55 protein-coding genes, 1 other RNA gene and 13 pseudogenes (1 of these 69 cut by a window edge) are annotated in these 49,732 nt (G+C 66.1%); 54 read left to right on the forward strand and 15 right to left on the reverse strand.

What is annotated here, in order from left to right:
• On the reverse strand, nt 1-483 hold the beginning of the coding sequence (locus GNX96_RS27130; protein WP_163570379.1) for an N-acetylglucosamine kinase. Its footprint begins 483 nt before the window's first position; the window shows 483 of its 966 coding nt (coding positions 1-483); it begins with the start codon at nt 481-483; its stop codon lies beyond the left edge, outside the window.
• A 142-nt stretch (nt 484-625) separates the two neighbouring features.
• Between GNX96_RS27130 and GNX96_RS55530 the strand changes: the two are divergent.
• The 4 genes and pseudogenes from GNX96_RS55530 to GNX96_RS55545 all read left to right on the forward strand — a co-directional run.
• Nucleotides 626-838: pseudogene (locus GNX96_RS55530) on the forward strand (hypothetical protein); the annotation flags it as partial.
• 175 nt (nt 839-1,013) lie between these two features.
• Entirely contained in the window at nt 1,014-1,559 is a 546-nt protein-coding gene (locus GNX96_RS55535) for a MurR/RpiR family transcriptional regulator (protein ID WP_279581608.1), read from the forward strand.
• Nucleotides 1,559-1,990: an N-acetylmuramic acid 6-phosphate etherase family protein gene (locus tag GNX96_RS55540; protein WP_279581609.1), complete on the forward strand. Its 432-nt coding sequence runs from the start codon at nt 1,559-1,561 to the stop codon at nt 1,988-1,990. Before GNX96_RS55535 ends, GNX96_RS55540 begins: the two co-directional genes overlap by 1 nt.
• Nucleotides 1,906-2,508 carry an N-acetylmuramic acid 6-phosphate etherase gene (locus tag GNX96_RS55545; RefSeq protein ID WP_279581610.1) on the forward strand — a complete coding sequence of 201 codons (603 nt, stop codon included), beginning with the start codon at nt 1,906-1,908 and terminating at the stop codon, nt 2,506-2,508. Before GNX96_RS55540 ends, GNX96_RS55545 begins: the two co-directional genes overlap by 85 nt.
• A gap of 55 nt (nt 2,509-2,563) precedes the next feature.
• Here GNX96_RS55545 and GNX96_RS27145 read toward each other — a convergent pair.
• Nucleotides 2,564-3,173, reverse strand: a pseudogene (locus tag GNX96_RS27145) (malonic semialdehyde reductase).
• A 185-nt stretch (nt 3,174-3,358) separates the two neighbouring features.
• On the opposite strand from GNX96_RS27145, the gene GNX96_RS27150 reads away from it, so the two are divergent.
• The 6 genes and pseudogenes from GNX96_RS27150 to GNX96_RS27170 all read left to right on the forward strand — a co-directional run bounded on the left by GNX96_RS27150 (nt 3,359) and on the right by GNX96_RS27170 (nt 7,820).
• The gene (locus tag GNX96_RS27150; protein ID WP_163570380.1) at nt 3,359-4,063 is read left to right on the forward strand and encodes an MFS transporter; all 705 of its coding nucleotides are present in this window, start codon (nt 3,359-3,361) and stop codon (nt 4,061-4,063) included.
• Nucleotides 4,024-4,587, forward strand: coding sequence for an MFS transporter (locus tag GNX96_RS27155; RefSeq protein WP_163570382.1), 564 nt, complete (start codon nt 4,024-4,026; stop codon nt 4,585-4,587). Before GNX96_RS27150 ends, GNX96_RS27155 begins: the two co-directional genes overlap by 40 nt.
• Nucleotides 4,588-5,066: 479 nt before the next feature.
• Nucleotides 5,067-6,477: pseudogene (locus GNX96_RS27160) on the forward strand (WS/DGAT/MGAT family O-acyltransferase).
• On the forward strand, nt 6,474-6,962 hold the full coding sequence (locus tag GNX96_RS27165; RefSeq protein WP_163570384.1) for a DUF6912 family protein: 489 nt from the start codon (nt 6,474-6,476) through the stop codon (nt 6,960-6,962). Before GNX96_RS27160 ends, GNX96_RS27165 begins: the two are co-directional and overlap by 4 nt.
• Before the next feature lie 15 nt (nt 6,963-6,977).
• Nucleotides 6,978-7,094, forward strand: a pseudogene (locus GNX96_RS64945) (phenazine biosynthesis protein PhzF); the annotation flags it as partial.
• A 28-nt stretch (nt 7,095-7,122) separates the two neighbouring features.
• Nucleotides 7,123-7,820, forward strand: a pseudogene (locus tag GNX96_RS27170) (PhzF family phenazine biosynthesis protein).
• A gap of 86 nt (nt 7,821-7,906) precedes the next feature.
• Here GNX96_RS27170 and GNX96_RS27175 read toward each other — a convergent pair.
• On the reverse strand, nt 7,907-8,407 hold the full coding sequence (locus tag GNX96_RS27175) for a hypothetical protein (protein ID WP_163570386.1): 501 nt from the start codon (nt 8,405-8,407) through the stop codon (nt 7,907-7,909).
• On the reverse strand, nt 8,386-8,751 hold the full coding sequence (locus GNX96_RS27180) for a hypothetical protein (RefSeq protein WP_163570304.1): 366 nt from the start codon (nt 8,749-8,751) through the stop codon (nt 8,386-8,388). Before GNX96_RS27180 ends, GNX96_RS27175 begins: the two co-directional genes overlap by 22 nt.
• A gap of 408 nt (nt 8,752-9,159) precedes the next feature.
• Between GNX96_RS27180 and pruA the strand changes: the two genes are divergently transcribed.
• Nucleotides 9,160-10,788, forward strand: a complete 1,629-nt coding sequence (pruA, locus tag GNX96_RS27185; RefSeq protein ID WP_163570388.1) for an L-glutamate gamma-semialdehyde dehydrogenase — start codon at nt 9,160-9,162, stop codon at nt 10,786-10,788.
• A 60-nt stretch (nt 10,789-10,848) separates the two neighbouring features.
• Here pruA and GNX96_RS55550 read toward each other — a convergent pair whose 3' ends face one another.
• The 4 genes from GNX96_RS55550 to GNX96_RS27200 form a co-directional block, all read right to left on the reverse strand.
• Complete coding sequence (locus tag GNX96_RS55550) at nt 10,849-10,983, reverse strand: hypothetical protein (protein ID WP_279581612.1); 135 nt, start codon at nt 10,981-10,983, stop codon at nt 10,849-10,851.
• Nucleotides 10,980-11,264 (reverse strand): NUDIX domain-containing protein, encoded by a 285-nt coding sequence (locus GNX96_RS27190; RefSeq protein ID WP_163570390.1) that lies wholly within the window; start codon nt 11,262-11,264, stop codon nt 10,980-10,982. The genes GNX96_RS55550 and GNX96_RS27190 overlap by 4 nt, the downstream gene beginning before the upstream one ends.
• Entirely contained in the window at nt 11,257-13,290 is a 2,034-nt protein-coding gene (locus GNX96_RS27195) for a prolyl oligopeptidase family serine peptidase (RefSeq protein ID WP_163570392.1), read from the reverse strand. Before GNX96_RS27195 ends, GNX96_RS27190 begins: the two co-directional genes overlap by 8 nt.
• Nucleotides 13,291-14,153: 863 nt before the next feature.
• Nucleotides 14,154-14,732, reverse strand: a complete 579-nt coding sequence (locus GNX96_RS27200) for a TetR/AcrR family transcriptional regulator (RefSeq protein WP_163570394.1) — start codon at nt 14,730-14,732, stop codon at nt 14,154-14,156.
• A 237-nt stretch (nt 14,733-14,969) separates the two neighbouring features.
• Here GNX96_RS27200 and GNX96_RS55555 point away from each other — a divergent pair.
• From GNX96_RS55555 to GNX96_RS27210, 4 genes and pseudogenes are all read left to right on the forward strand, one after another.
• Nucleotides 14,970-15,527 (forward strand): annotated as a pseudogene (locus GNX96_RS55555) (MFS transporter); the annotation flags it as partial.
• 85 nt (nt 15,528-15,612) lie between these two features.
• Nucleotides 15,613-16,161, forward strand: a pseudogene (locus tag GNX96_RS55560) (MFS transporter); the annotation flags it as partial.
• A 61-nt stretch (nt 16,162-16,222) separates the two neighbouring features.
• Nucleotides 16,223-16,495 (forward strand): hypothetical protein, encoded by a 273-nt coding sequence (locus GNX96_RS55565; RefSeq protein ID WP_279581613.1) that lies wholly within the window; start codon nt 16,223-16,225, stop codon nt 16,493-16,495.
• A gap of 61 nt (nt 16,496-16,556) precedes the next feature.
• Complete coding sequence (locus tag GNX96_RS27210; RefSeq protein ID WP_279581614.1) at nt 16,557-17,345, forward strand: alpha/beta fold hydrolase; 789 nt, start codon at nt 16,557-16,559, stop codon at nt 17,343-17,345.
• Here the strand turns inward: GNX96_RS27210 and GNX96_RS27215 are convergent.
• Complete coding sequence (locus GNX96_RS27215; protein ID WP_279581615.1) at nt 17,325-17,831, reverse strand: MarR family winged helix-turn-helix transcriptional regulator; 507 nt, start codon at nt 17,829-17,831, stop codon at nt 17,325-17,327. The genes GNX96_RS27210 and GNX96_RS27215 overlap by 21 nt on opposite strands.
• Before the next feature lie 191 nt (nt 17,832-18,022).
• On the opposite strand from GNX96_RS27215, the gene GNX96_RS27220 reads away from it, so the two are divergent.
• The 11 genes and pseudogenes from GNX96_RS27220 (at nt 18,023) to GNX96_RS27260 (ending at nt 25,276) form a co-directional block, all read left to right on the forward strand.
• Nucleotides 18,023-19,534, forward strand: a complete 1,512-nt coding sequence (locus tag GNX96_RS27220; RefSeq protein WP_163570398.1) for an MFS transporter — start codon at nt 18,023-18,025, stop codon at nt 19,532-19,534.
• A gap of 33 nt (nt 19,535-19,567) precedes the next feature.
• Nucleotides 19,568-20,404, forward strand: a complete 837-nt coding sequence (locus GNX96_RS27225) for an oxidoreductase (RefSeq protein ID WP_163570400.1) — start codon at nt 19,568-19,570, stop codon at nt 20,402-20,404.
• A 270-nt stretch (nt 20,405-20,674) separates the two neighbouring features.
• Nucleotides 20,675-21,142: pseudogene (locus GNX96_RS55570) on the forward strand (ATPase, T2SS/T4P/T4SS family); the annotation flags it as partial.
• 16 nt (nt 21,143-21,158) lie between these two features.
• Nucleotides 21,159-21,740 carry a CpaF/VirB11 family protein gene (locus tag GNX96_RS55575; RefSeq protein ID WP_279581616.1) on the forward strand — a complete coding sequence of 194 codons (582 nt, stop codon included), beginning with the start codon at nt 21,159-21,161 and terminating at the stop codon, nt 21,738-21,740.
• Between the two features lie 2 nt (nt 21,741-21,742).
• Complete coding sequence (locus GNX96_RS27235; protein ID WP_279581617.1) at nt 21,743-22,570, forward strand: type II secretion system F family protein; 828 nt, start codon at nt 21,743-21,745, stop codon at nt 22,568-22,570.
• A 43-nt stretch (nt 22,571-22,613) separates the two neighbouring features.
• Nucleotides 22,614-23,549: a type II secretion system F family protein gene (locus tag GNX96_RS27240; protein WP_163570402.1), complete on the forward strand. Its 936-nt coding sequence runs from the start codon at nt 22,614-22,616 to the stop codon at nt 23,547-23,549.
• A gap of 176 nt (nt 23,550-23,725) precedes the next feature.
• Nucleotides 23,726-23,926, forward strand: a complete 201-nt coding sequence (locus GNX96_RS27245) for a hypothetical protein (protein ID WP_279581618.1) — start codon at nt 23,726-23,728, stop codon at nt 23,924-23,926.
• Nucleotides 23,901-24,128 carry a TadE family protein gene (locus tag GNX96_RS64950; RefSeq protein WP_390624160.1) on the forward strand — a complete coding sequence of 76 codons (228 nt, stop codon included), beginning with the start codon at nt 23,901-23,903 and terminating at the stop codon, nt 24,126-24,128. The genes GNX96_RS27245 and GNX96_RS64950 overlap by 26 nt, the downstream gene beginning before the upstream one ends.
• Nucleotides 24,038-24,313 carry a hypothetical protein gene (locus GNX96_RS27250; protein WP_279581619.1) on the forward strand — a complete coding sequence of 92 codons (276 nt, stop codon included), beginning with the start codon at nt 24,038-24,040 and terminating at the stop codon, nt 24,311-24,313. The genes GNX96_RS64950 and GNX96_RS27250 overlap by 91 nt, the downstream gene beginning before the upstream one ends.
• A complete protein-coding gene (locus tag GNX96_RS27255; protein WP_163570403.1) occupies nt 24,310-24,615 on the forward strand; it encodes a hypothetical protein in 306 nt (101 codons plus the stop codon). Before GNX96_RS27250 ends, GNX96_RS27255 begins: the two co-directional genes overlap by 4 nt.
• A gap of 148 nt (nt 24,616-24,763) precedes the next feature.
• Nucleotides 24,764-25,276, forward strand: a complete 513-nt coding sequence (locus GNX96_RS27260) for a pilus assembly protein TadG-related protein (RefSeq protein WP_163570405.1) — start codon at nt 24,764-24,766, stop codon at nt 25,274-25,276.
• A gap of 123 nt (nt 25,277-25,399) precedes the next feature.
• Here the strand turns inward: GNX96_RS27260 and GNX96_RS27265 are convergent, their stop codons facing one another.
• Nucleotides 25,400-25,903 (reverse strand): DUF1801 domain-containing protein, encoded by a 504-nt coding sequence (locus GNX96_RS27265; RefSeq protein WP_163570407.1) that lies wholly within the window; start codon nt 25,901-25,903, stop codon nt 25,400-25,402.
• 111 nt (nt 25,904-26,014) lie between these two features.
• On the opposite strand from GNX96_RS27265, the pseudogene GNX96_RS64955 reads away from it, so the two are divergent.
• Together GNX96_RS64955 and GNX96_RS55580 are read left to right on the forward strand one after the other, a co-directional pair.
• Nucleotides 26,015-26,221 (forward strand): annotated as a pseudogene (locus GNX96_RS64955) (FMN-binding negative transcriptional regulator); the annotation flags it as partial.
• Between the two features lie 25 nt (nt 26,222-26,246).
• Nucleotides 26,247-26,660: pseudogene (locus GNX96_RS55580) on the forward strand (FMN-binding negative transcriptional regulator); the annotation flags it as partial.
• Nucleotides 26,661-26,757: 97 nt separating this feature from the next.
• On the opposite strand, the gene GNX96_RS27275 reads toward GNX96_RS55580, so the two are convergent.
• The gene (locus GNX96_RS27275; RefSeq protein WP_163570410.1) at nt 26,758-28,086 is read right to left on the reverse strand and encodes an aminotransferase class I/II-fold pyridoxal phosphate-dependent enzyme; all 1,329 of its coding nucleotides are present in this window, start codon (nt 28,084-28,086) and stop codon (nt 26,758-26,760) included.
• A gap of 281 nt (nt 28,087-28,367) precedes the next feature.
• Between GNX96_RS27275 and GNX96_RS27280 the strand changes: the two genes are divergently transcribed.
• The 13 genes and pseudogenes from GNX96_RS27280 (at nt 28,368) to ssrA (ending at nt 37,760) form a co-directional block, all read left to right on the forward strand.
• The gene (locus tag GNX96_RS27280) at nt 28,368-28,883 is read left to right on the forward strand and encodes a PadR family transcriptional regulator (RefSeq protein WP_163570412.1); all 516 of its coding nucleotides are present in this window, start codon (nt 28,368-28,370) and stop codon (nt 28,881-28,883) included.
• Between the two features lie 255 nt (nt 28,884-29,138).
• A pseudogene (prfB, locus tag GNX96_RS27285) lies at nt 29,139-30,258 on the forward strand (peptide chain release factor 2).
• Between the two features lie 177 nt (nt 30,259-30,435).
• On the forward strand, nt 30,436-31,140 hold the full coding sequence (ftsE, locus tag GNX96_RS27290; protein ID WP_279581624.1) for a cell division ATP-binding protein FtsE: 705 nt from the start codon (nt 30,436-30,438) through the stop codon (nt 31,138-31,140).
• A 66-nt stretch (nt 31,141-31,206) separates the two neighbouring features.
• Nucleotides 31,207-31,509 carry a cell division protein FtsX gene (locus GNX96_RS55585; protein WP_279581620.1) on the forward strand — a complete coding sequence of 101 codons (303 nt, stop codon included), beginning with the start codon at nt 31,207-31,209 and terminating at the stop codon, nt 31,507-31,509.
• Nucleotides 31,466-32,089, forward strand: coding sequence for a permease-like cell division protein FtsX (locus tag GNX96_RS27295; protein WP_279581621.1), 624 nt, complete (start codon nt 31,466-31,468; stop codon nt 32,087-32,089). Before GNX96_RS55585 ends, GNX96_RS27295 begins: the two co-directional genes overlap by 44 nt.
• A gap of 739 nt (nt 32,090-32,828) precedes the next feature.
• Nucleotides 32,829-33,104, forward strand: a complete 276-nt coding sequence (locus tag GNX96_RS27300) for a hypothetical protein (RefSeq protein ID WP_163570414.1) — start codon at nt 32,829-32,831, stop codon at nt 33,102-33,104.
• Nucleotides 33,035-34,084, forward strand: a complete 1,050-nt coding sequence (locus GNX96_RS27305) for a M23 family metallopeptidase (RefSeq protein WP_163570416.1) — start codon at nt 33,035-33,037, stop codon at nt 34,082-34,084. Before GNX96_RS27300 ends, GNX96_RS27305 begins: the two co-directional genes overlap by 70 nt.
• 613 nt (nt 34,085-34,697) lie before the next feature.
• Entirely contained in the window at nt 34,698-35,057 is a 360-nt protein-coding gene (locus GNX96_RS27310) for a hypothetical protein (protein ID WP_163570418.1), read from the forward strand.
• 8 nt (nt 35,058-35,065) lie between these two features.
• A complete protein-coding gene (locus GNX96_RS27315) occupies nt 35,066-35,365 on the forward strand; it encodes a hypothetical protein (protein ID WP_163570419.1) in 300 nt (99 codons plus the stop codon).
• Nucleotides 35,366-35,436: 71 nt separating this feature from the next.
• Complete coding sequence (locus tag GNX96_RS27320; RefSeq protein WP_163570421.1) at nt 35,437-35,832, forward strand: hypothetical protein; 396 nt, start codon at nt 35,437-35,439, stop codon at nt 35,830-35,832.
• 133 nt (nt 35,833-35,965) lie between these two features.
• Nucleotides 35,966-36,442: an SsrA-binding protein SmpB gene (gene smpB / locus GNX96_RS27325; protein WP_163570429.1), complete on the forward strand. Its 477-nt coding sequence runs from the start codon at nt 35,966-35,968 to the stop codon at nt 36,440-36,442.
• A pseudogene (locus GNX96_RS27330) lies at nt 36,439-37,331 on the forward strand (amidohydrolase family protein). The gene smpB and the pseudogene GNX96_RS27330 overlap by 4 nt, the downstream one beginning before the upstream one ends.
• Nucleotides 37,332-37,384: 53 nt before the next feature.
• Nucleotides 37,385-37,760: a transfer-messenger RNA gene (gene ssrA, locus GNX96_RS27335) on the forward strand.
• A gap of 103 nt (nt 37,761-37,863) precedes the next feature.
• Here the strand turns inward: ssrA and GNX96_RS27340 are convergent.
• Together GNX96_RS27340 and GNX96_RS27345 are read right to left on the reverse strand one after the other, a co-directional pair.
• Entirely contained in the window at nt 37,864-38,013 is a 150-nt protein-coding gene (locus GNX96_RS27340) for a hypothetical protein (protein ID WP_163570431.1), read from the reverse strand.
• Between the two features lie 127 nt (nt 38,014-38,140).
• Complete coding sequence (locus GNX96_RS27345; RefSeq protein ID WP_163570433.1) at nt 38,141-38,968, reverse strand: hypothetical protein; 828 nt, start codon at nt 38,966-38,968, stop codon at nt 38,141-38,143.
• A gap of 209 nt (nt 38,969-39,177) precedes the next feature.
• Between GNX96_RS27345 and GNX96_RS27350 the strand changes: the two genes are divergently transcribed.
• Genes GNX96_RS27350 through GNX96_RS27360 form a run of 3 tightly spaced genes read left to right on the forward strand, consistent with a single transcriptional unit; the run spans nt 39,178 to nt 40,971 of the window.
• The gene (locus GNX96_RS27350; protein ID WP_163570435.1) at nt 39,178-40,035 is read left to right on the forward strand and encodes a hypothetical protein; all 858 of its coding nucleotides are present in this window, start codon (nt 39,178-39,180) and stop codon (nt 40,033-40,035) included.
• 34 nt (nt 40,036-40,069) lie between these two features.
• Nucleotides 40,070-40,600, forward strand: a complete 531-nt coding sequence (locus GNX96_RS27355; RefSeq protein ID WP_163570437.1) for a hypothetical protein — start codon at nt 40,070-40,072, stop codon at nt 40,598-40,600.
• Nucleotides 40,600-40,971 (forward strand): hypothetical protein, encoded by a 372-nt coding sequence (locus tag GNX96_RS27360; RefSeq protein ID WP_163570452.1) that lies wholly within the window; start codon nt 40,600-40,602, stop codon nt 40,969-40,971. The genes GNX96_RS27355 and GNX96_RS27360 overlap by 1 nt, the downstream gene beginning before the upstream one ends.
• A 654-nt stretch (nt 40,972-41,625) precedes the next feature.
• Here the strand turns inward: GNX96_RS27360 and GNX96_RS27365 are convergent.
• Together GNX96_RS27365 and GNX96_RS27370 are read right to left on the reverse strand one after the other, a co-directional pair.
• On the reverse strand, nt 41,626-42,750 hold the full coding sequence (locus GNX96_RS27365) for an AfsR/SARP family transcriptional regulator (protein ID WP_163570454.1): 1,125 nt from the start codon (nt 42,748-42,750) through the stop codon (nt 41,626-41,628).
• Nucleotides 42,751-42,841: 91 nt separating this feature from the next.
• A complete protein-coding gene (locus GNX96_RS27370) occupies nt 42,842-43,102 on the reverse strand; it encodes a hypothetical protein (protein ID WP_163570455.1) in 261 nt (86 codons plus the stop codon).
• 442 nt (nt 43,103-43,544) lie between these two features.
• Here GNX96_RS27370 and GNX96_RS27375 point away from each other — a divergent pair, with 442 nt between their 5' ends.
• The 10 genes and pseudogenes from GNX96_RS27375 to GNX96_RS61500 all read left to right on the forward strand — a co-directional run bounded on the left by GNX96_RS27375 (nt 43,545) and on the right by GNX96_RS61500 (nt 49,684).
• Nucleotides 43,545-43,901 carry a glycoside hydrolase family protein gene (locus GNX96_RS27375; RefSeq protein WP_163570457.1) on the forward strand — a complete coding sequence of 119 codons (357 nt, stop codon included), beginning with the start codon at nt 43,545-43,547 and terminating at the stop codon, nt 43,899-43,901.
• On the forward strand, nt 43,901-45,550 hold the full coding sequence (locus GNX96_RS27380; protein ID WP_163570459.1) for an RICIN domain-containing protein: 1,650 nt from the start codon (nt 43,901-43,903) through the stop codon (nt 45,548-45,550). Before GNX96_RS27375 ends, GNX96_RS27380 begins: the two co-directional genes overlap by 1 nt.
• Nucleotides 45,551-45,670: 120 nt before the next feature.
• Nucleotides 45,671-46,869: pseudogene (locus GNX96_RS27385) on the forward strand (M20 metallopeptidase family protein).
• A 23-nt stretch (nt 46,870-46,892) separates the two neighbouring features.
• The gene (locus tag GNX96_RS27390) at nt 46,893-47,090 is read left to right on the forward strand and encodes a hypothetical protein (protein ID WP_163570460.1); all 198 of its coding nucleotides are present in this window, start codon (nt 46,893-46,895) and stop codon (nt 47,088-47,090) included.
• Nucleotides 47,087-48,367, forward strand: coding sequence for a sodium:solute symporter family protein (locus GNX96_RS27395; protein ID WP_279581622.1), 1,281 nt, complete (start codon nt 47,087-47,089; stop codon nt 48,365-48,367). The genes GNX96_RS27390 and GNX96_RS27395 overlap by 4 nt, the downstream gene beginning before the upstream one ends.
• Nucleotides 48,346-48,537, forward strand: coding sequence for a hypothetical protein (locus tag GNX96_RS55590; RefSeq protein WP_279581623.1), 192 nt, complete (start codon nt 48,346-48,348; stop codon nt 48,535-48,537). The genes GNX96_RS27395 and GNX96_RS55590 overlap by 22 nt, the downstream gene beginning before the upstream one ends.
• Before the next feature lie 9 nt (nt 48,538-48,546).
• Nucleotides 48,547-48,828 (forward strand): SH3-like domain-containing protein, encoded by a 282-nt coding sequence (locus tag GNX96_RS64960; RefSeq protein ID WP_163570462.1) that lies wholly within the window; start codon nt 48,547-48,549, stop codon nt 48,826-48,828.
• Nucleotides 48,821-49,096 (forward strand): SH3-like domain-containing protein, encoded by a 276-nt coding sequence (locus GNX96_RS64965; RefSeq protein WP_163570464.1) that lies wholly within the window; start codon nt 48,821-48,823, stop codon nt 49,094-49,096. The genes GNX96_RS64960 and GNX96_RS64965 overlap by 8 nt, the downstream gene beginning before the upstream one ends.
• Nucleotides 49,093-49,632 carry a nitrile hydratase subunit alpha gene (locus GNX96_RS27410; RefSeq protein WP_313885796.1) on the forward strand — a complete coding sequence of 180 codons (540 nt, stop codon included), beginning with the start codon at nt 49,093-49,095 and terminating at the stop codon, nt 49,630-49,632. Before GNX96_RS64965 ends, GNX96_RS27410 begins: the two co-directional genes overlap by 4 nt.
• Nucleotides 49,586-49,684 carry a nitrile hydratase subunit alpha gene (locus tag GNX96_RS61500; RefSeq protein ID WP_313885797.1) on the forward strand — a complete coding sequence of 33 codons (99 nt, stop codon included), beginning with the start codon at nt 49,586-49,588 and terminating at the stop codon, nt 49,682-49,684. Before GNX96_RS27410 ends, GNX96_RS61500 begins: the two co-directional genes overlap by 47 nt.
• The last annotated feature ends 48 nt before the right edge of the window (nt 49,685-49,732 follow it).

Below are 49,732 nucleotides of genomic sequence, written 5' to 3' on the forward strand. Positions count from 1 at the left end.
CTTGACCGCCCGGCGGCCTTGCCAGACCGCCGAGCCGGCGTCACCGAGCAGCCAGCCGTAGCCGTCGGCCCGGTGCCGTACGACACCGTCTTCCAACCACGCGGTGATAGCGCCGGTGCCGGCGATGACGAGCAGCCCCCGCTCGGCGGCGGTGCCGGCCGCGTAGGCCGTCTCCAGGTCGGTGACCAGGTCGGGCGTACGGGGAAGGCCGACCCGTTCGGCGGCGTCGGTGAGCGCGGCGAGCGCGATCGGGCGGCGCCCACTGCCGGCACCGGCCATCCCGACCAGCGCGGCGACCACGCTGGCCGCCGGCAGCTGAGCGGCCGCCAGCGCGGCGATGATCGACTCGCTGAGGGCGCCGGCCGGGTCGGCTGAGGACTGGGTGCTCGCGCCCGGTCCACGGCCCCGCCCGACGACCGTGCCGTCGAGAGTGGCGATGACGCATCTCGTGGAAGTTCCGCCGGCGTCCAGCCCGAGGGCCACATCAGGACGTTCGATGGCATTTTCCCGAAGCGGTTTTTGGGCTGCGGTTTGGGCTCTGACCTGGCACGCCGGCTACCGTAGCGAACCCCAACCGCGCGAGCCGCGATTGACGTTGGTAACAAAGTGCAAGTAACTTTCCGACGTGCCCCGTAAGACGGTAAGTCAATTGAGTGGTGACGCGGGCCAGTCCACGCACGCCGCCACCGCTGTCCTCGTACGCGCCCTGCTGCCGTCGCTCTCGCCGGCCGAGCGAAGGGTCGCGCAGGCCGTTCTCGACGATTCCGCCGGGGCGTCCGCGCTGACCATCTCGGAGCTGGCCACCCGCGCCGACACCTCCGAGACGACGGTGATCCGGTTCTGCCGGGCGCTCGGCTTCTCGGGATACCCGGAGCTGCGTCTCACGCTGGCCAAGGAAGCCGGCCGGGCGGAGAGCGGCGCGGCCGGCCGGCGGATCGTCGGCAGCGACATCGGACCAGGCGACGAGCTCTCCGAGGTGGTCGACAAGATCTCCTTCGCGGACGCCCGCGCGGTTGAGAGAGACGGCTGCGCAGCTGGACGTGTCGGTCCTGGAGACCGTCGTCGACACGATTGTGGGCGCCAGCCGCGTCGATGTGTACGGCGTCGGGGCCAGCGCGTTCGTGGCGATGGACTTCCAGCAGAAGCTGCACCGGATCGGTCGGGTGTCGTTCGCCTGGTCCGACGTACACATCGCGCTCACCAGCGCCGCGCTGCTGAAGGCCGGCGACGTGGCGGTCGGCATCTCGCACACGGGGATGACCAGCGACACCGTCGACGCGCTCACCGTCGCCCGTGAGCATGGCGCGACGACGGTGGCCATCACGAACTTCCCGCGCTCGCCGATCACCGCGGTGGCGGACCACGTGCTGACCACCGCGGCCCGCGAGACGACCTTCCGGTCCGGCGCGATGTCCAGCCGGATCGCCCAGCTCACGGTGGTCGACTGCGTCTTCGTCGGGGTGGCGCAGCGGACTTACAACGAGACGCGGACCGCGCTCGAAGCGACCAGGGACGCGGTGGCTCGACGCCGGCTGTCGTCCAGATCCGGGAGATCGTGATGACGGCAGCGCCTCGCATCGCCCCAGAGGCAGTGTCGTTCGCCAGTCCTACCGAGCTACGCAACCCGCGGACGGTCGAGATCGACCGGCTGGACACGCTCGACGTGTTGCGGATGATCAACGAAGAGGACAGCACGGTGGCCAACGCGGTCGCCGCCGTGTTGCCGCAACTGGCCCGCGCGGTGGACTACGCGGTGGCTTCGTTGCGGGCCGGGCACCGAGTGCACTACGTCGGCGCTGGTACGTCCGGCCGCCTCGGCGCGTTGGACGCGGCCGAGCTGCTGCCCACCTTCGCGCTGGAGCCCGGCCGGGGGTGGTCGCGCACATTGCCGGCGGTCCGGCGGCCATGCTGCGCGCCGTCGAAGAGGTCGAGGACGACCCGGCCGCCGGTCGCGCCGACCTGGCCGGCGTGGAGCCCGGAGACCTGGTGATCGGGCTGGCCGCCAGCGGTCGCACGCCGTACGTCATCGGAGCGCTCGCGGCGGCCACCGAGGTGGGCGCCGCGACCGTACTGATCTCGGCTAACCCGCAGTCCGAATACCGCGACAGCGTGGATGTGAACGTCGCCCTGAACACCGGCCCCGAGGTCATCGCCGGATCGACCCGGATGAAGGCCGGTACGGCCCAGAAACTGGCGCTGAACGCGTTTTCGACGGCCGTGATGATCCGCCTCGGCCGTACCTATTCGAACCTGATGGTCCATGTGGCGGCCACCAACGACAAGCTCCGCGGTCGGCTGATCCGGGTGCTCGTCCAGGCCACCGGGTTGTCCGAGTCGGTGTGCACGCAAGCCCTGGAGGACAGCGACGGCGAGGTGAAGACCGCGCTGGTGGTCCTGCTGACAGGCAGCCCGGTCAAGGCCTCCAGGGACGCTCTCGCGGCCGCCCACGGGGTGGTACGCGACGCCATCAGCGCCGTCGACACCGCGCACCCCGTCGAAGGCCACTAACTCAACGTTCTCGTCGCCGTCAAGCGGCGAAAACGTTGAGTTAGTGGTGGGTTTCTCAGACGGTGGTGACGACCTCGTCCTGGTCGAGCCGCGGGCTGCGGTCGAACCAGGCGTTCTCGCCCGGCTGGCCCAGATTGACGACTACCAGTGTGCGGTGCCGGCCGTCGGGGAAGAACTCCTGGTCGATGGCGGCCGCGTCGAAGCCGGTCATCGGGCCGGCGGCCAGGCCGGCGGCGCGTACGCCGAGGATGAAGTAGCCGATCTGCAGGGTCGCGTTCAGCCGGGCGTGCGGTTCCCGGTCGAGGCCCTCGAAGAGTTCCTTGGCGTCCGGCTTGTACGGGAAGGTCTTCGGGAACTCCTCGTGGAAGTCCAGGTCGGCGGCCAGGATCGCGACCAGCGGCGCGGCGCCGGTCTTGGCCCGGTTGCCCTCGGCCAGCAGCGGCAGCAGCCGCTCGCGGGCCTGCGGCGAGCGCACCAGCACGATCCGCAGCGGCTGCTGGTTCATTTGAGGTAGGACCCCACTTGATGAGGTCATAGATCGCTTTCACCTGCTCTTCGGTGACCGGCTCGTCGGTGAAGGTGTTCGCCGTACGCGCCTCCCGGAACAGCAGGTCAGCGGCGTCATCGCTGATCTTCAGCGGACCATCTATCAGGGTGCTGGTCATGTCTGACTCCTTGCGGAACGAGTGCCTGTTGTCTTGCGAAACGATAATCAGCGAGGAAGTTGTTTCCTAGTAAGATATGTGGTCGGTCACACTCGGCCGCCAGTTGACAAACCTCACTGTCGGACCACCGCCGAATCGTCGTGAAAGAAACCCGAGGCAGCAGTGCATCGGAACGAGGAGCCAGCGTGGGCGCGGTCGCTACCCGTAAGGACCGGGCAGCCAGCTATCGGGAGGTCTTCGCCAACGGCGAGTTCCGGTCGCTGTGGCTGGCCGAGCTGGTGTCCGACGCCGGCGACCAGGTCGCCCGGGTCGCGCTTTCCCTGCTGGTCTTCTACCAGACCAAGTCCGCCGCGCTGACCGCGCTCGCCTTCGCGTTGTCGTTCCTGCCGGCGTTGTTCGGCCCGCTGCTGGCCGGTCTCGCCGACCGGTATCCGCGGCGGCGGGTGATGCTCACCGCCGACCTGCTCAGAGGGTCACTTATGGCGGCGATGGCGATCCCGGGCGTACCGCTGCCGGTCCGGTTCGCCCTGCTGTTCCTCACCCAGCTGGCAGCTTCGCCGTCCAACGCCGCCCGAGGCGCTCTGCTGGCCGACGTACTGACCGGCGACCAGCTCACCGTCGGGCAGGGGCTGCGGTCGATCGTGGGCCAGATCGCCCAGGTCGGTGGCTTCGCGGTGGGTGGGGGTGCTGACCGTCGCACTGACGCCTTACGGCGCCCTCGCGGTGAACGCGGCCAGTTTCTTCGTGTCGGCTTTGTTCATCGTTTTCGGCGTACGACGGCGGCCGGCGCCGAACGCGGGCGGCCCGGCGCTGTCGCTGTGGAAGTCCACCCGGGCCGGCGCCGCGGCTGGTGTGGTCGGACCGGCAGCTGCGGACGCTGGTCGGGCTGATCTGGATGATCGGGCTGCCGGTCACCGCCGAAGGCCTCGCCGTGCCGTACGTGGCCCGTTTAAGCGCCGCTCCGGCGGCGGTCGGCTGGTTGCTCGCATCGACTCCGGTCGGTGCTATCGCCGGTGCGTACGTGCTGACCAAACTCGCCCCGTCGCTGCGTCTGCGGTTGATGGGACCGCTCGCGGCGGCATCGGGGCTGCCGCTGCTGGTGTGCGCGTGGCATCCCAACCTGGTGGTGTCATGCCTGCTCTTCGCGCTGTCCGGAGCGGCCGCCGCCTACATGGTGGTGGCGCCACCGACCTTCATCCAGCGCACCCCGCAGGCCAGCCGCGGGCAGGCGATCGGGCTGATGTCGTCTGGCTCGATCGCCGCCCAAGGCGTCTGCCTGGCGCTCGGCGGGGTAGTCGCGGACCGCATCGGCGCCCCGGCGGCGCTAGGCGTGGCCGGAGCACTCGCGATCGCCGTGGGCGTGGCCTTGTCGCTGGCCTGGACACAAGCCGATTCCCCCACGCCGCCCACCTAACCCGTCGCGCACGTCGTGACAGTTTTTGTTCATTTCGCCTGGTCCGTGCGCTTTCGAGCCGATTTTTTTTTTTCGCGCGCGCGTCCTCAACCCACCCCCCACCCGATCACTGGGTGGGGGCAAGAAGACAGCACCCGTACGACATTTTCGCGCCGTAGCAGATACTTTGACACCTATCCCAGCCACACCTATCCCAGCCCCGCCCGCGCGGCGGCCGAAGGCCGCCCAGGTTCGTGGCGGTGGGGTGCCCGCTTTTTGGGCGCCCCGGCGACGCGGACCGGACGCGCCGCCGCAGGAACTGCGGCCAGAAACTCAGCATGCGCCGCCGCAGGAACTGCGGCCAGAAGCTCCGCGCCGCCGCAGGAACTGCGGCCAGAGGCACTACGGTGGGGTGCCCGCCCTTTGAGCACCCTGGCGACGGGCTGGATGCGCCGCCGCCGCAGGAACTGCGGCCAACAGCTCAGGACGGAGACCGGAGGATGACCGATCGTCTGTCCGCGTTGGATGTGACGTTCCTTTACCTGGAGGGCCCGACCACGCCGATGCATGTCGGCGGGGTGGCGATTTTTCGGCCGCCGAAAGGGTTTGACTACGACCGGCTGGTGTCGCTGGTCGATCAGCGGATGGCCTTGGTGCCGCGCTACCGGCAGACCGTCCGGCACGTGCCGGGGCATCTGGCCAAGCCGGTGTGGGTGGACGCGCAGGATTTTGACATCGGCTATCACGTACGACGGTCGGCGCTGCCGCGGCCGGGGAGTCGCGGGCAGTTGGCGGAGTTGGTCGCCCGGCTGATGTCGCGGCGGCTGGATCGTTCGCGGCCGCTGTGGGAGATGTATTTCGTCGAGGGCCTCGAAGACGGTCAGCTCGCGGTGATCACCAAGACGCACCAGGCGTTGGTCGACGGCGTCAGCGCGGTGGACATCGGGCAGGGTGATCCTGGATGTGGCGAAGACGCCGCGAGAGGTGCCCGAGCAGCCGTGGGAGCCGCGTCGGGGGCCCGGCGCGGTCGGGTTGTTGGCCGGTGCGGTGACCGAGTTGGTACGCCGGCCGTCCGCGGTCGTGGACACGCTCCGGTTGGGCATGTTGGACGCGACCGCCACCGCGTCCTCGGTGGCCGGCGCGGCGGTCGGGTTGCTGGCGGCGGTGCGTACGGCCGCGCGACCGGCGCCGGAGAGTCCGTTGAACGTGACGATCGGCGAGCAGCGCAGGTTCGCGATGGCGCGTACCAACCTGGCTGACTTCAAGCGCATCCGGGCCACCCATGGCGGCACGATCAACGACGCGATGCTGGCGACCGTGGCCGGCGCGTTGCGGTCGTGGCTGCTGACCCGCGGCGAGCCGGTCCGGTCGTCGTCGGCGATCCGCGCGATGGTGCCGGTGAGCGTACGGGCCGAGGGCACCGATCCGGATGCCGACGAGGCCAGCGCGGCGGCCGCCAACCGGGTGTCCACCTACCTGGTCGACCTGCCGGTCGGCGAGCCGAACCCGGTCATCCGGCTGCACCAGGTCTCGTTCGCGATGCAGGCGCACGCGGACGCGGGCCAGTCGGTCGGCGCCGCCGCGTTGATCCGGGTTTCCGGGTTCGCGCCGCCGACTTTGCACGCGCTCGGCGCGAAAGCGGCGAATGGCCTGTCCCGGCGACTTTTCAACCTGGTCATCACCAACGTGCCCGGTCCGCAGTATCCGCTGTATGCCGCCGGAGCCCGGATGACCGAGGTTTACCCGGTTGTCCCGCTGGCCCGCGGGCAGGCGCTGGCGCTGGGCATCACGTCGTACGATGGCGGGGCTTTCTTTGGTTTCAACGCGGATCGGGACGCGATGTCCGATGTGGACGTGATCGCCGACCTGGTGGTCGAGTCTTTGGCCGAACTGGTGGGGACGACGGGATGAGGGTTTACCTGCCGGCGACATTGCCGGCTTTGCGCACGCTCAAGGAATCCGGCGAAATACCGTTGCCGATCACCGCTTTCGCGGTCACCGCGGCGCTGCGTGAATGGTATGTGGACGATGACGGCGAAGAGCTGGAATACGCCGCGTTCACCGAGGCGGCCCGCGCGTCGCTGCGGATGATCGACCGCGACCCGACCGCGCCGCGCCGCCGGGTGGTCATTTCCGCGGACGTTGACGATGCGGCCGCGAAGCCGCGGCCAGATCTCGACCGGGCCGTCGTGCGGCTCGCGGATCCGGTCGTTTTCGCCGCGGTGGCGGCGATTCACGTCGACGGGGTGGCCGCGGTCGACGATGTCAGGGCGGCCGCGAACGTGGTTATCGAGGCGGATCTCGGCGACGAGGACTCACAGTTCACTGTGGACAGTGCCGAGGGTCACGAGCTGGAATGGTACGACGTCACTGAAATCGACGACCTGCTGAAATAGATTTGGTGAGATAACATGCATCCGTACGTGATCGCCGACGTTTTCACTGACACCGCGCTGGAAGGCAACCCGCTCGCGGTTTTCACCGGTGGCCAGGACATTCCGGCGGTACGGCTGCAGTCCGTCGCCCGCGAGATGAACCTTTCCGAAAACCGTGTTCGTGTTGCCGGCCGAACGCGGCGGACACGCCCGGATCCGGATTTTCACGCCGGCCGCGGAGCTGCCTTTCGCCGGTCACCCGACGCTCGGGACCGCGATCGTGCTGGCCCAGGAACGCGGTTTGGCGGCGATCACGTTGGAGACCGGCGCCGGGGACGTCAGGGTGACGCTGGAGCGTACTGGCGATCAGGTGGTGTCAGGGCAGATGGCGCAGCCGATTCCCAGTTGGCAACCGTACGACCGGGCCGCTGAGCTGCTCGCCGCGCTGGGCGTGCGGGTGTCCGCATTGCCGATCGAGATCTACCAGAACGGCCCACGGCACGTTTATGTGGCTTTGGACACCGAAGCCCAGGTCGCGGCCGTGAAGCCGGACCTGAGCGCGGTGGCGGCGCTTGGCACGATGGGGGGGGTCAGCACCTTCGCGGCGGCGCCGGCGACAACTGGAAGACCCGGGTGTTCTGCCCCGGGATGGGTGTCCCCGAGGACCCGGCGACCGGCTCCGCGGCCGGCCCGCTCGCCGTTCACCTGGCCCGGCACGGGCGAACCGAGTTCGGCCAGCGCATCCGGATCAGCCAGGGCGCTGAGATCGGACGTCCGTCGACCTTGTACGCCCAAGTGCACGGCCACGGCGACCAGATCGACCAGGTCCTGGTCGCCGGCTCCGCCGTCGTCGTGGCGCGCGGTGAGCTGACGATCTGACTCTGCCCGTACGCGCCCATTTTCGCCGACCGTAACTCTCCGTGACCTGAATGATTGCCCAGAGTACGGGGTGTTGCGGCCAAACCTCAGGCGGCGCGTTTGGGCTTCACGACGGCGGCGACCGCGGCGCCGATGATGAGGCCGACGAAGACCCCGATCACGCCGTACATCATGAACGAGAACGCGGTGAACGTGATGTCGAGCTTGGCGCCGCTGGTCTCGGTGCCGAAGATCAGCAGCGTCACGCAGCTCAGCCCGGCTGACACCACCCGGATGGCGCCGGGGATCACGCCCGCCAGCAGGCCGGCTCGTACCTCGCGGCCAGCCACCATGCCGGACCGTACGAGCCCGGGCACCAGGCACGCGACCGCGATGGCCACGAAGAGGACTTCCTCCACGACGTTGGTGACCACCGCGAAAGCGGTCAGTGTGCTCTGTGACGTGCCTTCGGAGTAGATCAGCCAGTGCACCACGATCTCGGAGATCAGCGTGCCGATGAACCGGATCACCAACCCGACGATCGCAGCCGCCAGCACGCCGGCGATCACGGTACGAGTGGGCCGGATCAGCGCGCGAGCAGACCGCACAGGACGGACGAGACCAGCACGGTCAGCATGACGGCGAGCCCGCGTGGGACGCCGTCGTGGAAGAGCACCACGCTGCCGGCGATGACGGCCGGCACCAGGCCGGTCGCCACCGACACCAGGATCACCACCACGGGCAGCGGCAGCCGGGGCTGGCGGGCCGCGACCATGCTGGCCACCGCGGCGGCCAGCACGCTGGTCGCGCCGGCCACCGCGGCCACACTGGTCAGCGTCAGGTCTCGGTTGCTGGTGAAGAACGGAAACGCATAGAGCAGCAGCAGAGTCAGCACCACGTACAACGCCGACAGCACGGTGGTCACGCCCGCTGAGCGGACGGACTGCCGCATCTCCCGCATGTCCGGCCGCGGCGGGCCCGCTGGTGGTTGTTGCTGGCCCTGGTACGGGTAGGGGCCAGGCCCAGGCTGGCCGGGCTGCGGCGGTCGCGGGTAGCTCTGCTGCGGCCCGGGCTGCCACTGCGGCGCCCCGGGGGTGGCCGCCGACCGGATTCGTGGGATATCCGCCCACCGGCCCGGTGGGTTGCTGGCCCTGGCCTTGGTACGGCCCCGGTCCGTACGGTGGCACTGCGCCGGTCGTCATCGACTACCTCGTTCCCGCTCGCGGTCAGGCCGAGCCTATCCATCCCCGGCCACCGGCCCGTACGCGCTGCCCACGGCCCCGGCACCGTGTCAGGATGGGCGGCAGAGGCGGCCGGAGTGTCCACAAGACGCGGGCCGAAGCGAATTCGAGGAGGAACGATGGACGGCGTGACCCACGTGCCGGTGCCGCACAACGAGCCGGTACGGACGTACGCCCCCGGTAGCGACGAGCGGGCCACCCTGGCGCAGGCGGTGAACCGGCTGAGCGCCGAGCGGCACGAGTTGACGCATTTCATCGGCGACCAGGAGCGCGGCGGTGACGGTGACGCCATCGAGGTCGTCCAGCCGCACAAGCACTCGCACGTGCTCGGTGAGATGCACAACGCCACCGACGCCGAGGTCGCCGCCGCGATTGCCGCGGCAAAGGCGGCCGCGCCGGGGTGGCGCGACCTGCCGTACGACGAGCGCGCCGCGGTCCTGCTGCGCGCCGCCGACCTGCTGGCCGGACCGTGGCGGGACACCGTCAACGCGGCCACCATGCTCGGGCAGTCCAAGAGCGTCCAGCAGGCCGAGGTCGACGCGGCGTGCGAGCTCGCGGATTTCCTGCGCTACAACGCGCATTTCGGTCGCCAGGTGCTGGACAATCAGCCGGAGTCGTCGCCGGGTGTCTGGAACCGCTTCGACCACCGGCCGTTGGAAGGCTTCGTCCTCGCCATCACGCCGTTCAACTTCACCGCCATCGCCGGAAACCTGCCGACTTCGCCGGCGCTGATGGGCAACACGGTGGTCTGGAAGCCGTCGCCCACCCAGGCGCTTTCGGCGCATTACTTCATGAAGTTGTTGCGGGCCGCAGGACTGCCGCCCGGTGTCATTAACCTGGTGCACGGCGACGGTGCGGCGGTCAGCCGGGTGGCGTTGGCCGATCCTGACCTGGCCGGCATTCACTTCACCGGGTCGACTCGTACGTTCCAGCATTTGTGGCGTACGGTCGGAGAAAATCTCACCAGCTACCGCACTTATCCGCGGCTGGTAGGGGAGACTGGTGGCAAGGACTTCATCATCGCGCACCCGAGCGCGAACCGGGCCGCCCTGGGCACCGCGATCGTCCGCGGTGCTTTCGAATACCAGGGTCAGAAATGCTCCGCCGCCTCCCGGGTCTACGTGCCGCGGTCGCTGTGGAACAGCGGCCTGCGCGACGAGGTGGCGGCCACCGCCGACCAGTTGACTTACGGCGACGTGACTGATTTCTCGAACTTCGGCGGAGCGGTGATCGACCGGCGCTCTTTCGACAAGCTCGCTGGAGTTCTGGACCGCGTCAAGAACGACTCCGCCTGCACCACGATCGCCGGCGGCAGCGCTGACGACTCGGTCGGCTATTTCGTCCGGCCGACCGTGGTGGAATGCACCGATCCGACCAACGACGTTTTCGTCACCGAGTATTTCGGTCCGGTGGTGGCCGTCAGCGTCTTCGATGACAGTTCTTTCGACGACGTGGTCGCGCAGGCCGGTAGTGTTTCCTCGTATGCGCTGACCGGTGCGATTTTTGCGGACGACCGTCAGGTGATCGACCGGGCGTCGACCGCTTTGCGTTTCTCGGCCGGCATTTTCTACATCAATGACAAGCCGACCGGCGCGGTGGTCGGCCAGCAGCCGTTCGGTGGTGCGCGGGCCTCGGGTACGAACGACAAGGCCGGCAGCATCGGCAACCTGCTGCGCTGGGTCAGCCCTCGCTCCATCAAGGAAACGTTTGTTCCGCCGACGAACCACCGCTACCCGCATATGGGTTAGAACCGTTCACGTCGCAAAGACGCCGCTCATGGGGCGTCTTTGCGACATGAACCAGGCTGGTCACTCCTCGGAGCCGCCCCAGTAGTTCTTGCTGTACCACCGTGAGATGGCGTCCTTATACGGCTCCGGCATGTTCACATGCCAGAATTCGTTCCTTTTGAACAGGCCGAAATCGGTGTGCTCGGCCGAGATCATCGGAACGGTGTCACTGTGCGGAATGCAGCCGTACGCACGATGAAGACGTGCTTGTCCACCTGGGGGATGTGATGGATCCAGGAACTGATGATGTCGTGGACGCTCACCCTCCACAGGGTTTCCTCGACGATCTCGCGGGCCAGGCATTCCGCCGGGGTCTCGCCCAGCTCCAGGCGACCTCCCGGCAGCTCCCATTCGTTGCGGTGGTTCCTCAGCAGCAGGACGCGCCCATCGTTGATCACCACCCCCTTGACCGAAATCGGCAGTGTCAGCTCAGACATCGTCGCTGGCCAGTCGATCGAACAGAAACTGGAAGGTGAGCGCCCACCGGAAGGCGAGTTGTTCATTGTCGGCGGCGGCGCCGTGGCCGCCTTCGATGTTCTCGTAATACGACAGGTCGTAGCCGAGTTCTCGCAGTCGGGCGACCATTTTCCGGGCGTGCCCAGGGTGCACGCGGTCGTCGCGGGTGGAGCTGAGGAAGAGCGCCGGTGGGTAGGGGCGGCCCGGTTCGATGTGCTGGTAGGGCGAGTACTTACGGATGAATTCCCAGTCCTGCGGGTCATCCGGGTCGCCGTACTCGGCCATCCAGGACGCGCCGGCGAGCAACAGGTGATAACGCTTCATGTCCAGCAGCGGCACCGCGCACACGATGCCACCGAAAAGCTCCGGATACTGGGTCAGCATCACGCCCATCAACAGGCCACCATTGCTGCTGCCGCCGTGAATGCCCAGCCGGGCCGGTTCGGCGATCCCGCGGTCGACGAGATCTTTAGCCACCGCAACGAAATCCTCATAAACCCGGTGCCGGTTCTCGCGGATCGCGGACAGGTGCCAGTCTGGCCCGTACTCACCGCCGCCGCGTATGTTGGCCACCACGTACGTGCCGCCGCGGGCCAGCCAACCACGGCCGATGATGCCGCTGTAGGTGGGAGTCAGGGAGATCTCGAAACCGCCGTAGCCGTTCAACAAGACCGGTCCGCTCGGGTTTTCTGGGCCCACCACGAAATACGGGATTTTGGTGCCATCCGCCGAGGTGCCGAAATGCTGGCGTACGACCATGTCCGCAGCGTCGAAGAATGCCGGCGCCTGTTTGATTCCCTCCAGCTCTTCCCCGACATGGCCGTAAAGCAGTGTCGACGGCTCGGTGAAACCGCTCGAATTCACCATGAACTCGTCGTCATCGTCCGGGCTGGTGTCGATGATCTGTACGCTGCCGGTGGCGGCGACGCCGGCGAGCGGCTCGCGCTGCCAGCCGGCCGCTGATGGCGTCAACACCTCTATTCGGGTCTTCACGTCTTCCAGAGTGTTGAGCAGCAGGTGATTTCGGGTCCAGGTGTAGTGATTCAGTGACGTGTTCGGCGATGGCTCGAAGAGCACGGCCAGGTCGCGCTGGCCGGCAAGGAAGTCGTCGAAATTGGTCACCAGTAGTGCACCGGCTGGATAAGTCTGATCGCCGACGGTCCAGTCGGTCCGCAGCTCGATCGTCAACCATTCCCACTGCGCACCGATCTCGGCGTCGTCGGGCACCTCGATGCGTACCAGATTTTCCCCGGATCGCAGGTATTTCTCGCTGGAATAGAAATCGGTGGCCCGAGTGACGAAATCGCGCTCAAAACCCTCGGTCGGATCGTGGCTGGCGCCGACCGCGATGTCGTCCGGTTTTCCCTCGTAAACCGTCACCGCCGCGGACAGCGGCGTCCCGCGTCGCCATTCCTTGACGATCCGCGGATATCCGGACGCGGTCAGCGAACCGGTGCCGAAATCGGTGCCGACATACACCCGGTCGATGTCGATCCACCCGATGTCGCTCTTCGCCTCCGGCAGCTCGAAGCCGCCGTCCACGAAGGTCCGGGTCTGCAGGTCGTACTCCCGCACGACCGTCGCGTCCGCGCCGCCGCGGGACAGGTTGACCAGGCAGTGCCGGTAGTCCGGCCGGAGCACGTCGGCGCCCTGCCACACCCACTTCTGCGACTCGGCCGCGCCCAGCGCGTCGATGTCGAGCAGGACATCCCACTCGGGCTCGGCCTTGCGGTATTCGGCCAGCGTGGTGCGTCGCCAGAGGCCGCGCGGGTTGGTCTCGTCCTGCCAGAAGTTGTAGAGGTAGTCGCCGCGGCGCATCACGTACGGGATGCGGTCCTTCGCGTCCAGCACCTCCCGGATCTCCGCGTTCAGCGCCCCGAAATGGGCGCTTTCGGCCAGCGCGGCGACGGCCTCGGCGTTGCGCTCGCGCACCCAACCCAGCGGCGCGTCGGCGGTCAACTCCTCCAGCCAGAGATAAGGGTCCTGCTCAGCGGTCGCATCGGTCATGCCGGAAAGTCTGCCGGGCCGCGCTTCGAGATGGCAGGTGGGGGCGCGTTCTCTGCGCGAGCGGTCCGAGCCCGTGGTGCGCGATCGGATGCCGATCTCTCCATAGGGTGCGGCGCGAAACTGTCGTACGTGTCTGTTTTTCTTTCCCCCTCCCTTTGAACGGGCGGGGGGTGGGTTGAGAGGTGGACCTTAGTTTTTAGTTGAACATTGGTCCTCGAACCCGCCCCCCCACCGTTCTTGGGGGGGGGGTGATTTTTTTCGGGGTGGGTACGACAGTTTCGCGCCGCACCCTATGTAGAGCTGCACAATCGGATTCCGATTGTGCAGCTGGTGGGGTGCCCTTCGGGCGGAGCCTCAAGGAAGAACGGGGGTCTGACGGGCGGGGTGCGGCTTGGGTACGGAGTTGGGCAAGGATTCGTTCTCCCCGCCGACGGGGAGAACGAACCAGCATCACGTTTGCGGGTTCAAGACCTGTGTGGGTGCGGTTTTGACTGTGGGTGGCCGGGTACTGAGTGGGGGTATGTCCGATTGTGACGTTGTTGCCCATTCTGGGCACGGATGGGCGACAACGTTACAATCGGACATAGGTGGCGGCGTTATTCGCGGAATCCGGTTACTGGCGGTGAAAGTTGATCCCACCAGTCCCAATAAGAACAGCGGAATGTGCCTGACCGGATTCTGGTCCACATCTTGGGATTAGCGTCCCGTACGCCGGACCGCCCGGTTACTCCTGTGACTCAAGTGGCTCCTGCGCACTCAACCGCCAGCGAATGTAACGAAACAGTTCACAAATCGGGACAAAACTAAGCTGTTTCGTTACCGGCGGCGGAGGAGGGGATGGAGGGGAATCGAGGCGAGCGGGGTTACTCCCAGGAGACGCGGTCCAGGAGTTCGAAGACGACCTCGACGATGGCCGCGTCTAGTTCCTCCACTGGCACATCCTGCATGCTGAAACGGCTCAGTTGGACGGCGAAGAGAGCGATCCGGATGCGGAGCTTGTCGGGGACTGAGGCGTGTTCGGGGGTCAGGGTGTTGACCAGGTCGATCAGCCGGTCGCGCATCTGCTCGCCGACCTTGAGCTCGCGCATCGCCGGGCCGTTCTCCTGGAACAGTCGCATGACGCTGGATGCGCCCTTGCTGGACTCGACGTAGCGCTGGGCGATCTGCTGGCGGGCGGTGGACGTACGCGGCTGGGTTTTGGTCCAGGCGATGAACCCGTCCATCTCCTCGAGGATCTCCTCGAAGACGGCGGCGATGATCGCTTCCTTGCTCTTGAAGTGGTAGTAGAGCGCGGCTTTGGTGACGCCCAGGCGCTCGGCGATCTCCCGCAGGGAGGTCTTGTCGTACCCGTATTCGGCGAACAACTCCAGCGCGACCTGCTGGATTCGCTGGCGGGTGCCGGACTGGCGGCCCTCGGGCGCTGTCGGCGTGTCGTCTGTCACGGAACTCACCTTCGCTTACTTACTTGACGACCGGCTAGTAGAGAGCTTACCGTACGGCTAGTAAGGCAGCTAGCCGGCCGACAAGTAAACTTCGCGTACTGGAGATATCTGATGACAGCCAACACCACACACTCGGCGCCTCAGCGTCGCGGTGGCGCCCACGTGGCGCCCCCGGCCGAGGTGGCGACCCCGTCCAAGGGGCGGATGTACGTCATTCTCACCGGCGTCATGCTGGCCATGCTGCTGGCGCTGCTCGACAACATGATCGTCAACACCGCGCTGCCGCGGATCGTTGGCGACCTCGGCGGGCTCAGCCACCTGTCCTGGGTGGTCACCGCGTACGTGCTGGCCTCGACGGTGGCGACGCCGATCTGGGGCAAGCTCGGCGACCTCTACAGCCGCAAAGCGATGTTCATCGCCTCAATCGTGCTCTTCTTAGCCGGTTCGGTGCTGTCCGGCGCAGCGCAGAGCATGACCGAGCTGATCGCCTTCCGCGCCTTCCAAGGCCTGGGTGGCGGCGGACTTATGGTCGGCGCGATGTCGATTATGGGCGCGATGGTGTCGCCGCGGGAGCGCGGCAAATATCAGGGCCTGATGGCCGCGGTGATGCCGCTGGCGATGATCGGTGGTCCGCTGCTGGGCGGGTTCATCACCGACAACCTGGACTGGCGCTGGGTCTTCTACGTCAACATCCCGGTCGGGATCGTCGCTCTGATCGTCGTCGTACTCACCCTCAAACTGCCCAAGTCCACGATCAAGGCGAGCATCGACTATCTCGGGGTGGCCGTGCTGAGCGTCGGCATCACCGCGCTGGTGCTGCTGACCACGGGGGGGCGGCACCGAGTACGCGTGGGACTCCTGGCAGATCGTCGGGCTGGGGATTCTCGCCGTCGTCTCGCTGGTCGGGTTCGTTTTCGTGGAGCGGCGGGCGGTCGAGCCGATCATGCCGATGAGCCTGTTCCGCAACCGCAACTTCGCGGTCGCGTCGGTGCTGGGCTTCCTGGTCGGATTCGCGATGTTCGGCGCCACCACCTTCCTGCCGCAATACCAGCAGCTGGTGCAGGGCGACAGCGCCACCGCGAGCGGTCTCGCGCTGATCCCGCTGATGCTCTCGTCGGTGGTAGTCGGCCTGATCGTCGGCCAGATCACCACCCGTACCGGCCGCTACCGAGCCTTCCCGATCATCGGCGGCGCGCTGATGACGCTCGGCATGATTGCGTTGGCGCAGCTGACCGTCAGCACCACCACGCACACCGTCTCCAGCCTGCTGATGATCCCGCTGGGCCTCGGGATGGGTTTCCTGATGCAGACCACCATGCTGATCACCCAGAACAGCGTGTCCGTACGGGACATGGGCGTCGCCTCGTCGGCGGCCACGTTCTTCCGGCAGATCGGCGGATCGATCGGTGTGTCGCTCTTCGGTGCGATCTTCAGCTCGCGGTTGACCGCCTCGTTGACCAGCAGTCTCGGCTCGGCGGCGGCGGGAGAAAATGACCTCCGGCGGCGCGCGGATGAGCCCGAGCGTCGTGTCGCACCTGCCGGTCGCGGTCCACACCGCGTACAGTTCGGCCGTCGTGGACGCCCTGCAGACGGTGTTCTGGTGGGCCGTGCCAATCACCGCCGTGGCCTTCGCGGTGGCCTGGTTCGTCAAGGAGATCCCGCTGCGTGGCGGCGACACTCCGCCGGCGACGCCGAACGCTTCGCCGGCGAAGGTCGAGATCGTGAAGCAGCGCCAGCCGGTTGAGGCGCTAGTCTCGGAATAGATTCAGCAAAGCCGCTCGGATGGTTGGTCCGAGCGGCTTTTTCTATCCAGAGGAGCAAACAATGAACCTGACAGTTGACGGTGCCACGCTTTACTACGAAGTACGAGGCAGCGGGCCGGTGTTGTTGATGATCCCCGGCGGCGGTGGTGACGCCGGCTATTTCGGGCCGATAGCCGCCATTCTGGCGGACCGGTTCACGGTCGTCACGTACGACCGTCGAGGCAACTCGCGCAGCCCGCTGGACGGTCCACCGGCCGATCTGGTGATGGCCGAGCAGAGCACGGATGCCTTGCGGCTGCTGGAAACCTTCGGCGACGAGCCGGCGTACGTCTTCGGCAACAGCCTGGGCGCGGTGATCGGCATCGACCTTGCCATTCGTCATCCCGAGCGGGTACGCGCGTTGGTCGCCCATGAGGCGCCGCTGGTGGCCGCATTGCCCGACCCGGAGCCGCTCCGGCTGCGTTTCGCCGACATTCACGCCGCGTACGTCAGCGGCGGGGTGATGGCCGCGGTGACGAAGATGACCGAATACGAAGGTGGTTCCGAGGCGGGGCTGCCGGGAGGTCCAGAGCTGGGCGGCCGATTGGCCAGCAACTTCGGTTTCTTCGTCGGACATGAAATGCCGCCGACCATCCAGGAGTACGAGCCGGACCTGGAGAAGCTGCGTACGAGCGGAGTGCCGGTGGTGGTCGGGGTCGGCGAGCCGCGTAAGGACACGATGCAGGACGAGATCCAGGCCGCGCTGGCCGCGAAACTGGGCGTTGAGGCAGTCGACTTTCCGAGCTACCACCACGGATATCTGACCGCACCTGAGGCTTTCGCCCAGCGCCTAATGGATTCGATTGGTTAAGGACTGAGCTCCTGGTCTCAGTGGGCCGAGAGGGTGGCGATGGCTCGTTGAAGGAGGTCGCGGAGCGTTTTTTTTTTTTTCCTCGTCGGCGGTGAAAGCGGCGGACAGCCCGCGCTCCACTGCCAGTGCGGCCTCGTTGGCTTTGCGGAACACGGCGTGGCCGGCCCTGGTGAGCTTGGTGACGAGCACCTGGGCATGCAGATCTGACGGACTGCGTTCGATCAGGTTCTTGGCTTCCAGGGTGGACAGCAACGAGTTCATGCTCTGCGGAGTGACGTAGCAGATCCGGGCCAGCTGCGCTCCGGACAGCTGCGCCTGGGACAGTGCGAACAGCGCGGCGTACTGCGGCACCGAGAGCCCGAACGGCTTCAGTACGCGGCTTTTCTCTGCCATCAGCGCCTGCTCCGAACGCTTCAGGAAGGTGCCGAGGCGCTCCTCCAAGCCCTCGATGATGCGTTCCTCGACACCCATGCGTCCCTCGCTCACGTCAGCCATCCGCCGCTGGGACAAAACTATCAGACTTCTGACAGCTATGAGAGTTGTGCGCTTGACGAGAGCCGTCTCTGTCTGTTTCCATCTCTGGTGAGTATCAGAGTTCGAATAGACATCAGAGGTCAATGTGATGGAAGAGTCTTTCGGTTCGAGCGGCGGGCGGCCGGCTGCCACGCTGGCAGTGGGTGTGCGCGGCGATCGTGCTGGTGCCGGTGACCGCGACCGGTGCCTCGATCGCGCTGCCGGACATCAGCGCAAGCCTGCACACCAGCCTCGCCTCCGCGCAGTGGGTGGTGAACGCGTTTTTCCTGACGTTCGCGAGTTTCATGGCCATCAGCGGGTCGTTGGCCGACCTGGCCGGACGGCGGCTGATGTTCGCCACCGGTATCGCGGTGTTCTGCGCGGCCATGCTGGTCGCCGCCTACGCACCGGTGATTGGCGTGTTGATCCTGGCGCGGGTGATCGCCGGCATCGGCGCGGCGGCGGTGGTCACCGGTGGCAGCGCATTGCTGGCTCACGCGTACGCCGGACGGGGTCGGTCCAGAGCGTTCGCGCTGTTTGGCACCGCGATCGGTCTCGGCCTGGCCTTTGGCCCGCTGATCGCCGGCGTGCTGGTCACCGCGCTGGGCAGCTGGCGGGCCTTCTTCCTGGTCGCGGCTGTGATTTTGGTGCCGGTCCTGCTGGTGACGCCGTTGTTGCCGGCCTCGCGGGAGCGGCATCGGGCCGGCCTTGACTTGCCGGGTGCGATCACCCTGACCTTGTCCTTGTCGGCATTCGTGTTCGGAGTAATCGAGGGGCCGTCGCTGGGGTGGCGGCACCCGCTGGTGATCTGCGCGCTGGTGGCCGCCGCGGCATTGATGGCCGCGTTCGTCATCGTCGAGCGTCGGGGAACTCATCCCATGATCGACGTCTCGCTTTTCGCTGAGCCGCGATTCCTGGCGATCTGTGTGATCCCCATCCTGCTCGCTTTTGGCTTCGTCGCGCCATTGTTGGCCCTGCCGGCGTATTTCATGGGCGGTGGACGGCATCGATGCGCAAACGGCCGGCCTGCTGCTGGTGCTGCTGACCGGTCCGACGCTGGTCGTACCGGTGGTGGTAGGCGCCATCGCGCACCGGGTCTCTCGCAGCGCGTACTGCTGGTCGCCACGATGGTGTTGACCGCGGTCGGTGCGGCCTGGTCGACGCTGACCATCCATGCCGGTGCGTACGCCGGTGAGCTCGCCGGTCCACTGCTGCTGATCGGCACTGGTTTCGGGGTTTCGTTGGCAGTGCTGGACGGCGCGGCCGTTTCCGCCGTCTCGCCGGCACGCGCCGGAATGGCCGCCGGAGTGTTCAACACGATGCGTCTTGGCGGAGAAGCCGTCGCGATCGCTGTCCTTGGATCGTTGTTGGCCGGTGTCACCCAGGCACGCCTGACCGGCTCTCTTGGTGCCGATCGTGCGAGCGCGGTCACCGCGAGGCTGTTGCAGGGCGACATGAGCGGTACCTTGGCCGCCGGCGGCGAGCCGGCGGCACAGCTTCGCGTGATCGCGTCCAACGCGTACACCGACGCGCTGCACACCGGCATGTGGACGATCGCGGCCACCGCCGCCCTCGGCGCGGCAATTGTCGCCGTGTTGGTTCGAAAACGGCCGGTCAGTACGGGCAATGACGGCGAAGTCAAGGAAATGGCGCTCGCCGGCACGGCAGCTGGTTAAAGGGTCTGCATATCAGCAAAAGAGGAGAGACTGATGAGTGTACGAGTGTGGTTCGTGACCGGTGCGTCGGCCGGGTTTGGCCGCGCGATCGCGGTGCAGGCGCTGGCCGCCGGTGACACCGTGGTGGCCGCGGTCCGGCGTCCGGAGTCAGTGAAGGACCTCGTCGAGTCCGCGCCGGATCGGGTCACGGCTGTCCAGTTGGACGTGACCGACAAGGAGCAGATCACCGCCGCCGTCGCGCGGGCAATGAAGGTGTACGGACACATCGACGTGCTGGTGAACAACGCGGGCAGGGGCATCGTCGGTGCGGCCGAGGAGATTGCCGACCAGGAGTTGCGTGACCTGATGAACCTGCACCTGTTCGGACCGGCGGAGATCGTCCGGCAGGTGCTGCCGGCCATGCGGGCCCGCGGTCGCGGGGCGATCGTGCAGATGAGCAGCCAGGTCGGCCGCTACGCCTTCGGTGGGATCAGCGCGTACGCCGGCACCAAGTTCGCGCTCGAAGGCTGGTCGGAGGCGCTGGCCGAGGAGGTCCGGCCGTTTGGCGTCCACGTCATGATCGTGGAACCCGGGCCGTTTCGGACCTCCTTCAACGAACGAGATGTCCTTGAATTCACCGCCACCGGCGAGGTCTACCGCGAACTGCTCGCGCCGGTGCGGGCGGCCCTCACCCAGGCCAGCGGCGCGCAGGCGGGTGACCCGGTCCGCGCCGCCAAGGCGATCCTGACCGCGCTGGACGCCGAGCGGCCACCACTGCGGCTGGTGCTCGGCAACGAAGCCGTCGACACCATCGCGGCCAGCCTGGACAGGGCCCGCGCGGAACTGGCCGAGTGGGAGAGCCTGGCACGTTCGGCCGACTACCCAGCATGACGTGAGGGGAAACCCAAAGTGGACGAATGCATACAGACTGTTGTCTTTACCGCTTCTTGACAGATAGCCTGAAGCGGACAAAAACGACAGGGCGGCTACGGGGGCGTGGCGGTGGACGCGGCGACCGGAATCCTCGGATCTGAGGTACGGGAGCTGGTCCGCCGCCGCGGCTTGGACCCCGTCCGGCAGCCGTTGGCGATCCGCGAGTTGATCGAAGAGGCGCTGTCCGACTACGCCGACCGTTCGCTGACCGGCACCCTGCCGCCTCTTATGGACGCACCGGCCACAGCCCGGAGTCTCTTTGACGCGCTGGCCGGAATTGGTCCGCTGCAACGATTTCTCGAAGATCCGGAGATCGAGGAGATCTGGGTGAACGGCCCGGGCCGGGTGTTCGTGGCGCGCCGCGGCCGCAGCGAGTTGACGAACACCATCCTGTCCGCCGACCAGGTCCGCGACCTCGTCGAGCGGATGCTGAAAGGAACCGGCCGGCGGATCGACCTGTCCACCCCGTTCGTGGACGCCACCCTGGTCGACGGATCGCGGCTGCACGTCGTCATTCCGGACATCACCCGGGAACACTGGGCCGTCAACATCAGGAAATTCGTCGTACGGGCCAACAGTCTGGAACAGCTCTGCGGGTTGGGCACGATTTCGCTGCCAGCGGCCAGATTCCTTGAAGCCACCGTCGCCGCCGGCCTCAACGTGATCGTCAGTGGTGGTACGCAGGCCGGAAAAACCACCCTGCTGAACTGTTTTGGCCGCCGCGGTCCCGGCCAGCGAGCGGATCATCAGCTGCGAAGAGGTTTTCGAGCTGCGGTTCTGCGCGCCCGACTGGGTCGCCTTGCAGACCAGACAGCCCAATCTGGAAGGCTTCGGCGAGATACCGTTGCGGCGCCTGGTAAAAGAGGCGCTGCGGATGCGGCCGAGCCGGATCATCGTTGGCGAGGTCCGGCAGGCCGAGTGCCTTGACCTGCTGATCGCGCTGAACAGTGGACTGCCCGGAATGGCCAGCATTCACGCCAATTCGGCCCGCGAGGCGGTCACGAAGATGTGTACGCTGCCGCTGCTGGCCGGCGAGAACGTGACGACCGGTTTCGTGGTACCCACCGTCGCGTCCTGCGTCGACGTGGTCGTCCACGTCGAGTCGGACGGGTCCGGGCGGCGGCGGGTACGCGAGATCATCGGCGTCACTGGCCGGGCCGAGGGCAGCGTGGTGGAAACCGCCGAGATTTTCGCCAGCGGCGGCGGGAAATTGGCTCGATGCGGCGGATATCCGCCGCATCCCGATCGGTACGCGCGGGCCGGCTACGACCTGGCCGCGTTGCTGGGCGCCTGACAATGGGACTGCTCGGCGCCTTTCTTGGCCTGTTGGCAGGCATTGGCGCGCTGCTGGTGTGGCGGTCAGTGGCCCGGGTGCCGGCGCGCCGGTTCCGACCGGCCGCGGGTTGGTTCGCCCGGCGTACTGAAATGCTGCGTCAAGCCGGCATTGAGGGCGTCACCGGCGGCCAGCTGCTGATGATCCAGCTCGGGGTCGCCGTACTCGCGATTTTGGTGGTGTTGTTGATCAGCCGGAGCTTGTCGGTGTCCGCCTGCTTCGGAGTTTTCGGCTTTTTCGGTCCGGCGGCCGCGATAGTCCGCAGATTCCGCGATCGCCGGCAGGTCGAGTTGCGGGAGGTGTGGCCCGAGGTGGTCGACAACCTCACCTCCGCGGTGCGGGCCGGGCTGTCGCTGCCGGAGGCCGTCGGCGCCCTGGGCGTGCGCGGACCGGAACAGTTACGCCCGGCTTTCGTCCGGTTCGCGGCCGACTATCGGGCCACCGGACGGTTTTCCGACTCGGTTGACACCCTCCGGGACGCACTGGCGGACCCGGTGGGGGATCGGGTGTTGGAGTCGCTGCGAATGGCGCGTGAGGTCGGTGGCACCGAACTGGGGACGCTTTTGCGTACGCTGTCGGCTTTTTTCTGCGGGAGGACGCGAGAACAAGAGCGGAATTGGAGACGAGACAGTCCTGGACCGTCAACGGCGCGCGGCTGGCGGTCGCCGCGCCGTGGATGGTTTTACTCATGCTGGCAACGCAAAGCAGCACGCTGGCGGCGTACGACTCGACCACCGGCCGGATCCTGCTGGCCGCCGGCGGTGGGCTGTGTTTCGGCGCGTACCGGCTGATGATGCGCATCGGTCGGCTGCCGCAGGAGCGGCGGGTGCTGCGATGAGTTTCACGACTCTTGGAATGGTGCTCGGTTTCTTCGGCGGAGTCGGGCTGGTGGTGGCTGGTACGGGTGTGCCGTTGCTGCGTCGGGTACGGCTCGCCGATCGCCTTACGCCGTATTTACGTGACGCACCAAAACCTTCCCGGTTGCTCGCGGGCCGTACCCCGTCGCTCGGCGCTTTGGGGCGGTTGGCGCGGCCGGTTTTGGTGGAAATGGCGGGCATCGCCGACCGTTTGGTCGGCGGAAGTCGGTCGGTACGCCGCCGACAGCTCGCGCTCGGTGTCCCGGTGAATGTCGAGGAATTCCGGATCGAGCAGGTCCTCTGGGCTGGCGCTGGTGCTCTGCTCGGAGCGTTTTCGGGGGTACTGCTGGGATCACTTGCCGGTGAGGTGTCGATGGTGGCGGTCCTGTTGGTGGCTTTCAGTGCTGCGCTGGCCGGATTTCTCGGCCGGGACTGGTGGCTGTCCGCTCAGGTGCATCGGCGGACCGAGCTGATTCTGGCGGAGTTCCCGGTGATCGCGGACCTGCTCGCGCTGGCCGTCACCGCCGGCGAGGCGCCGGCACCCGCGTTGGAGCGGGTCTGCCGGATGTGCCGCGGCGAACTCAGTGCCGAACTGTCGCGGGCCCTCGCCGAGGCCCGTGCCGGGGCTTCGCTGCCGGCCGCGCTGGAGGCGGTCGCGCAGCGGACGACCATCGACGCGCTGTCCCGGTTCGTGGACGGCATTCTGGTGGCGCTGGAGCGAGGGACGCCGCTCGCGGCCGTACTCCGGGCTCAGGCCGCGGACGTACGCGAGGCTCGCAAGCGCGCGCTCCTCGCGACCGGCGGCCGCCGCGAGATCGCCATGCTCGTACCGGTCGTCTTCCTCATCCTGCCGGTCACCGTCCTGTTCGCTCTGTATCCGGGGTTGGTCTCGATCACCCTCCTTACCCGGTGATGCCTGTGGATAAGTAGCCGATCTTAAAGTCCGTTTGAAGTAGATATGACACCTTTTCTCACCATGGCTATCCCCAGGTCGAGGAGGTTGTCCACAGCTTTGATCGGACGCGATTCGGAAGGTGAAAGCTCCTTTACTCTGGGTGATTCAGGATTAATCGGACGGTGGTGACGGTCGTGGCGTTTTGGGTCTGGCTGCGGGTGCGGGTCTGCGACCTGCGGTCGCAGGACGGCGAAGCTGGCGACGTGCCTGGCTGGGTGATGGTCACGGTGATGACGGCGGGCCTGGTGGTGGCCCTTTTCGCGGTTTTCCGCGGCGCGATCATCGGAGCCGTCCAGGACGCGATCAGCAATGTGGTGTCCGGCACCCGCGGATAGCGGGGACGACGACGGCGCCGCGGTCGCGGAGTTCGCGCTGGTCTCGGTGCTGCTGATCTTCCTGTTCCTGGCCATTGCGCAGGTTGCCGTCTACCTGCACATATACGCAACGTGGTCACGGCGAGTGCGGCGGAAGGCGCGCGCTATGCGGCCAACGCGGATGTGCCGGCCGAGGCCGGCGGGCCGCGGGCGACTGCGCTGATCCGTGCGTCCGTCGGGCCGTCCACGAGTGCCGCGGTGAGCTGCCGGTCCGCGCAGGTCGCCGGGCCGGCCGGCGTACCGGTGGTCGAGGTGGACTGCGACGGCGCGGTGCCGGTCTTCTTCGCGCCGCTTGGACGCGTACTCCCGCTTCGTACGTCCGCGCGAGCCGTCGAGGAGGCGCCGTGAGATCGGTACGTAGTGACGACGGTTCGACGATCGTCGAGTTCGTGTTTCTCGGGATCGTCATCCTGGTGCCGTTGATGTATGTGGTGCTGCTCGCGTCCGATCTGCAGCGGAACGCATTCGGGGTCACCGAGGCCGCCCGGCAGGCGGGCCGGGCCTACGCGACCGCCGACGACGAGGGGAGTGCGCGGCGGCGGGCCGACTATGCGATGGGCCTCGCGCGCTCGCCGACCAGGGACTGTCGACCGACGGCGCGGAACTGCGTTTTGTGGCTGCCGGCGCCGACTGCCAGGGGCCGGAGGTGACGCCGACCCTCGCGCCGGGCTCGCAGTTTGCCGTCTGTGTGGTGCGAATCTTCCGCTTGCCGGCCGTACCGTCCTTTGTGGATGGTGGAAACAACACCGTCACCGGAATTTTCGTTGTCAGGATTGACCAGTTCCGCGGTACGCCGCGGTGAGCCGGTCGGACGAGGGCAGCTCGGTGCCGCTGGTGCTGCTCTTTTTCGTGCTGGCCCTGCTTTTGGTGGCCGGCACGGTGGCGGCTTCGGCCGCGTTCCTCGCCCAGCGCGACCTACAGTCGGACTGCGATGGCGCGGCCGTCGTCGCGGCGAACGCGTTGGACGCGGCCGGTTTCTACGGCTCCGACCGGGCCGGCGACGCGCTTCCACTGGCCGTCGGCGGCGCGCAGGCCGCCGTCGACCGCTATGCCGCCGACGCCGGGGCTGGGCAGCACGTCATTCGCCGTGACGGTCGACGACTCCCGAGCCCTGGTCGCCTGTGCGCGGATGGTGCCGGTCCCGTTCGGGGCGGCCTTCGGCTATTCGCAGGGATTGCGCCGGACCGCGGTCAGCGAGGCTCGGTCGCCCTACGCCCCTTAGCGGTTGTCACGCCCGCCGAAGTCCGCGCAGGTCAGCGGGGTGCTGTTGTGACAATCGGAATCCGATTGTGCAGTGGGTTGCGGAGTTGAACGCGCGCGTACAAGTGCGTCTTTGCTTACGTGACGTCCAAACCCACGTACCCACCCCCCGCCCTTTAAAAGGGCGGGGGCCAAAAATGTCAGCTCGGTACGACAATTTCGCGCCGCACCTGGTCAGAATGAGGCCCGTTGGGGCGGGAAGTGTGGAACCTCACTGTTGGGTGCGGCCGTAGCGGAACTTCTCCCCGGCCTGGGCGGCGGCGTTGACAGTGGCGAGCAGGTGGGTGAGTTCGTCGGCGGCCAGATCTGCGAAGGCGACGTAGCGCAGGCTTGAGTCACCCAGGCGTACGCGACCCAGTTTGCCGGCGTACGGGGTGACGAAAAGGTGCCGTCCTCGCGCGGCGCCAGGTAAAGGCTGAGGTAGTTCTTCTGCAACGCCAGTCCGACGATGGGCCAGTCGATCGGCTCAGGGGACGCCTTTACGGTGTAGTGGAACTGCCCGTAGCCAATCATGGTCATCGACATCCCCGGCCGCCCGGACGCGGTGCCGGCGACGAAGTGGCGCCCCAGATCGGGCGCGGCAGCACGGATCAGGGCATCGGTCGCCCGCAGGTCCTTCTCCCGATCTGGATCGAAGCCGAGGTAGTCCTCGACCGTGCCGACAGCCACCTTGAACATCTACGTCCTCCGCTCTGTTGAGTGCTAGTGAGAGTGGACCGGGGCCCGCCCGAAAAGTCATCGCGGAGAATACTGGTACAGATTTCACGACCGTACTAGTACGCTATCTCCATGTATGTAGCTCCCGAGCACACCGTCAGCGATCCTGAGCCGCTGCGGCGGCTGGTACGGGACTATCCTTTCGCCACTCTGCACAGCGCCGGCCAGGACGGACAGCTGGCTTCGCACCTGCCAATCGTCGTCGATCCGACGGCACCGGAGCCGGCCGCGGACGTCGTCGTGACCAGGCTGGTCGGCCACATGGGCGTCGCGAACAAGCACTGGAAGGCGATGCCGCCGGACAACTCGCGTGCTGGCGATCTTCAGCGGCCCGCACGCGTACATCTCGCCCACCTCGTATGGACCCGGCCCGCAGATCCCCACCTGGAACTACACGGCCGTCCACCTGCACGGGCGGCTGACGATCGTGCGGGAACCCGACGAGGTGATGCGGATCATGGCCGCGAGCATCGCCGGCCTGGAAGCCGGCCGGCAGCCCGAATGGGATCCGGCGGACTCGACCGAACTGCACCGAAAGAAACTGTCCGGGGTCCGGGCGTTCCGGATCGAGGCCGACCGGCACGAGGCGATTTTCAAGCTCAGCGGCAACAAACCGCTGGAGACGCAGCATGCGGTACGGGCCGCCCTGGCCGCCAGCCCGAGCGGCGCCGACCGCGACCTGGCCGCCTTCATGGACCGCGAAGTCCCGCTGCCCTAACCCTCACCCTTCGTAAAACCTGGTTATCCGCATAGACGCGATGCGTGCGTCAGACGCACGCATCGCGTCGATGCGGACAAAGCCCGGTTACAGGGAGTTAGCCGGCGCGGCTGACGCGGGCGGGTGCGGTGGCGTTCAGAGCGGCCGCCACGTGGTCAGCGAGCTCGGCGCCGTCGGCGGGTTCGAGGGCGGCCGTGGTGACGCGGATGAAGGGGCCACTGGTCAACCGGTACGGCTCGCCGGCCTGGACGGCCCACCCGCGGTCGAAGAGCTGCCGGACGACCGGGACTTCTTCCGGCACGGGCACGTACACATTCAGGCCGGACCGACCGCGAGCCGGTACGCCCCGGGTCGCCAGCTCAGCGAGGAAAGCCTCTCGGCGCTGCGTGTAAGCGCGTTGCGCCCCGCGGAGCCGATCCGCGGTGTCCTTTTCCCGCCACAGCTGCACGGTCAGCTCCTGGATCAGATGGCTGACCCACCCCGTACCCACTTGCTGGCGGCCCTCGACGCGGCTCGCGGTGGTCGGATCGGCGCCGATCATCGCGATCCGCAGGTCCGGCCCGAGCGACTTGCTCATCGACCGAATCAGCGCCCAGCGCGGCCGGTCGCCGAGCACGCTGACATATGGCGCGTCGACCGCGCCGCTCGCGTGGTCGTCCTCAACGACCAGCAGGTCCGGATGCTCGGCGAGAACGGCGGTCAGTTCCGCGCCGCGGACCGCGTCGATGGCTGAGCCCATCGGGTTTTGCGCTCGGGGCGTGATGATGCACGCGGCAATGGGCCGGGCCAGCGTGGCGGCGAGTTCGTCGGGCCTCATGCCGGCGTCGTCGATCGGCACGCCGACCGGCACGAATCCCATAGCCCGCAACAAATCCAGCACGCCGGTGTAGCCGGGATCCTCGACCGCCACCTGGTCGCCAGGTTTCAGGTACGCCGAAAGCACCCGCTCCAGCGCGTCCATCGCGCCGCCCGCCAGGCAGATCTGGCCGCGGCTCACCCGTACCGGATGCAGCTCGTGGACGGCCATTTCCAGCAGCTCGGGCAGCACCGTCGCGTCGGTGTAGAGATAGTGCCGGCGATGCAGCCGCGCGGCGACTTCTGGCAGCGAGGGAAGGAATTCCGGGTCGGGATTGCCGCTCGCGACATCCCGCACGCCGGCTGGCAATGGCGTCAGCGACCGGCCGGTCAGCGGCGGCCGCGGACTGACCCTGGTCCGGCTGCCGGCGCTGCTGGTCAGCACCCCGCGGTTGCGGAGCACCTTGTACGCCGCGGCGACGGTCGCCGGGCTGAGGTGCACCGCGGTGGCCAGCGCCCGCACCGAAGGCACCGTGGCACCGGGCAGCAGCCGGCCCTTGGCGACCGCCAGCTCGATCCCGGCGACGATCCCGGCGGCGGTCGGCTCAGCGATGGCGAACGGTAAATCCACCCTGCCCACTGTACTAGAACAGTGGGTCAAACGGCGGAATATCTCCGCACCCGGGGCCAAATGTCACGGATTGCCGCTTCAAGCGTGCTAGTACGGCCGATAGCTGACCGGTCCGTCGACTGTCTACATCGGACAATGGAGCTGATTGTCCGGCGATCCTCCAATGTGGAGGGTCGGCGACGAGCGAAAACTACCAACGGTGATCGGTACGGCGAGAAAGTCCACATTGGATTCCCGATTTCCCTGGACCCCGGCGTCGATAAGTGGCAGCGTGATCTGCTATGGCGGAATCAGTCTTGAACGCGACCGCGGCGGCATTGCTCGGACTGCTGCACGACGGACCGAAAACCGGGGGCCAGTTGGTCGCGGAGGCGACCGGTCGGCTCGGTCCATTCTGGACTACCACTCGTTCCCAGGTGTACAGGGAACTCCCCAGCCTCGCGGAAAAGGGTTTCGTACGGGCCGGTAAGGCCGGCGCCCGGTCGGCACAGCCGTACACGGTCACCGCGTCCGGGAAGCGGGCATTCTCCCGCTGGCTCGGTGAGCCGGCCGGCCATGACCAGCTGCGCAACCCGCTGATGCTGCGGGTCGCGTTTGGTGGCCTGCATGCTGGCGGGCAGCTCGCGGGTGTGTTCCAGGAGAAGAAAAAAGAGCACACCGAGGCGCTGGAAGCGGCCCGCGAGAGCCTGAAAGACGCCAAGCATGGCGGCGACAAGTTCTCAGTGGCCACCTTCGAATTCGCGGTCACCTACCACCGTGCCGTCCTCAAATGGCTGGACACCGCCCCCACCGACTGAAGTCGTACGCCTGTTTTCCCGGCCACCACTAACAATTCTCCAACCGACGCCGAGCCCCTGGACCCACGGCGTACTCGCCTCGGCGACGCTGCCGCCATGCGGCAACCCGACCCCACCGCGCAGAGGCCGAAGGCCTCAGGCGCCCGAGACGGTGGGATGGCCCGGTCTTGGGTCCGCCCCGGCGGCGCGGCCGTCGTGCGCCGCGCCAGGCACTGGCGCCAGAAACACAGCACTGGCGCCATACACTCTACGATTGTGGCTGAAGAAGATGTACGCGCCCAGCTGGAGGCATTGAGTTCCACGCTCCGCACGATCGAGTCGGTGCTCAAACCGGAGTCGATGCGGCAGGAGCTGGCGGGTCTGCAGGAGCAGGCGTCCGCGCCGGACCTCTGGGATGACCAGGAGAAGGCGCAGGATGTGACTTCCCGGCTGTCCTTCGTGCAGAGCGAGCTGGGGCGGCTGGACGGATTGCGCCAGCGGGTGGATGACGCCTTCGTGCTCCTTGAGCTGGCTGACGCCGAGGACGACGCGGACACTCGGGCCGAGGTGGTTGTCGAGTCGCAGCAGCTGTTCAAGCTGATCGATGAGCTGGAAGTCCGTACGTTGCTCTCCGGTGAATACGACTCGCGGGAAGCTGTCGTGACGATCCGCGATCCGCGCCGAGGCTGGTGGGGTGGACGCGGCCGACTTCGCCGAGATGTTGCTCCGGATGTATTTGCGGTGGGCGGAGAGGCACAAATACGGCACCGAGGTCTACGACACGTCGTACGCCGAAGAGGCCGGCATCAAGTCCGCGACCTTCGCTGTCCACATCCCTTATGCGTACGGGACGTTGTCCGTCGAGCAGGGCACCCACCGGCTGGTGCGGCTGTCGCCCTTCGACAACCAGCACCGCCGGCAGACCAGCTTCGTCGGGGTCGAGGTGCTGCCCAAGGTCGAGCAGGCCGACCACATCGAGATCCCGGACGATGACCTGCGTGTCGACGTCTACCGGTCCTCGGGTCCGGGCGGGCAGGGCGTCAACACGACCGACTCGGCCGTACGACTGACCCACCTGCCGACCGGTCTCGTCGTGTCCTGCCAGAACGAGCGGTCCCAGCTGCAGAACAAGGCCAGCGCGATGGCGGTCCTGCAAGCCAAGCTGCTGGAGCGGCGCCGCCGGCAGGAGGAGCAGGCCAAGATGGACGCCCTCAAGTCCGGTGGCTCCAGCTGGGGCAACCAGATGCGGTCGTACGTCCTGCACCCGTACCAGATGGTCAAGGACCTGCGGACCGAGTACGAGGTGGGCAACCCGCAGGCGGTGCTGGACGGTGAGATCGACGAGTTCATCGAGGCCGGCATCCGGTGGCGTAGGCAGCAGGAACTCGGCTCCTAGGTGTTAAAAGTCCCGGTAATGAGACCTTTGTCAGCGTCCCGGTAACGGCAATCCAAGGTAAAACGGGCGGGTTCGGAAGCCGGCCTGAGATGGTCAACCCGACCGCAGCACCAGGGCGTACAAGTGACGACGGTAGACTCGGCGGCCGTGATGAGCCAGCAAAGTCCTATGCCGGTGATGAACCAGTCCGGCGGCTCCAGTGCGATCTCCATGGAGCACGTGACCAAGAACTACTCGAAGTCCGGCCGCCCCGCGCTCGATGACGTGAACGTGCGGGTCAGCAAGGGTGAGTTCGTGTTCTTCATCGGACCCACCGGCTCGGGCAAGTCCACCTTCATGAAGTTGCTGCTGAAGGAGGAGAACCCGACCCGTGGCAAGGTGACGCTGGCCGGGCGGGACCTGTCGCAGGTCCGTGGTTGGAAGGTGCCCAGGATGCGTCGCAGCGTCGGCTGCGTCTTCCAGGACTTCCGGCTGCTGCCCACCAAGACCGCCGCGGAGAACGTCGGCTTCGCCCTCGAGGTGATCGGCAAACCCGCGAACGTGGTCCGCCGGGTCGTGCCAGAGGTCCTGCAGCTGGTCGGTCTGGAAGGCAAGGAAGGCCGGCTCCCGCACCAGCTCTCCGGTGGTGAGCAGCAGCGGGTGGCGATCGCCCGGGCGTTCGTGAACCGGCCGCTGGTGCTGCTGGCGGACGAGCCGACCGGCAACCTGGACCCGGACACCAGCATTGAGATCATGCGGCTGCTGGACCGGATCAACCGGACCGGCACCACCGTGGTGATGGCCACTCACGACTCGAACATCGTGAACCAGATGCGCCGCCGGGTGGTGGAGCTCGACCGCGGCCGGATCGTCCGGGACCAGGCCCGCGGCGTCTACGGCTAAAAGTACGGGTCTCATCTCCTATCCCGTTGCCCAGCGCCGTGCGGCGGCCCACATCCCGAGGAAGAAATGCGCGCGAAATTCGTACTGTCCGAGGTCGGCGTCGGCTTGTTCCGGAACGTCACCATGACCATCGCGATGGTCCTCACCACAGCTATTTCGCTTGCCCTGCTCGGCGCCGGTGGTCTCATCTACGCGCAGGTCGGCGAGATGCAGGACTACTTCTACACCAAGCTGGAAGTGTCGATCTTCGTCAAGGACAGCATCACCGCCGACCAGCGCTCGGCGCTGGACTCCGCGCTGCGCGGCGACCCGCTGGTCAGCACGGGTGACGCACGAGACGAAGGCGGACGCGTACGCCCGTTTCCGTGAACAGTTCAAGGACTCCCCGGAACTGGTCGCGAACGTGGGGCCGGACACGCTGCCCGAGTCGTACCGGGTCAAGCTCAAGGACCCGACCCAATACCAGGCCGCGGCCGCCAAATACGTCAAGTTCGTCGGCGTCGACCAGGTCGTCGACCAGAGAAAGCTGGTGCAGAAGCTGTTCGACGTGCTGGACACGTTCAGAAACGCGGCACTGCTGGTCGCGTTCGTGCAGGGCATCGCGGCGCTGTTACTGATCGGCAACACGATCCAGGTCGCCGCGTACTCCCGTCGGCGCGAGGTGTCCGTCATGCGGTTGGTCGGCGCGTCCAACTGGTATATCCAGCTGCCGTTCGTGTTGGAAGCCGCGCTGGCAGGTCTGGCCGGCGCGGTGATCGGCTGGCTGACGCTGCTGGGTGCGAAGTTCCTGCTGGTCGACAGGCTGCTGGACTCCGGAACCTTCGTCGGCGTGATCCCGACCTGGGACATTCTGTCGATGGTCAACGTGCTGGGCATCATGATCCTGGTCGGCGTCCTCCTGGCCGCCGTCGCCGGCTGGTTCACCCTGAGGTTCCAGATCAAGTACTGAGTTGTTGGCCGCAGTGCTGGGTTGTTGGCCGCAGTTCCTGCGGCGGCGCATCCGGTTCGCGTCGCTGGGGTGCCCAAAGGGCGGGCACCCCACCGCCACGAACCTGGGCGGCCTTCGCCGCCGCGCGCGCGGGCGGGGCTGGGATAGGTGTGGTTGGGTTTGTGGCCGCAGTTCTTGCGGCGGCGCGTCCGGTTTGTGTCGCTGGGGCGCCCAAAGGGCGGGCGCCCCGCCGCAGTGCCTCTGGCCGCAGTGCCTGCGGCGGCGCGTCCGGTTCGCGTCGCTGGGGCGCCCAAAGAGCGGGCACCCCACCGCAGTGCCTCTGGCCGCAGTGCCTGCGGCGGCGCATCCGGTCCGCGTCGCCGGGGCGCCCAAAGAGCGGGCACCCCACCGCCACGAACCTGGGGCGGCCTCCGGCCGCCGCGCGGGCGGGGTGGGATAGGTGTGGTTGGGATAGCTGTGGCTGGGACAGGTGTCAAAGTATCTGCTACGGCGTGAAATTGCCGTACCGGTGCTGTTTTCTTGCCCCCACCCAGTGATCGGGGGGGGGGGGTGGGTTTGAGGACGCGCGCGCGTGAAAATTTTGGTCCACTATGGGCGAAATGTCTTTTCTGGCGGGGTAAATGTGACACGCTGATACGGCAGTGACATTTGTGATTCGGGCATTTCACCCGTAGCCTCACCCTCGACTTGAGATCTAGGCCTGCCGGTCCGGTGGTGCCGGGACTGTCGAGGGGTGACCATGCGGCGGCGCGTTCAGGTGACGGTGGCGGCGGCGTTGCTGGCCGTCGTGGCGGTGGTGGGGACCCAGCCGGCGCTCGGCGACGACAAGCCCGGCGGCTCCAGCAACCAGCAGTCGGTCGACAAGCAGCTCGCCCAGGCCGAGGCCATTCTGGAGGGCGTCAACGCCAAGGCGCAACAGGCCGCCACTGCCCTGGCCAGGACGAAATGCTGCTGCTGCCGGGCGCGCGGGAGACCGTGGCGCGTACGCAGGGCCAGGTCGCGGCCGCGCAGGTAGTGTCGGCCAGCGCACAGCGGGCGGCGACTCAGGCGCGGACCGAGCTGGCGACGGCGGCGCAGCAAGTGAGCGCCGCGGACACTGTCGTGAAGCACGCTCGCGACACGGTCGGTTCCTTCGCGGCTGACGCGTACAAAGGCATTGGCATGGTCAACCTCGGTGCCGTCCTCAATGCCGAATCACCTTCGCAGCTGGCCACCAACATGGCGTATCTGAACCTCGCCTCCGGCAAGCAGCGGCAGGCGCTGAACGCGGCGACCGCGGCCCGGCAGGCGGCGACCGAGCAACGCAACGCGTACGTGCTGAAGAAGCAGGCCGCCGAGGCAGCCGCCAGCCAGGCCAGCACCGCCCTCGTGGGCGCGCAGAAAGCCGCCGCAGCGGCCACCGCGGCGCAGGCCCAGGTACAGGGGCTGGTCACCCAGCAGACGAGCGCGGTGAACGCTGTCAACGCCCAGCGCAGCGGCGTGGTGGCGCAGGTCGGCAAGCTGCAGGACGAGTCGAACCGGATCGCCGCCCAGCTGCGCGGTGTCGCCTCCTCACCGCGCGGCGGCCCGGCCAACGGGTCGCTGCTGTCGCCCGGCTACCTGCTCAAACCGGTCGACGGGTGGAAATCCAGCGACTTCGGCTACCGCTACGACCCGTACTACCACGTCTGGCAGCTGCACGCCGGCACGGACCTCGCGGCCCCGCACGGCACCCCGATCTATGCCGCCGCCGCTGGCACGGTCGTACGCGCCGGCTGGAACGGCGGCTATGGCAACTACACGTGCATCTACCACGGGAAACTGCGCGACGGGCGGGGCGTGTCCACCTGCTACGGGCACCAGTCCGCGATCCTGGTGAGCGACGGGCAGTACGTGCAGCGTGGCCAGCTGATCGGCCGCGTCGGCACCACTGGCGCGTCGACCGGCAACCACCTGCATTTCGAGGTACGCCTGGACGGCGACCCAGTGAATCCGCTGCGCTATCTCAACGTTTGAGTTTGTTGGCCGCAGTGCTGGGTTGTTGGCCGCAGTGCCTGCGGCGGCGCGTCCGGTTCGCGTCGCCGGGGCGCCCAAAGAGCGGGCACCCCACCGCCACGAACCTGGGCGGCCTCCGGCCGCCGCGCGGGGGTGGCCGGGATAGGTGTGGCTGGGTTTGTGGCCGCAGTGCCTGCGGCGGCGCGTCCGGTTCGTGTCGCTGGGGTGCCCAAAGGGCGGGCACCCCACCGCAGTGCCTCTGGCCGCAGTGCCTGCGGCGGCGCGTCCGGTTCGCGTCGCCGGGGCGCCCAAAAACCGGGCACCCCACCGCCACGAACCTGGGCGGCCTTCGGTCGCCGCGTGGGCGGGGCTGGGTTCGGGGTGGTTGGGATGGGCATGCGTGCGGCGAAGTATCTGCTACGGCGTGAAATTGTCGTACCGGTGCTGTTTTCTTGCCCCCACCCCAGTGATCGGGGTGGGGGGTGGGTTTGAGGACGCGCGCGAGAAATTTTTCGTTGCGGGCGGGTCGTTCGGGGCACGATGTGGGCGTACGGACGACCTCCGTCGCCGAGCGATCGGGCAGAGATAGCCACAGCTAGCTGCCGGTGCGGCCGCTGTCGGCGAGATTGGCATTATGGACCTGGAAACCAGAGGCGTCGCGGGGCTGCATGTCTGGGCCGGCGGCGAGCCGATCGACGACGTGACACTCGCCCAGTGGGAGCTGCAGTTCGCTCGCCGCGCGCTGGCCCTGCTCAAGGAACTGATCACGGAGCAGGAAATGAAGGCCCTGCTCGCGCCACTTATGGCCCGTTCGAAGAAGCTGTTCGACGAGTGGATCGCCGCGTCGAATGGCCAGCTGCGGTCGTTCGCCGTCGATATCGAGATTGACGGGCTGTCGGCCGCGCGATTCGCGGCCTGGTTTCAGGCAAACACCGGCGGCGCAGCGATGCTGGCCGCCCATCGAGCATTTTTTTTTTCGGCGACAGCGATCTGATCGAGACGATGGGCTGGTATCCCGTACACCTGGTCATGGAGCCGCTTCCCGACGACCAGGCGCCCGGTGAGCTGGATCCCGACTATCCCCAGCGGGTGATCGCCGCCGGTCGGGTGCAGGGCAGCGCCCAGCCGGCCGGCGCGGTGCTGCACCAGTTCCGGGACGTACCCACCGGCTGCCGCGCCAAACTCGCCTGCTATTTCCCGGCCGCCGCACCGGACGACTTCATCGCCATCCACCAGCGGCACGTCGCCGTCGAATTCAGCAACTGGCTGGTTGCCGCCCGCTCTGCCGTCGCCAGCAGCTGAAGACAAACCGGTGTACGGACTTCAGTCCTACGCCGAGAGCGATGGCCTTCAAGGCAGGAAATGGGCCGCTTATGGTGACCGTTGTGGTACGCGTCCGGGCCGTACGACCGTACGCCAGTTCCATCAGCTCGAACCGCTCGGCGATCCCGGCCACGAAGCGGCGGAACGCGGAACGGCAGATCCGTCTCCTGCATGCGAAACTCCAGCACGCTCGCCGGCTGCCACCGGGTGATGCGTTGCCGGATCACACCCTCGGCCGCCCGGCACTCCCGCGCAGCGCCAACGCCGCCCACCCCGGAGGGCAGCGCGCACTCCACTGGCCGTGGCACGCCGAGATAGAAGACCGGCGATCGCGGCCGCCGGTCCATCCGCGAATCCACCAGCAGTGGCCACACATCACCTGGTGTCGCCGGCAGTGTGGTGGCGGTGATGACTTTCAGGCTGATCATCGAAATCCTCCGACTTGAGCGATCGCTCAAGCCTGCCTCGATGAATCTGCTGTGTCCTGCACCAAAAGGCGGAAACGAGTTGCTCCTGGCGAGCGGAACGGCCATCGTGGAGCCGCGGTAATATTGCTGATTCTGATCATGGAGGTGTGTTGTGTCCCGCGAGACTGGGCGCAAGGCGATCGCGTCCAACCGCAAGGCGCGGCACGACTACACGATTCTGGACACCTGGGAAGCCGGCGTCATGCTGACCGGCACCGAGGTCAAGTCGCTGCGGCTGGGCCGCGCGTCGCTGGTGGACGGGTTCGCGCTGGTCGAGGGCGGCGAGATCTGGCTGCACGGGGTGCACATCCCGGAATACATGCAGGGCACCTGGACCAACCACGCCCCGCGACGCAAACGCAAGCTGCTGCTCCATAAGTCCGAGATCGAGAAGCTCATCGGCAAGACGCACGAGGGCGGCCTCACGATGGTGCCGCTGCAGATGTACTTCTCCGACGGCAAGGTCAAGGTCGAGCTGGCGCTGGCCCGCGGCAAGCGGGAGTACGACAAGCGTCAGGACCTCGCTCGCCGCGACGCGGACCGCGAGGTCCTAAGGGCTCTCGGGCGGCGGACGAAGGGCATGGAGTGACGCCGCCCGCGTCAGACGCCGACATCCCGGCGTACTGGCGCGGGCTCGGCCTGCCTGGCCTGATCGACACGCACGTCCACTTCCTGCCCGTACGGATGCAGGAGAAGGTGTGGGACTACTTCGACCACGGGTCCGCGAACTACGGGACTGACTGGCCTGTGGTCTATCGGTTGCCTGAATCCGCGCGTGTCTCGTTATTGGAGTCGTTTGGAGTTCTCGCGTTTCCGTCGCTGCCGTATCCGCACAAACCGGGCATGGCCGGGTGGCTGAACGCCGAGGCGGCCACTTTCGCCGATCGAGTGCCGTCGGTGCTGAAGTCCGCGACCTTCTACCCCGAGCCTTCGGCGCTGTCGTACGTGACCGCGGCGCTGGATGACGGCGTACGTATCTTCAAGGTGCACGTACAGGTGGGCGCCTTCGACCCGCGGGACGAGCTGCTGATGCCGGTGTGGGGGCTGCTGGCGTCGTCCGGCGTGCCGGTTGTCGTGCACTGCGGCTCCGGCCCGTTGGCTGGGGGGCGCACACCGGGCCTGGGCCTTTCGGGGACGTGCTAGCCGCCCATCCGTCGCTTACGGCGATCATCGCCACACGGGGGATGCCGGAATACGCCGCTTTCCTGACGTTGGCTATGGCGTACGAGCGCGTCTACCTCGACACGACGATGGTCGCCACCGACTTCACCAACGCACTGATGCCGCTGCCCTCGGACGTGGCCGCCCGCTATGCAGACATCGGGGACAAGATCCTCTTCGGCTCCGACTTCCCGTCCATCCCACACTCGTACGCGCACCAGATCTCCGCCGTACACGGGCTTGACCTGGGCGATGACTGGATGCGGGCGGTTCTCCACGACAACGCGGCGCGGCTGTTCGGGCTCCCGGTGGAGTAATCCGGTTGCCTGGCGCGTTAAGCTCTGTGAGTTGTGTTAATGATCCACTACCAGGGGGTGAACGGTCTCGACTCCGGACGTCGAGCCAGGGGAAGCGTGCCGAGGAAGCCGACGATCATCTCGTTAACGAATAATGTCGGAAACCAATAAGCGCCGACTCTAGTCAGCGCCAGTTCGCTCTCGCTGCCTAAGCAGCTAGAGCGTCTGTGTCAGACCGGGGATGTCTCCGACCCGGACCCTGGCATCGACTAGGAGAATCACCAGCCGGTCCGGCCACGGGATCGGCTGGGACATCAAACAGTGGCTGGGCCTGTCGCACCAGCTTGTTCGCATGACTGGTGAGGCCAAGTAGGGACGACGCGAACTACGCACGTAGAAGCCCTCGCAAGCCGCCGGAGGACCCGGGTTCGATTCCCGGCACCTCCACAACGTATGACCTGCAAAGATACCGCTCCCGTTCCCATAGAACGCCTTATGGGGAACGGGAGCGGTTTTTTCGATCGGGTCTGCCGAGCCGTGACCTGAGTCGAGGTCAGTTTCCGCGCCGAGAACGCCGCGCGGGGTTGGCGTCCATGTCCTCCGGTTCGGCGTCCATCGCGATCATGTCCGCGATCTCCTGGAACGCGCCGAGGCGACCGAGGTTAACGCGGTCGCCCGCTACTAGCAGGTTCTCTCCGTACAAGCCCTCGACGGCGCACCCGCGAGGAGCTGGAAGCGGTCATCACCTGTGCCATGGCCGGGATGGGAGTCCCTTACGTCCACACCATCAAACACCGGCAGCTGAGCCCTTGTCGGGGGCCGCTGCTTTCTCACCCGTACGGACTGTCCAGGTTCGCAGGCGCTGACAACGAACCGGTCAGTCGAACAAGCTTTCCTGGGTGGCATGGGCTTTCCGGCCCCAAGCTCGGATAGTGGCGTCGGCATCGTTGGCAGCCAAGGTTTGCGCGCGATCGTGCTCGCCCCACTTGGTCAGCTGTTCCAGCGCTGCTTTGCGTGGCGCCCTGTGGCCGCACCGCAATGCGGCGTCGACCACCATGCGTGCCTGGTCCGAATCCAGTTCGTCCACGACGCGTACCGCGCCGGCTATCGCGGCCGTGGCATCTCGGGCCGGTAGTCCTTGGGTACGGGCCAATACGTCGGCAGGGGGTGGCCAGGCTTCGGGAGACGACCCGTTCCGCGGCCCAAGCCCGTAACGGCGGCCACACCCGCCGTTCGGCGGTCATTGGCGTCGTCGGATCCTCATGCACGGTCCGTTGCTTCGGCGCACGGGCGGTCGGGGAGAGATCGATCTCGATGAAGGTGCTGCCGAGCCAGCCGAGCGGATACTCGTACGTCGCCTTTTCCGGCCACAGCAGTTCTTCGGCCAGCTGGTCTTGCTGTTCGTCGTTGAGGATTTCTGTCGCCAAAATGCCGGCCAGTACCCGGGAGCTGGTGCGCCGCCAGCGCCAATCCGTACACAGCAACAGCGCCGAGTCGACGGGTCCCGGCTGTCCGGCGCCATGTAGGCGGCGGAAGGTGTCAATCGCGACGGACGGCGCCAACTCACGCAGGGTGGTGACGATCACCAGCAGCCGCCATAGGCTTTGCGCATCGGGCACGTCGGCGACGTTCGGTTCCTCCTCGTCGGGTGGCCACATAGCTCGACATTCTCCTTTCCCGATCCGCCCGGGCGGCGGCGGCACGTACACCCGTTGGATGACGAGTTCAGTGTGCGGAACAATGCGTGGGTGGCGACTGACTCCCGAGACCTGCCTAGTCGATCCGATGAGTTGCTGGACGATTTCGAAGCGTGGGCAGGTAAATCTCAGGTAGAGATGGGTAGTTTCGTCGTCGAGGTGGCGTTGGAGTGGCGTACGGACGCGGCAGGCAATCTCTCGACGAGTGGACTACGCAGGATGTTCGAGAGCTGTTGCTCGACTGGTTCCCGCGGAACATCACCATCCCTGAGCCCGAGTGGCCGGCAGTGCTTTTGACCTTGCACCGCTGGGTTGACTTCCTTGTCGATCTCCGATCCCATCGGCCGGGTGACGCGGCCGCGCTGCACGCCGAGATCGATCGGGCCACCGACGAGTTCCACGCCCGGATGTCCGACGAACGCAACTACGGGTTGGACAAGTTCTGGACCGCTCGGATGCTCGAAGCTGGTGTCGATCCCGAAGACGGCGAGCAGGTCGAGGCGTTCATGACCGCAGTCAATGCCGGTGAGATCGAATACGACCAGGAAACATTGGACCTGATCATGCGCTTCGACGGGCTTGACGGCCCGTTCGGCGATTTCGGTGCTGAGCAAGAGACGCCACGGCTTCCTCCGGTGGTTTTGCCGTCAGATGCTGAGCTCGCGGCGCTTGCTCAGCAGTCGATGGTGGTCTCTCGGCTGCGAGTCCTGGTGACCTGGGTAGGCCTGGGTCGTACGTTGACGCAGGCCAAGAAGCTGCGAATCGAGGACGCGCGCGAACTGGCCGAGCTGTTGGCAGTCGATCAGCCGTACGTCGAGCAGGCGCTCAGCAGCGCGGACCTGCCAGAGGTTTCGTTGGTGGTCGCGTGGGCTGTCGCGATCCGGGTGGTTCGAGTGCTCAAGGGCCGGCTCGTACCGGTGAAGAGCGCGGCGGGCCTGCCTGATCGGCCCCTGGAGTTATGGCGGCGGGCCTTCCACGCCTTTGGTGAGTTGGGAGCGGCTGTTTGCCCGCCGGTGAGTCAACTCTGACGAGCCGCCGCTCGTCGGGTTAAAGCTCACGGATGTGACGCAGGCTCTTTGGCTGGCTCTCTACAGCGCCGGGGACACGCCGTTGCCTGCGGTGCTGCTGGTTGATCTGGTACGAGATATCGTCGCTGACGCGAATCCCTTCGCGGGTTTCGTAGCGGCCAGCCTCTCCGGTTCGACGTGGGAGCGAGATCTGGATCGCGTACTCGCAGCTCTGCAGGTCCTTGGCGCGCTCGACCTCACGGTGACCGACGATCCAGCGGAACGCGAGAAAATCGTTGAACTGTCGGGCAAAGCCGACCCGGAGCTGACCCTCGTACGACTGACTCCACTAGGTCGGGGGGGGGTACGAGAATTGCTGGTGGAAGATGGAGTTGACGCGCCGCTTGCCGAGGATTTCGCTGGCGCATCGGTGGAAGAACTCTCTGCTGTGCTGAACAGCGGGCCGAGTCTCGAAGTCGGCGATGCGGTTTTGGGCGCCTGGCTCGGAGCGCGCGTACGCCAGAGAAGGCGGCCGCCGAGTTGGCCGAGTTTTGCGCTGACGCCACGACTCCCGGAGACCGTCTGATGGCGCTGGCCGGTCTAAGCGACACCGGACCGGCAGGTGTCGAACAGGTGCGCCGATTGCGTACTTCTGGCGGCATTGTCGGAGCACTCGCCACTGAATGGCTCGTAAACCACGACGCCTTGGACGCGAATGCCGCGACCGAGCAGGAGACGACGCTCTCGCTCGGGGAGAATCTGATGGCGATGCACGAAAACAACGGGCTCGTCGAGGGCCTAATGCAATTTCCGTCGAGTAATCAGATCGATTTTGTACGTGCGCTGGCTACCAACGTCCATCCGGACAGTGTGGAGTTGCTCAAGGTGATCGGTGCTGAGAGCGAGGACGAATCAGTGGCGGAGGCGGCCCGTGCAGCGCTCGAAGGCGCCAATTAGTATCATCGACCCTTGACTGATCCTGCACCGGAACAATGGGAAGGACAGCGAGTGATCGCTATGCAGGATCGGCGCACCGGCAGGCGCGCGGGGTTTTCAACAGTGGCTACAAGTCGGTCACCTTCAGGTGATGGCCAGCTGCTGCCGAGTGCCTTGGCGACGTGTTCGTAGCACAGGTCGACCCAGTCAGCGCCTTACATTTCCCAGCTGGTCAGTGAGAACTCGTGGTTGGTTCCGTACGCTGGCTGCGTTTGCGAGCCATTGCCTGCCGCGACCCGTCAGCACTGGAGGCTCTCCAGGATATTGCGCCCGGACAGCAGCGAAGCCATCAACGAGCTTGGCAGTGCTGGTAGACATCATGAATGTCAAGTCGCCGAGCATCGGGAGGTTCGGAGCGCAACGGGCTGTCGTTTCTACGTTGCGCACATCCACGAGGGAGTCCGTGTGCGAGTAAGCCCGTCATCACCTTTGGGCTGTTATCACTTGGAAGCAGCGACAACCGCTTACCGATGATCCATCCGCGCCACCTACGGCTACCAGTACCAACCCTCAAGCCGCCGTGCAGCCCGCCGCAGCCCTACGCGCACTGCAAGGCTCGTCACCATCGAAGGCCGGAAACTCGGGCTAGGTAAGAGTTGTGGTGGTACTCCGAGATCAGTCGCTATTACCTCCGCCTAGTGCAATTCGGTGGGCCTCGATGGTTGTGGATGAAGGCGTGACCTCGAGGTCGTCCAAGCTCTCCTTGAGCTTCGTCATTGCTGCTCCGACAAGATCTGGCCGCTCTCTTTGAGCATGAAGCCGCATGAGACGTCGGGTGATCTCTTCGTCGGTTGGATCGAGGTCACGCGCCTGCTTGAGATTCTCGGTTGCATAGGCGGTGTTAGACGGCTCCCAGATATCCGCGAGTTGTGTGTAGGCATCTCTAGTTTGTCGACGGCACCACTCCCGAGCGGGGAGAATCCATGCAGCATCATTGCCGCTCGCGAGCTCGCCGCGATATAGACCTACAGCAGCTTCGAGATAGTCTCGCCGTCTGTTGATGTCGTCGCTTTTTTCCGCCCGTATGAGGAAATCTTGAAATGTCCATAGATCGACACTGAAGTCTTCACTGTCGAGGCGATAGTCTGACGTTGCTTTCGTGAAAGTGATGAATTTGCGATCCTTGTGTCCAGTCGCCGTCCTGAAGAGGTCTCGTCCCATCCCGATCGCAGATCTTATGTGTACCAGGGCCTGCGCTTTGGGTAGGTGGGGTAGTAGGTCTTCGCGAATATCATCCATTGTGCCTCCGTCGCGATGGATGGAGAGCCAGAGCACGAGACGCCTTGTGTTCTTCCGAATATGATTCACGATCAACGTGTCATCGACAACGATCCTGGGGCGACCAAACGCAAAACTCCAAGCAAGCTGTCCGCCGTAGCCTATGTTCATCGATTGGACTTCGCTCTTCCGTGGCAAGCTCGGTACGTATGGGCTGTCGGGAGATTTTTTCGCGGCATCCACCTGGAGATTGTCAAGAGCGTCTTCTGCATCCGTGCGCTCGGTTGCCCGTGAACTCAGTCGTTCCAATAGGTCGGCATAGTTCGTTCGATCTACGCCGGCTCCCATCTTGGCCGTTGCTCGGCGAACGAGAAGTTCCCAACCGGTCCTGGCGGCTTCCTGAACATCTATTGCAGCCCCGTAGCCGTCTGCAACCTCGGCGAGCAACCGTGCCAAAGCAATGGCCTCGGATCCTGTCAGATCAAGACAAGTATCCGGATTGTCTGTTCTCTTGATGTTCATTTTCGCCTGCTCACCGCAACAATCGGCCGCGCTGGGGTTGTTTGGTTTTGAAGAGCGCGGGAACTCTTCCCATTAGTCCGCGCCGTGGCTGCTATGCCTGGTCAGTTTGTGACGGGATTAGGCGGCCGGTGGGGATTTGTCGCCAGTGGCCAGGGCGCCTTCGTGCCGTGAGTGCATGGAAAAGGAAGACCCAACCCCAGCCGCCGCACAGGTAGAAGGTCAGCACCGTGAGTACGACATGCACTGCGATCATGCCTGGCTCCATCGAGGATCGACCTTCGATGTACTGCGGGATGGTTTCCACCGTCCACCACGACCGCCCATCCCAATACCCGTGGCGACCGTCGGGCATGTTCTGCCAACCTTCTGAGCGGTCGTCTGGGCCCCGAACTAGTGTCATGAAGACCCCTTCCTCCGGGGTGTCTTGAACTCGGCCTGTCGCTTAGGAGAGTCGACTGCGCACTGAGTGTACCGTCAAATTCGCTCTGTAGGTCCGAAAGCGGACTATTCGCGGTCGCTCAACGTGGGCCCGGCTCACGCCGCGATCACTCTCATGTGCGTATGGGGAGCGACCAAGAGCTGGCTTGATCGTCTGGAGGCCCTTACAGATGCGTCTGAGGGGGGTGACGAGAGCTCGCGGCGAGGGGTCAGGGCACGGATGCGATGGCTGAAGTGGCCGCGCCATCTGGGGCTCGACCGGGAAAGGCTCTTGAAGGTTGGTGCCCGGTGGCGTACGGTCGCGGCAGTTTTCTTCCGGAGGACGGAAAGGGCAGTCGATGTTACGAGCGTGGAGAGTGGCCGTCATTTTCGCGCTGCTGGCGCCAACAGTGCCGGCGGGATTCGTTGATGCGGTACCAGCGGCGGCTCAAGCGGCGGCTCCTGCGCCGGTGATCAGCCGAGATTTCCCGGATCCGGGTGTGCTTGCCGACGGCGGAAACTTCTACGCGTACTCGACGAACAGCAGCTATTCCGGCCAGACAGTGAACGTGCCGGTTGCCACCGCCACTTCGCCGACCGGGCCTTGGACCGCCAATGGTGTCGACGCGTTGCCGACGTTGCCTGGCTGGGTCACCAATGATCCGGCCAGTGGCAACCGAGATGTCTGGGCGCCGGACGTTTCGCGTCGTGACGACGGCGTTTTTTTTTTCTGATGTATTACACGGCCCATCACAGCAGCGGCCTGCAATGTATCGGGGCCGCGACGGCGAGTACGCCGACCGGCCCGTTCACTCCGGTCGGCGTCGATCCGCTGGTGTGCAACGCGCCCGACCACGGCGACATCGATCCGTCCAGCCTGGTGCTGGACGGCCACCGCTATCTGGTTTACAAGGACAACGCGAACAGTGCCGGGCAGCCGGCTTCGGTGTGGATCAATGAAGTCGCGGCGAACGGGATCAACTGGCTCGGCAACCGTTTCCAGCTGCTGACCGCCGATGCCGGTGGCGACGAGCACAACGTGCTGGACGCGCCGACGATAATACGGCACGGTACGCAATACGTGCTGTTCTATTCGGCGGACGGGTGGGATTCCACGTACCACGTGAAATACGCAGTGTCGTCGACTTTGACCGGCATGTACACAAAGCAGGGCACAGTGCTGGACTCGGCGACTTGGCCAGGGGTGGTGCGAAATCCGGGCGGTCAGGTCGTGGTTTCCGCCGCTGACGGCGACTACCTGTTCTTTCACGCTCTCACCAGCGGTGGTCGTGGCCTGTACGTGACTCGGCTGGACTGGTCGCATGGGGTGCCCAAACCCGCGGGCGTTTCGGCGCAGCCGAACGGAAACTACGTGTTGACCGTGCAGCACAGCGGGCAGTCGCTGGACGTCTACAACGGGTCCACACAGGACGGCGCGAACGCGATCCAATGGCCATATCATGGGACGACGAACGAGGAATGGCGGCTCACGCAGCAGGCAGATGGCTCGTACGCGATCACCGTTCTGCACAGCGGTTTGGTCCTGACCGTCTCCGGAGCGTCCACACAGGACGGTGCGCAGGTCGTCCAGTCCGCGGATCAGGGGTTGCCGAGCCAGCGGTGGTTTCTGGACCAGGATTTCGCCGGTGCTTTCCGGATAGTCTCGGTCGCGACCGGGAAATTGTTGGACGTCACGGGTGCGTCGACCACCAACGCGGCGAATGTCATTGTCTGGCCGAACAACGGCGGCGCTAATCAACAGTGGCGGCCGGACCGGGTGGCGCCGGTGATGCCGCTGGGTGACTCGATCACGTACGGCAACGGCGACGCGAACGACGGCACGTCCTACCGCACCGGGCTATGGAACAGGTTCATGGCCCAGCCTGGCTTTCGGCCGGACTTCGTCGGGTCCGTGACGTGGGGGAATGTGCCCGATCCCAGCAATGAGGGCCATCCCGGCTATCGGATCGACCAGATCTCGGCGGACATGCGGACGTACAATTGGCTCGCGGTGCATCCGCGCTATGTGTTGCTGCACATCGGTACGAATGACATGAACCAGAATTACGACGTGGTAAACGCGCCGGGCCGACTGCGCTCGCTGATTGACCAGATCGCGACCGGTGATCCGGGCGTGACGATCCTGGTGGCGTCGATCGTGCCGTCGCGGGATGCGACGCTGAATGCCCGCATCAACGCGTACAACGCGGCCGTGCCTGGGGTTGTGCAGGCGGCACACCAGGCCGGCGAGGACGTACGTTTCGTTGACATGAACGCCCGAATCAGCGTCGACGATATTTCCGCCGATGGGATCCATCCGACCGATGCCGGCTATCTCAAGATGGGCGACGTTTGGTACGACGCGCTGTCGCCCATCGTCTGAGCGAGCCACCATCAGGCGGAATCGACTGCTTCATCGTGTCCGTTAAAGGTCATCGCGCTGGGCTTCTGCCGGTGGCCGTGCCGGACACTACGCAGCATCGCTGGTGAAGGAGTGGGGTCGATGAGCCTTCGTACGGATGCCGCGGAGTTGAGTGACGAGCTGATCGCTTTACGTCGTGAGCTGCACCAGATTCCGGAGATCGGGCTGCACTTGCCGCGTACTCAGGAGAAAGTCCTCGCCGCACTGGACGGGTTGCCGATGGAGGTGACCAGCGGCAAGAGCCTGACGTCGGTGGTCGGGGTGCTGCGCGGCGGCGCGCCCGGCCCGGTGGTGTTGCTGCGCGGCGGCGACATGGACGCGCTGCCGGTGACCGAGCGGTCTGGCGTGGATTTCACCTCTCGGCACGAAGGTTCCATGCACGCCTGTGGACACGATCTGCACACGGCCGGGTTGGTGGGCGCGGCGCGGTTGTTGTCGGCCCCCACCGGCAGGAACTGGCTGGCGATGTCGTTTTCATGTTCCAGCCCGGAGAAGAGGGCCACGACGGCGCTGGACACATGATCGAGGAAGGGGTGTTGGAGGCTGCCGGTCGGCCAGTGGAGCGAGCGTACGGGCTGCACGTGATGGCCGGGGAATACCCAAGGGGGCTTTTTGTCGCCCGTCCTGGGACCTTGATGGCCGCGTCGGACGGACTGCTCGTACGGGTAATCGGCGCCGGCGGGCATGGCTCCAGCCCGCACCGCGCGCTCGACCCGGTCCCGGCGGCCTGCGAGATGGTCAATGCCTTGCAGACAATGGTGACCAGGGGCTTCAGTATATTCGACCCGGTCGTGGTGACGGTGGGCATGTTCCACGCCGGCACCCGGCGCAACGTTATCCCGGACGAGGCCGTTTTCGAGGCGACCGTGCGATCGTTCTCGTTCTCGCCGCAGGCAAGGGAAAAGATCCAGATCGAGTCGGTCCGGTTGTGTGAGCGGATCGGCGCCGCGTACGGGCTCGAGGTCCAGGCGCGTTGCCAGCCGGAATATCCGCTGACGGTCAACAACGCGCAGGAGTTCGATTTCGTCGCGGCCACCACGAAAGAAGTCTTCGGCGAGGAACGTTTCCAGCAGTTGGCGGATCCGATCGCTGGCTCGGAGGACTTTTCCCGTGTCCTGGACCGGGTTCCGGGTGCGTACGTCTTCCTGGGCGCGACCCGGTCGGCGGATCCCCAGACCGCGCCCGGAAATCACTCACCGCTCGCGACCTTCGACGACAGCGTGCTGTCCGATGGAGCCGCGTTGCTGGCAGAGCTCGCGCTGCGGCGGCTGACGCCGTAGTCCTTTTCCCTTCGGGAGGCGCCATGCGTCCGTACTATCTGATCCCGGCCGTACCAGCGTTGGCGCTGGTCCTGATGCCTGTGCTGCCTTTCCTGAATTCCACCGGTCTGTGGCTGGGACTGCCACGGCTTTTGGTCTGGGGAGCCGTCTGGGTTGCCTTGCTGACTCCCGCGATGCTACTCACTGGGCGCCTGATGTCCCGTGCGGAGGCGGAAAAATGAGTACCGTTCTGGTCATTGCGTTCGTCGGGATCGTTTTCATCGGTGTGTTGGGCTTTCTCGGTCGCCGCCGGCCGGCCGCCAACCTGACCGAATGGACTGTCGGTGGCCGCCAGGTCGGTGCGGTTACCATGTGGTTCCTGCAGGCGGGCGAGATCTTCACGACTTTTACTTTTCTTGGGATGGCTGGGCTTGCGTTTAGCGGCGGGGTGGCGGCGGTCTATGCGTTGCCGTATGTGCCGATCGCCTACGCCGTGCTTTTCTTTATCGCCAAGCGACTCTGGTCTCTTGGTCGGGAGCGTGGCTATCTGACTCAAGGCGACTACCTGGAGGACCGGTTCGGCAGTCGGACGCTCGGCACGCTGTCCGGCACGCTGTCCGCCGTGCTTGGCGTGGTTTTCGTTTTGCCGTACTTGCAACTGCAAATCACCGGTCTCGGGCTGATCGTCAAACTGGTCACTGGCAACGCGGCCTCGTCGACGATCAGCATGGTGGTGGGATTCGTGCTGGTGGTGGCTTTCGTGTTGTGGGCGGGCCTGCGTGGCGTGGCGGTCACGTCGTATTTCAAGGACGCGATCATGCTGGTCGTGTTGGTGGTGCTGATTGTCGCGATCCCGGTGCATTTCAGTGGCGGCATCCCGGCCATGTTCCAGCGCATCCAGCAGCTGCACCCAGCGGCGTTGACGCTGCATGCGGGGCCAAATGACCAGGTCTGGTTCTTCAGCAGCATGGTGGTCAGCGCGATTGGGGTAGCGTTGATGACGCTGCCGCACCAGTGGGCGCCGCTGCTGTCCGCTCGCGATCCGCAGGTGTTGCGGAAAAACTATACCTGGATGCCCTTGTACGGGGTGTGTATAGCGTTTCCGATGATCGTCGGTTTCGCAGCGATCCTGGTGTTGTCCAAGAACACTTCGGCAAACGGTGTTCTGCTGACCTTGACTCAGCAGGTGCTGCCGCCGTGGGCGGTTGGTCTGATCGTGGTCGCCGCGATCGCGACGGCGATGGTGCCGGCGGCCGGCATCATGATCGGGATTTCCTCACTGGTGGCCCGAAACATCGTGCGTACGCGAAGCGACCGTGGCCAGTTCTGGGTGAATCACGGCACTGTCGTGGTGGCTTGCGCGTTGGCGCTGGTGCTGGTCGCGCGATCGTACGCCCGGACGCACTCGCCAACCTGCTGCTTCTCACATATAGCGGAACAGTGCAGCTCGCTCCCGCGAACTTGCTGGGCATGCTGCGCAAACGCCTGGTCGGCAAGGTGCCGATCCTGGCGGGCTTGATTGTCGCCGAAGTCGTGGTCATCTGGCTCACCTTCGGCAAGATCCACCTGTTCGGGACGTGGAATGTCGGCATGGTGGGTCTGGGGGTGAATGTTGTCGTTGTCGTGGGCGCCGGGCTGATCGAGCGCGCGTTGGCGCAGCGGACCGCCGCCACCGCCGTTCCGGAGTAGGCTGCCGGCATGGCCAGGATCAACGATGTCGGGGGACTGCAGGGATTCGGTCCCATCGACACCACCGATGACGCCGAGCCGTTCCATGCTGACTGGGAGGCCCGGGTTTTCGGTCTGAACAGCACGTTGGTACGGCAGGGTGTCTACAACCTGGACGAGTTCCGCGACGCGATCGAGCGCATGCCGCCGGAGCTCTATCTGCGTTCTTCGTACTACGAGCGGTGGTTCTACGCGATCCGCACTTTGTTGGTACGCAAGGGCGTGCTGGCTGAGGGTGAGCTCGATGGCTGAGCGGTTCGGGTCAGGCGTACGGGTAAGGACAATTGCCGTCGATCCTGCGCACCACACTCGGATTCCTCGCTACGCGCGCGGAAAGTCGGGTGTGGTGGTGGAGAGCGGGGGCCGTCACCCGCTTCCGGACGTACGCTCGCAGAACCTGCCGGACCCGCCGGTGGAGGCGGTTTACGCGGTGCGTTTCGCGGCCCGTGATTTGTGGGGGGCGGGCGATCACTGGGTCGTGGTCGACTTGTGGGAGAGCTACCTGGAGGTGGACGGGTGAGCGGCGAACATTCCGACGCGCTGATTTCCCGGCAGGTCAGAGATTTGGAGACTTTGTTGGAGGAGCGCGGGGTGCTGGGCGGCCATGCTCTCGACGAGGCTCTCGACGCGTACTTGCGCCGCGCCACCCCGGCCAACGGCCGGCGGATCGTCGCGCACGCGTGGCTGGACGACGGATTTCGTGAGCGTCTGCTGGAAAATGCGAACGTGGCGATCGAAGAGCTCGGGTTCTCCATGGGCGGCGGGATTCAGGAGCAACGGCTGCGGGTTGTGGAGAACACCGCGGAAATCCACAACGTCGTGGTGTGTACGCTCTGCTCCTGCTATCCGATCTCGCTGCTCGGCCCTTCGCCGGGCTGGTACAAAAGCGAGGCGTACCGGTCCCGAGTGGTGCGCGATCCGCGAGCAGTGCTGGCCGAGTTCGGCGTGACCTTGGACGGGGGTGTCGAACGTCACGGTGTGGGATTCCAGCGCGGAAACGCGGTATTTGGTGCTGCCACGGCGACCGGCCGGCACGGACGGCCTTTCTGCGGATGAGTTGGTCGACCTGGTTACCCGCAACGGTCTGATCGGCACCGCTGCGGTGTGAGTCACATCAGGCGGGTAGGGGTGGACCGAACCGGACCGGGACGCCGGG

The organism is Fodinicola feengrottensis (assembly GCF_010993775.1).
In the GTDB taxonomy this organism is placed as follows: Bacteria; Actinomycetota; Actinomycetes; order Mycobacteriales; family HKI-0501; genus Fodinicola; species Fodinicola feengrottensis.

Coding starts and splice junctions, on each gene's coding strand:
- GNX96_RS55565 (WP_279581613.1), top strand. CDS start 16,223: ATGACCTCCGGCGGCGCGCGGATGAGCCCGAGCGTCGTGTCGCACCTG.
- GNX96_RS64950 (WP_390624160.1), top strand. CDS start 23,901: ATGTGGTGTCCGGCACCCGCGGATAGCGGGGACGACGACGGCGCCGCG.
- GNX96_RS27265 (WP_163570407.1), bottom strand. CDS start 25,903: ATGTTCAAGGTGGCTGTCGGCACGGTCGAGGACTACCTCGGCTTCGAT.
- GNX96_RS27225 (WP_163570400.1), top strand. CDS start 19,568: ATGAGTGTACGAGTGTGGTTCGTGACCGGTGCGTCGGCCGGGTTTGGC.
- GNX96_RS55585 (WP_279581620.1), top strand. CDS start 31,207: ATGCGCGCGAAATTCGTACTGTCCGAGGTCGGCGTCGGCTTGTTCCGG.
- GNX96_RS27395 (WP_279581622.1), top strand. CDS start 47,087: ATGAGTACCGTTCTGGTCATTGCGTTCGTCGGGATCGTTTTCATCGGT.
- GNX96_RS27320 (WP_163570421.1), top strand. CDS start 35,437: ATGGTGACCGTTGTGGTACGCGTCCGGGCCGTACGACCGTACGCCAGT.
- GNX96_RS27235 (WP_279581617.1), top strand. CDS start 21,743: ATGGGACTGCTCGGCGCCTTTCTTGGCCTGTTGGCAGGCATTGGCGCG.
- GNX96_RS64965 (WP_163570464.1), top strand. CDS start 48,821: ATGGCTGAGCGGTTCGGGTCAGGCGTACGGGTAAGGACAATTGCCGTC.
- GNX96_RS27310 (WP_163570418.1), top strand. CDS start 34,698: ATGGACCTGGAAACCAGAGGCGTCGCGGGGCTGCATGTCTGGGCCGGC.
- GNX96_RS55550 (WP_279581612.1), bottom strand. CDS start 10,983: ATGATCTCGGCCGAGCACACCGATTTCGGCCTGTTCAAAAGGAACGAA.
- GNX96_RS27380 (WP_163570459.1), top strand. CDS start 43,901: ATGTATTACACGGCCCATCACAGCAGCGGCCTGCAATGTATCGGGGCC.
- GNX96_RS27365 (WP_163570454.1), bottom strand. CDS start 42,750: ATGAACATCAAGAGAACAGACAATCCGGATACTTGTCTTGATCTGACA.
- pruA (WP_163570388.1), top strand. CDS start 9,160: ATGGACGGCGTGACCCACGTGCCGGTGCCGCACAACGAGCCGGTACGG.
- GNX96_RS27390 (WP_163570460.1), top strand. CDS start 46,893: ATGCGTCCGTACTATCTGATCCCGGCCGTACCAGCGTTGGCGCTGGTC.
- GNX96_RS64960 (WP_163570462.1), top strand. CDS start 48,547: ATGGCCAGGATCAACGATGTCGGGGGACTGCAGGGATTCGGTCCCATC.
- GNX96_RS27195 (WP_163570392.1), bottom strand. CDS start 13,290: ATGACCGATGCGACCGCTGAGCAGGACCCTTATCTCTGGCTGGAGGAG.
- GNX96_RS27180 (WP_163570304.1), bottom strand. CDS start 8,751: ATGCGGCAGTCCGTCCGCTCAGCGGGCGTGACCACCGTGCTGTCGGCG.
- GNX96_RS27165 (WP_163570384.1), top strand. CDS start 6,474: ATGAGGGTTTACCTGCCGGCGACATTGCCGGCTTTGCGCACGCTCAAG.
- GNX96_RS27190 (WP_163570390.1), bottom strand. CDS start 11,264: ATGTCTGAGCTGACACTGCCGATTTCGGTCAAGGGGGTGGTGATCAAC.
- ftsE (WP_279581624.1), top strand. CDS start 30,436: ATGAACCAGTCCGGCGGCTCCAGTGCGATCTCCATGGAGCACGTGACC.
- GNX96_RS27345 (WP_163570433.1), bottom strand. CDS start 38,968: ATGTGGCCACCCGACGAGGAGGAACCGAACGTCGCCGACGTGCCCGAT.
- GNX96_RS27370 (WP_163570455.1), bottom strand. CDS start 43,102: ATGCCCGACGGTCGCCACGGGTATTGGGATGGGCGGTCGTGGTGGACG.
- GNX96_RS27280 (WP_163570412.1), top strand. CDS start 28,368: ATGGCGGAATCAGTCTTGAACGCGACCGCGGCGGCATTGCTCGGACTG.
- GNX96_RS27300 (WP_163570414.1), top strand. CDS start 32,829: ATGCGGCGGCGCGTTCAGGTGACGGTGGCGGCGGCGTTGCTGGCCGTC.
- GNX96_RS55540 (WP_279581609.1), top strand. CDS start 1,559: ATGACGGCAGCGCCTCGCATCGCCCCAGAGGCAGTGTCGTTCGCCAGT.
- GNX96_RS27360 (WP_163570452.1), top strand. CDS start 40,600: ATGGCGCTGGCCGGTCTAAGCGACACCGGACCGGCAGGTGTCGAACAG.
- GNX96_RS27315 (WP_163570419.1), top strand. CDS start 35,066: ATGGGCTGGTATCCCGTACACCTGGTCATGGAGCCGCTTCCCGACGAC.
- GNX96_RS55545 (WP_279581610.1), top strand. CDS start 1,906: ATGCTGCGCGCCGTCGAAGAGGTCGAGGACGACCCGGCCGCCGGTCGC.
- GNX96_RS27240 (WP_163570402.1), top strand. CDS start 22,614: ATGAGTTTCACGACTCTTGGAATGGTGCTCGGTTTCTTCGGCGGAGTC.
- GNX96_RS27305 (WP_163570416.1), top strand. CDS start 33,035: ATGCTGCTGCTGCCGGGCGCGCGGGAGACCGTGGCGCGTACGCAGGGC.
- GNX96_RS27210 (WP_279581614.1), top strand. CDS start 16,557: ATGAACCTGACAGTTGACGGTGCCACGCTTTACTACGAAGTACGAGGC.